The organism is Streptomyces sp. MBT53 (genome assembly GCF_016654115.1).
In the GTDB taxonomy this organism is placed as follows: domain Bacteria; phylum Actinomycetota; class Actinomycetes; order Streptomycetales; family Streptomycetaceae; genus Streptomyces.
Window position 1 is genome coordinate 1 of sequence record NZ_JAEQAZ010000021.1, and the last position, 56,401, is coordinate 56,401.

The 56,401-nt window shown below is 70.5% G+C and carries 50 protein-coding genes and 1 pseudogene (1 of these 51 cut by a window edge); 15 read left to right on the forward strand and 36 right to left on the reverse strand.

Translation table 11 applies throughout. The features are described from left to right. Positions 1 to 68 precede the first annotated feature (68 nt). The 14 genes from cysC to JHN45_RS10695 all read right to left on the reverse strand — a co-directional run bounded on the left by cysC (position 69) and on the right by JHN45_RS10695 (position 16,480). Complete coding sequence (gene cysC / locus JHN45_RS10635; RefSeq protein WP_043685608.1) at positions 69 to 605, reverse strand: adenylyl-sulfate kinase; 537 nt, start codon at positions 603 to 605, stop codon at positions 69 to 71. Positions 606 to 628: 23 nt separating this feature from the next. Continuing rightward, positions 629 to 1,339 (reverse strand): phosphoadenylyl-sulfate reductase, encoded by a 711-nt coding sequence (locus tag JHN45_RS10640; RefSeq protein ID WP_201048815.1) that lies wholly within the window; start codon positions 1,337 to 1,339, stop codon positions 629 to 631. Further along, positions 1,336 to 1,515, reverse strand: coding sequence for a hypothetical protein (locus tag JHN45_RS10645; RefSeq protein ID WP_200680024.1), 180 nt, complete (start codon positions 1,513 to 1,515; stop codon positions 1,336 to 1,338). The genes JHN45_RS10640 and JHN45_RS10645 overlap by 4 nt, the downstream gene beginning before the upstream one ends. Further along, positions 1,512 to 3,209 carry a nitrite/sulfite reductase gene (locus JHN45_RS10650; protein WP_200711891.1) on the reverse strand — a complete coding sequence of 566 codons (1,698 nt, stop codon included), beginning with the start codon at positions 3,207 to 3,209 and terminating at the stop codon, positions 1,512 to 1,514. Before JHN45_RS10650 ends, JHN45_RS10645 begins: the two co-directional genes overlap by 4 nt. A 126-nt stretch (positions 3,210 to 3,335) precedes the next feature. After that, the gene (locus JHN45_RS54665) at positions 3,336 to 3,419 is read right to left on the reverse strand and encodes a putative leader peptide (protein WP_309500612.1); all 84 of its coding nucleotides are present in this window, start codon (positions 3,417 to 3,419) and stop codon (positions 3,336 to 3,338) included. 127 nt (positions 3,420 to 3,546) lie between these two features. After that, a complete protein-coding gene (locus tag JHN45_RS10655; RefSeq protein WP_200711892.1) occupies positions 3,547 to 4,119 on the reverse strand; it encodes a GNAT family N-acetyltransferase in 573 nt (190 codons plus the stop codon). 45 nt (positions 4,120 to 4,164) lie between these two features. Then, positions 4,165 to 5,424: a hypothetical protein gene (locus tag JHN45_RS10660; RefSeq protein WP_200711893.1), complete on the reverse strand. Its 1,260-nt coding sequence runs from the start codon at positions 5,422 to 5,424 to the stop codon at positions 4,165 to 4,167. A 169-nt stretch (positions 5,425 to 5,593) separates the two neighbouring features. Further along, positions 5,594 to 6,883, reverse strand: a complete 1,290-nt coding sequence (locus JHN45_RS10665) for a GAF domain-containing protein (RefSeq protein WP_201048816.1) — start codon at positions 6,881 to 6,883, stop codon at positions 5,594 to 5,596. A gap of 206 nt (positions 6,884 to 7,089) precedes the next feature. Then, positions 7,090 to 8,724 carry an acyl-CoA dehydrogenase family protein gene (locus JHN45_RS10670; RefSeq protein WP_201048817.1) on the reverse strand — a complete coding sequence of 545 codons (1,635 nt, stop codon included), beginning with the start codon at positions 8,722 to 8,724 and terminating at the stop codon, positions 7,090 to 7,092. Positions 8,725 to 8,793: 69 nt separating this feature from the next. Further along, complete coding sequence (sbnA, locus tag JHN45_RS10675) at positions 8,794 to 9,780, reverse strand: 2,3-diaminopropionate biosynthesis protein SbnA (protein WP_200711896.1); 987 nt, start codon at positions 9,778 to 9,780, stop codon at positions 8,794 to 8,796. Positions 9,781 to 9,814: 34 nt separating this feature from the next. Beyond that, the gene (gene sbnB, locus JHN45_RS10680; protein ID WP_201048818.1) at positions 9,815 to 10,846 is read right to left on the reverse strand and encodes a 2,3-diaminopropionate biosynthesis protein SbnB; all 1,032 of its coding nucleotides are present in this window, start codon (positions 10,844 to 10,846) and stop codon (positions 9,815 to 9,817) included. After that, positions 10,843 to 11,847, reverse strand: coding sequence for a TauD/TfdA family dioxygenase (locus JHN45_RS10685; RefSeq protein ID WP_200711898.1), 1,005 nt, complete (start codon positions 11,845 to 11,847; stop codon positions 10,843 to 10,845). Before JHN45_RS10685 ends, sbnB begins: the two co-directional genes overlap by 4 nt. Positions 11,848 to 11,902: 55 nt before the next feature. Beyond that, positions 11,903 to 13,987, reverse strand: a complete 2,085-nt coding sequence (locus tag JHN45_RS10690) for an amino acid adenylation domain-containing protein (protein ID WP_201048819.1) — start codon at positions 13,985 to 13,987, stop codon at positions 11,903 to 11,905. Positions 13,988 to 14,029: 42 nt separating this feature from the next. Continuing rightward, positions 14,030 to 16,480 carry a Pls/PosA family non-ribosomal peptide synthetase gene (locus JHN45_RS10695; RefSeq protein ID WP_201048820.1) on the reverse strand — a complete coding sequence of 817 codons (2,451 nt, stop codon included), beginning with the start codon at positions 16,478 to 16,480 and terminating at the stop codon, positions 14,030 to 14,032. A 463-nt stretch (positions 16,481 to 16,943) separates the two neighbouring features. Between JHN45_RS10695 and JHN45_RS10700 the strand changes: the two genes are divergently transcribed. After that, complete coding sequence (locus JHN45_RS10700; protein ID WP_200711901.1) at positions 16,944 to 18,122, forward strand: YihY/virulence factor BrkB family protein; 1,179 nt, start codon at positions 16,944 to 16,946, stop codon at positions 18,120 to 18,122. Positions 18,123 to 18,150: 28 nt separating this feature from the next. Here the strand turns inward: JHN45_RS10700 and JHN45_RS10705 are convergent. Next, positions 18,151 to 19,019, reverse strand: a pseudogene (locus JHN45_RS10705) (NmrA family transcriptional regulator). Positions 19,020 to 19,100: 81 nt separating this feature from the next. Between JHN45_RS10705 and JHN45_RS10710 the strand changes: the two are divergent. Together JHN45_RS10710 and JHN45_RS10715 are read left to right on the forward strand one after the other, a co-directional pair. Continuing rightward, on the forward strand, positions 19,101 to 20,036 hold the full coding sequence (locus tag JHN45_RS10710) for an AraC family transcriptional regulator (RefSeq protein WP_201048821.1): 936 nt from the start codon (positions 19,101 to 19,103) through the stop codon (positions 20,034 to 20,036). Between the two features lie 10 nt (positions 20,037 to 20,046). Continuing rightward, a complete protein-coding gene (locus JHN45_RS10715; protein WP_201048822.1) occupies positions 20,047 to 20,745 on the forward strand; it encodes a helix-turn-helix domain-containing protein in 699 nt (232 codons plus the stop codon). Here JHN45_RS10715 and JHN45_RS10720 read toward each other — a convergent pair. From JHN45_RS10720 to JHN45_RS10730, 3 genes are read right to left on the reverse strand one after another with little or no spacing between them, the layout of a single operon-like run. Continuing rightward, entirely contained in the window at positions 20,742 to 21,143 is a 402-nt protein-coding gene (locus tag JHN45_RS10720; RefSeq protein WP_200713626.1) for a VOC family protein, read from the reverse strand. The two genes, JHN45_RS10715 and JHN45_RS10720, sit on opposite strands and share 4 nt — an antisense overlap. Then, complete coding sequence (locus JHN45_RS10725) at positions 21,140 to 21,637, reverse strand: hypothetical protein (protein ID WP_201048823.1); 498 nt, start codon at positions 21,635 to 21,637, stop codon at positions 21,140 to 21,142. Before JHN45_RS10725 ends, JHN45_RS10720 begins: the two co-directional genes overlap by 4 nt. Next, positions 21,634 to 22,266, reverse strand: coding sequence for a VOC family protein (locus JHN45_RS10730; protein ID WP_200713624.1), 633 nt, complete (start codon positions 22,264 to 22,266; stop codon positions 21,634 to 21,636). The genes JHN45_RS10725 and JHN45_RS10730 overlap by 4 nt, the downstream gene beginning before the upstream one ends. A gap of 38 nt (positions 22,267 to 22,304) precedes the next feature. Between JHN45_RS10730 and JHN45_RS10735 the strand changes: the two genes are divergently transcribed. Then, positions 22,305 to 22,913 (forward strand): hypothetical protein, encoded by a 609-nt coding sequence (locus JHN45_RS10735; RefSeq protein WP_201048824.1) that lies wholly within the window; start codon positions 22,305 to 22,307, stop codon positions 22,911 to 22,913. A 28-nt stretch (positions 22,914 to 22,941) separates the two neighbouring features. After that, complete coding sequence (locus tag JHN45_RS10740) at positions 22,942 to 23,598, forward strand: ThuA domain-containing protein (protein WP_201048825.1); 657 nt, start codon at positions 22,942 to 22,944, stop codon at positions 23,596 to 23,598. 34 nt (positions 23,599 to 23,632) lie between these two features. Here JHN45_RS10740 and JHN45_RS10745 read toward each other — a convergent pair whose 3' ends face one another. From JHN45_RS10745 to JHN45_RS10780, 8 genes are all read right to left on the reverse strand, one after another. Continuing rightward, positions 23,633 to 24,076 carry a hypothetical protein gene (locus JHN45_RS10745; protein WP_201048826.1) on the reverse strand — a complete coding sequence of 148 codons (444 nt, stop codon included), beginning with the start codon at positions 24,074 to 24,076 and terminating at the stop codon, positions 23,633 to 23,635. Positions 24,077 to 24,087: 11 nt separating this feature from the next. Then, the gene (locus JHN45_RS10750; RefSeq protein WP_200713620.1) at positions 24,088 to 25,134 is read right to left on the reverse strand and encodes a LacI family DNA-binding transcriptional regulator; all 1,047 of its coding nucleotides are present in this window, start codon (positions 25,132 to 25,134) and stop codon (positions 24,088 to 24,090) included. A gap of 178 nt (positions 25,135 to 25,312) precedes the next feature. Continuing rightward, entirely contained in the window at positions 25,313 to 26,914 is a 1,602-nt protein-coding gene (locus JHN45_RS10755; RefSeq protein ID WP_201048827.1) for a family 43 glycosylhydrolase, read from the reverse strand. Next, positions 26,911 to 27,816, reverse strand: a complete 906-nt coding sequence (locus JHN45_RS10760) for a carbohydrate ABC transporter permease (protein WP_200713618.1) — start codon at positions 27,814 to 27,816, stop codon at positions 26,911 to 26,913. The genes JHN45_RS10755 and JHN45_RS10760 overlap by 4 nt, the downstream gene beginning before the upstream one ends. Next, positions 27,813 to 28,700, reverse strand: coding sequence for a carbohydrate ABC transporter permease (locus JHN45_RS10765; RefSeq protein WP_200713617.1), 888 nt, complete (start codon positions 28,698 to 28,700; stop codon positions 27,813 to 27,815). Before JHN45_RS10765 ends, JHN45_RS10760 begins: the two co-directional genes overlap by 4 nt. A gap of 10 nt (positions 28,701 to 28,710) precedes the next feature. Beyond that, positions 28,711 to 30,042, reverse strand: a complete 1,332-nt coding sequence (locus tag JHN45_RS10770; RefSeq protein WP_201048828.1) for an ABC transporter substrate-binding protein — start codon at positions 30,040 to 30,042, stop codon at positions 28,711 to 28,713. A gap of 201 nt (positions 30,043 to 30,243) precedes the next feature. After that, on the reverse strand, positions 30,244 to 31,335 hold the full coding sequence (locus JHN45_RS10775; RefSeq protein WP_201048829.1) for a LacI family DNA-binding transcriptional regulator: 1,092 nt from the start codon (positions 31,333 to 31,335) through the stop codon (positions 30,244 to 30,246). 120 nt (positions 31,336 to 31,455) lie between these two features. Further along, entirely contained in the window at positions 31,456 to 32,469 is a 1,014-nt protein-coding gene (locus tag JHN45_RS10780; RefSeq protein ID WP_201048830.1) for a hydroxyacid dehydrogenase, read from the reverse strand. A 208-nt stretch (positions 32,470 to 32,677) separates the two neighbouring features. On the opposite strand from JHN45_RS10780, the gene JHN45_RS10785 reads away from it, so the two are divergent. Together JHN45_RS10785 and JHN45_RS10790 are read left to right on the forward strand one after the other, a co-directional pair. Then, the gene (locus JHN45_RS10785; protein WP_201048831.1) at positions 32,678 to 34,276 is read left to right on the forward strand and encodes a carboxylesterase/lipase family protein; all 1,599 of its coding nucleotides are present in this window, start codon (positions 32,678 to 32,680) and stop codon (positions 34,274 to 34,276) included. A gap of 179 nt (positions 34,277 to 34,455) precedes the next feature. After that, positions 34,456 to 35,505 (forward strand): LacI family DNA-binding transcriptional regulator, encoded by a 1,050-nt coding sequence (locus JHN45_RS10790; protein WP_201048832.1) that lies wholly within the window; start codon positions 34,456 to 34,458, stop codon positions 35,503 to 35,505. On the opposite strand, the gene mmuM is transcribed toward JHN45_RS10790, so the two are convergent. Both mmuM and JHN45_RS10800 read right to left on the reverse strand, forming a co-directional pair. Next, a complete protein-coding gene (mmuM, locus tag JHN45_RS10795; protein ID WP_201048833.1) occupies positions 35,492 to 36,418 on the reverse strand; it encodes a homocysteine S-methyltransferase in 927 nt (308 codons plus the stop codon). The genes JHN45_RS10790 and mmuM overlap by 14 nt on opposite strands. Positions 36,419 to 36,461: 43 nt before the next feature. Next, positions 36,462 to 38,573 (reverse strand): autotransporter, encoded by a 2,112-nt coding sequence (locus JHN45_RS10800; RefSeq protein ID WP_201048834.1) that lies wholly within the window; start codon positions 38,571 to 38,573, stop codon positions 36,462 to 36,464. A gap of 197 nt (positions 38,574 to 38,770) precedes the next feature. Between JHN45_RS10800 and JHN45_RS10805 the strand changes: the two genes are divergently transcribed. Continuing rightward, complete coding sequence (locus tag JHN45_RS10805; protein ID WP_201048835.1) at positions 38,771 to 39,841, forward strand: family 43 glycosylhydrolase; 1,071 nt, start codon at positions 38,771 to 38,773, stop codon at positions 39,839 to 39,841. Position 39,842: 1 nt separating this feature from the next. Beyond that, entirely contained in the window at positions 39,843 to 41,255 is a 1,413-nt protein-coding gene (locus JHN45_RS10810; RefSeq protein ID WP_200713608.1) for an RICIN domain-containing protein, read from the forward strand. 8 nt (positions 41,256 to 41,263) lie between these two features. Here JHN45_RS10810 and JHN45_RS10815 read toward each other — a convergent pair whose 3' ends face one another. Together JHN45_RS10815 and JHN45_RS10820 are read right to left on the reverse strand one after the other, a co-directional pair. Continuing rightward, positions 41,264 to 42,337, reverse strand: coding sequence for a pectinesterase family protein (locus JHN45_RS10815; RefSeq protein ID WP_236583548.1), 1,074 nt, complete (start codon positions 42,335 to 42,337; stop codon positions 41,264 to 41,266). Between the two features lie 39 nt (positions 42,338 to 42,376). Continuing rightward, positions 42,377 to 44,056, reverse strand: a complete 1,680-nt coding sequence (locus JHN45_RS10820; protein WP_201048836.1) for a rhamnogalacturonan lyase B N-terminal domain-containing protein — start codon at positions 44,054 to 44,056, stop codon at positions 42,377 to 42,379. A 187-nt stretch (positions 44,057 to 44,243) separates the two neighbouring features. Here JHN45_RS10820 and JHN45_RS10825 point away from each other — a divergent pair, with 187 nt between their 5' ends. Both JHN45_RS10825 and JHN45_RS10830 read left to right on the forward strand, forming a co-directional pair. Continuing rightward, positions 44,244 to 45,287, forward strand: coding sequence for a rhamnogalacturonan acetylesterase (locus JHN45_RS10825; protein ID WP_201048837.1), 1,044 nt, complete (start codon positions 44,244 to 44,246; stop codon positions 45,285 to 45,287). 87 nt (positions 45,288 to 45,374) lie between these two features. Beyond that, positions 45,375 to 47,084, forward strand: coding sequence for a DUF2264 domain-containing protein (locus JHN45_RS10830; RefSeq protein ID WP_201048838.1), 1,710 nt, complete (start codon positions 45,375 to 45,377; stop codon positions 47,082 to 47,084). On the opposite strand, the gene JHN45_RS10835 is transcribed toward JHN45_RS10830, so the two are convergent. Further along, positions 47,029 to 48,603, reverse strand: a complete 1,575-nt coding sequence (locus tag JHN45_RS10835; RefSeq protein WP_201048839.1) for a hypothetical protein — start codon at positions 48,601 to 48,603, stop codon at positions 47,029 to 47,031. The two genes, JHN45_RS10830 and JHN45_RS10835, sit on opposite strands and share 56 nt — an antisense overlap. Positions 48,604 to 48,773: 170 nt before the next feature. On the opposite strand from JHN45_RS10835, the gene JHN45_RS10840 reads away from it, so the two are divergent. Then, positions 48,774 to 49,196, forward strand: a complete 423-nt coding sequence (locus tag JHN45_RS10840; protein WP_200714391.1) for an NUDIX hydrolase — start codon at positions 48,774 to 48,776, stop codon at positions 49,194 to 49,196. On the opposite strand, the gene JHN45_RS10845 is transcribed toward JHN45_RS10840, so the two are convergent. From JHN45_RS10845 to JHN45_RS10855, 3 genes are all read right to left on the reverse strand, one after another. Next, positions 49,183 to 49,908 (reverse strand): hypothetical protein, encoded by a 726-nt coding sequence (locus JHN45_RS10845; RefSeq protein WP_201048840.1) that lies wholly within the window; start codon positions 49,906 to 49,908, stop codon positions 49,183 to 49,185. The two genes, JHN45_RS10840 and JHN45_RS10845, sit on opposite strands and share 14 nt — an antisense overlap. A 22-nt stretch (positions 49,909 to 49,930) precedes the next feature. Then, positions 49,931 to 51,262, reverse strand: a complete 1,332-nt coding sequence (locus JHN45_RS10850; RefSeq protein WP_307783070.1) for a hypothetical protein — start codon at positions 51,260 to 51,262, stop codon at positions 49,931 to 49,933. A gap of 218 nt (positions 51,263 to 51,480) precedes the next feature. Next, positions 51,481 to 52,062: a TetR-like C-terminal domain-containing protein gene (locus JHN45_RS10855; protein WP_201048841.1), complete on the reverse strand. Its 582-nt coding sequence runs from the start codon at positions 52,060 to 52,062 to the stop codon at positions 51,481 to 51,483. 125 nt (positions 52,063 to 52,187) lie between these two features. Between JHN45_RS10855 and JHN45_RS10860 the strand changes: the two genes are divergently transcribed. From JHN45_RS10860 to JHN45_RS10870, 3 genes are all read left to right on the forward strand, one after another. Then, entirely contained in the window at positions 52,188 to 53,468 is a 1,281-nt protein-coding gene (locus tag JHN45_RS10860; protein WP_201048842.1) for a YhgE/Pip domain-containing protein, read from the forward strand. Between the two features lie 80 nt (positions 53,469 to 53,548). Next, positions 53,549 to 54,166: a helix-turn-helix transcriptional regulator gene (locus JHN45_RS10865; protein ID WP_201048843.1), complete on the forward strand. Its 618-nt coding sequence runs from the start codon at positions 53,549 to 53,551 to the stop codon at positions 54,164 to 54,166. Continuing rightward, positions 54,163 to 55,437: an MFS transporter gene (locus JHN45_RS10870; RefSeq protein WP_201048844.1), complete on the forward strand. Its 1,275-nt coding sequence runs from the start codon at positions 54,163 to 54,165 to the stop codon at positions 55,435 to 55,437. The genes JHN45_RS10865 and JHN45_RS10870 overlap by 4 nt, the downstream gene beginning before the upstream one ends. Positions 55,438 to 55,505: 68 nt before the next feature. Here JHN45_RS10870 and JHN45_RS10875 read toward each other — a convergent pair whose 3' ends face one another. Both JHN45_RS10875 and JHN45_RS10880 read right to left on the reverse strand, forming a co-directional pair. After that, a complete protein-coding gene (locus JHN45_RS10875) occupies positions 55,506 to 56,000 on the reverse strand; it encodes a PASTA domain-containing protein (RefSeq protein ID WP_201048845.1) in 495 nt (164 codons plus the stop codon). After that, positions 55,997 to 56,401, reverse strand: partial view of a SigE family RNA polymerase sigma factor gene (locus tag JHN45_RS10880; RefSeq protein WP_200714378.1) — the 3' portion only. It continues 165 nt past the right edge of the window; only the last 405 of its 570 coding nucleotides appear in the window; its start codon lies off the right edge, out of view; it ends in the stop codon at positions 55,997 to 55,999. Before JHN45_RS10880 ends, JHN45_RS10875 begins: the two co-directional genes overlap by 4 nt.

Consider the following 56,401-nt stretch of genomic DNA (forward strand, 5'->3'; position numbering starts at 1 on the left):
CAGAGCGTCCAGATGCGAGAGGGCGTACGGCGTGTCCGTACCGTCCTCGGCCTTGGCGACGGTCGCCGTCATGCCAGTCCCCTCTCGGTGAGCAGCGCGTGGAGTGCCGCTGCCGACTCCTGCACGGTCTGGTGCTGCGACTCGATCCGCAGGTCCGGCGACTCGGGCTCCTCGTACGGGTCGTCGACCCCGGTGAGCCCGGTCAGTTCACCGGCGGCCTGCTTGGCGTAGAGACCCTTCACATCGCGTACGGAGCACACGTCGACCGGGGTCGCCACATGCACCTCGATATAGGCGGCGCCGCTCTCCTGGTGCCGCTTGCGGACGGCCTCGCGGCTGTCGGTGTACGGCGCGATGACCGGGACGAGCGCCTTGACGCCGTTGCGGGCGAGCAGTTCGGCGAGGAAGCCGATGCGCTGCACGTTGGTGTGCCGGTCCTCGCGGCTGAAACCGAGGCCCGCCGAGATGAACTCGCGGATCTCGTCGCCGTCGAGCACCTCGACGAGGTGGCCCTCCTCGCGCAGCCGGCCCGCCAGCTCGTACGCGATGGTGGTCTTGCCGGCACTCGGCAGACCCGTGAGCCAGACGGTGGCTCCGGTCGTCACGTGCAACTCCTTCTCGGTGATGGTCATTCGTGCAGCCCGCACTCGGTCTTGCCGCGCCCCGCCCAGCGGCCGGCGCGCGCGTCCTCGCCCTCGAGGACCCGGCGGGTGCAGGGCGCGCAGCCGACGGACGCGTAGCCGTCCATCAGCAACGGGTTGGTGAGGACGCCGTGTTCGGCCACATAGGCGTCCACGTCGTCCTGGGTCCAGCGGGCGATGGGCGAGATCTTGACCTTCTGGCGCTTCTCGTCCCAGCCGACGACCGGGGTGTTGGCCCGGGTCGGGGACTCGTCGCGGCGCAGTCCGGTCGCCCAGGCCGCGTACTTGGTGAGGCCCTGCTCAAGGGGCTGCACCTTGCGCAGCTTGCAGCACAAGTCGGGGTCGCGGTCGTGCAGTTGAGGGCCGTACTCGGCGTCCTGCTCGGCGACCGACTGGCGCGGGGTGAGGGTGATGACGTTGACGTCCATCACGGCCTCGACCGCGTCGCGGGTGCCGATGGTCTCGGGGAAGTGGTAGCCGGTGTCGAGGAACACCACGTCGACGCCGGACATCGCGCGGGAGGCGAGGTGGGCGACCACCGCGTCCTCCATCGAGGAGGTCACACAGAACTGCTTGCCGAAGGTCTTGACCGCCCACTGGAGGATCTCAAGGGCGGAGGCGTCCTCAAGATCCTTCCCCGCCTGCTCGGCGAGGGCTTTCAAGTCGTCGGTGGGGCGCGCTTTCTGAGTCGTCGTCATATCTGTTCTCCCCCTGCGTCGGTCTGCTGGAGACCCCGGGCGAGGAGCCCGAGGAACTTCAGCTGAAAGGCCCGATTGCATGCCGCGCATTCCCATGCGCCATGGCCCTGCTCGTTGGGACGCAGGTCCTCGTCACCGCAGTAGGGGCAGTAGAAGGGGGCGGCGCGCTCGCTCACGACAGTGACTCCTCGCTGGCGCGCGTCGCCCAGGCGGCGAAGCGCTCGCCGTCCTCGCGCTCCTGCTGGAACCGGGTGAGCACCCGCTCGACGTAGTCCGGGAGTTCCTCCGAAGTGACCTTCAGGCCACGGACCTTGCGGCCGAAACCGGCCTCCAGACCGAGGGCGCCGCCGAGGTGCACCTGGAAGCCCTCGACCTGCTCGCCCTTGTCGTCCAGGACCAACTGGCCCTTGAGACCGATGTCCGCGACCTGGATACGGGCGCAGGCGTTCGGGCAGCCGTTGATGTTGATGGTGATCGGCTCGTCGAACTCCGGGATGCGGCGCTCCAGTTCGTCGATGAGCGTGATGCCGCGCTGCTTGGTCTCGACGATCGCGAGCTTGCAGTACTCGATGCCGGTGCAGGCCATGGTGCCGCGCCGGAAGGGCGAGGGCTTCGCGGTGAGACCGAGGGCTTCGAGGCCCTCCACCAGCGAGTCGATCCGGTCCTCCGCCACATCGAGCACGATCATCTTCTGCTCGACCGTGGTGCGCAGCCGGCCCGAGCCGTGCGCCGTGGCCAGCTCGGCGATCTTCGTGAGCGTGGTGCCGTCGACGCGGCCGACACGCGGCGCGAAACCGACGTAGAAGAGGCCGTCCTGCTGGCGGTGGACGCCGACGTGGTCGCGCCAGCGCTGGACGGGCTGCGCGGGGGCGGGGCCGTCGACGAGCTTGCGCTTGAGGTACTCGTCCTCCAGGACCTGGCGGAACTTCTCCTGGCCCCAGTCGGCGACGAGGAACTTCAGGCGGGCCCTCGTGCGCAGGCGCCGGTAGCCGTAGTCACGGAAGATGCCGATCACGCCGGCCCAGACGTCCGGGACCTCGTCCAGCGGGACCCAGGCGCCGAGCCGGACGCCGATCTTCGGGTTGGTGGACAGGCCGCCGCCGACCCACAGGTCGAAACCGGGGCCGTGCTCGGGGTGGTTGACGCCGACAAACGCGATGTCGTTGATCTCGTGCGCGACGTCGAGGAGCGGGGAGCCGGAGATCGCCGTCTTGAACTTGCGCGGCAAGTTGGAGAATTCCTTGGTGCCGATGTACAGGCGATGGATCTCGTCGATGGCCGGGCTGCCGTCGATGATCTCGTCCTCGGCGATACCGGCGACCGGGGAGCCGAGGATGGTGCGGGGCGTGTCGCCGCAGGCCTCGGTGGTGGAGAGACCGACCGCTTCCAGGCGGTTCCAGATCTCGGGCACGTCCTCGATGCGGATCCAGTGGTACTGCACGTTCTGCCGGTCGGTGAGGTCGGCCGTGCCGCGCGCGAACTCCTGCGAGATCTCGCCGATCACCCGCAGCTGGTCCGTGGTCAGCCGGCCGCCGTCGATGCGGACGCGCAGCATGAAGTACTTGTCGTCCAGCTCCTCCGGCTCCAGGATCGCGGTCTTGCCGCCGTCGATCCCGGGCTTGCGCTGGGTGTACAGCCCCCACCAGCGCATACGGCCGCGCAGGTCGTTGGGGTCGATGGAGTCGAAGCCGCGCTTGGAGTAGATCGTCTCAATGCGTGTCCGCACATTGAGACCGTCGTCGTCCTTCTTGAACTGCTCGTTGCCGTTGAGCGGAGTGAAGTGTCCGGCGGCCCACTGACCCTCACCGCGGTGACGGCTCACCTTGCGGCGGGGCGCTGCGGATGCAGGGTTCTCGGGAGTGGCGGCCATGGTTCTACGTCCTCCGGGACAGGCGGGTGATCGGCTCTGACCTGCGCGTACGGGCGCATGCGGGCATACGTGCGCGTCTTTGCGCAGGGTGGGGCAGATACGGGAATTCCGGGGGCTGCGGCTCGGCTAGCCCGCCGGACAGATGGCGCTGGACATGCGGCCGAGGTCGACGTGCCGCCGACTCACCAAGGCAATCCCAGTTCCAGACATGACGGAAGCGTGTCACGGCGATCTGGACACAGTCCAGCTTCGTCCGTCATGCGGACACCCTGGTCCCGCTATGTGAGACGAAGGTGTCATCAGTCACATGACGTGCGCGTGGTCTTGTCGGCGCAGGTCAGACCGGGTAGGCCCCTGACCACGGGCCCGGAGTGGGCACCAGCGCCATCTCCTCGACCTGCGTGTCGAAGAGCTTGAAGCCCCGGCGCTGGTAGTTGTCCATCGCGTGCACCCCGTCCAGGCTGCAGGTATGCACCCAGACCCGGCTGGTGGGCGTCCGCCCCGGCCAGCGGTCCGCGAGGTCCCAGGCGCGGGCGGTGCCGTAGGAGAGGAGGTGGCCGCCGAGGCGTCGGCCGCGGAAGGCGGGGATCAGTCCGAAGTAGGCGATCTCGACGACGCCGTCGTCCTGCGCGGCCAGTTCTATGTACCCGGCGGGCGTACCCCGGTCGTACACGACCCAGGTCTCCGTGCCCGGCCGGTCCAGGTGCTCCTGCCACTGCGCGAACGTCCAGCCGAGCCGGTCGATCCAGAGGATGTCCCCGCCCACGGACGCGTACAGAAAGCGGCTGAACTCGGGGGAGGGCACCTCGGCGCGGACGATCCGCACGTCTCCGTCCGGCGTGATCGCCGGGAGGAGGTCGCGCGGGTCGGTCTGCTCCAGGGACCAGGTGGTCACGGGGGTGTTCGTCATGCCCGTCAGGGAATCATCCGGCCGGGGGATCTGTCGATCAGCGGATCAATCGAGGGCGCGGTCGATCGAGGTCAGCGGCAGCGCGAACAGCATCCGGCCGGAGACCGACCAGACCTCGCCCGTTTCCTGCCAGTAGGAGAGGGAGTCGGTCCCCGGGCTCCAGCACTGGTGTGTCTCGTCGGCCCCGCACTCGGTGTCCCGCGCGTCCTTCGCGTCCTGCCGCCACAGCGAGCCGTGCCCGCTCTGCTCCCGGGCCGCGCCGCTCAGATACCAGGAGGACCCGTACGCGAGCACGCCCCCGACGCCGGGGACCTTCGTCGCGTACGCCTCCTCGGGCACCGCGTGCCTCGCCGAGTCGGTGGCGAGCAGCCCCGGCCGCGCCGGATCCCGGCTGAACGGATAGCGCCACAGCTGCTTCCCGCCGCTGGCGACGAGACTGTCCGGCACCGTGCTGCGGTCCAGCGAGAGACCGACGGGTCCGGTGGCGGAGCTGTCGCCGGTCAGCCGGTACGACCCGACGGCGGGCAGCACATACCGGTACCCGGCGGCCGACCAGCCCTCGCGCACCCGGCCGACCGCGGAGGCCGTCACCGTGGCGCGCTGGATGCGGTTCATGTCGTACACGTACAGGGCGTCGCGGGTCCCGCTGCTGGTGGTGACCAGCAGCTTGTCCTCGTACCAGACCATCCCGGAGACCTTGGAGACGAGCCCGCGGTAGTCGCGCCCGCCGTCGGTCGGTACGGCGAGGAGGGCCCAGGTGTAGGTGAGCCGGCCGGGGTCGTCGGCGTTCACGAAGGCGACCTTGGCCAGGCCGCCGCTGTTCGCGCTCCAGCCGGAGAGGATCACCCGGTTCGAGCCCCACCAGCCGTCCTCGTCGGCGTCGCCCGAGGTCGTCACCGAGCGCGGGGTCCACGCGGGGTCGGCCGCGTCGCCGCTGTCCCAGCAGTACGCGCGGGTGGCCGCCGGTTCGACGGGCAGCGCGGCCTTCTCGTCCGCCGTGCAGTCGGCGGCGTCGCGGAGTGTGTGGTCGGCGCTCTTCAGTACGGTGTCGACGCCCACCGGACGCCCCATCGCGGAGGCCAGCCGGTCCAGCGACCGCTGTGGCTCAAGTGTCTCCCGCAGCTCCAACTTCCCCAGTGCGGAAGCCGAGGTGAGCGGCTTCAGCGCCCCGGGATCGGAACTCACCGTCGCCTGCGAGGCACTGATCATCGTCGCGGCGGCGGTCAGGCCGAGTGCGGCCCCGGCCAGCGCCGCACGCAGCGCCCTGCCCCGCTTGCGCCGGCGATGTCGCCCACGTGCACCCATAAGTGTCCTCCCGGAGCGAGCCAACTGCGCCTGGTGATCCGTGCGTTGACCAGGGAGCAGGTGGGGTGGCCCGTAGAGGGATGCTACGGCAGTCGGAGCCGCCCCATGGGCAAGACCCTGCAATTATGCGGAAGATGCCGCCCGACGTGTCTTTTGCGCCACCTGTCCACTACGGCGTCGGGACCGGCCTCCGCCCCTTGGTGACCGCCGGTGCCGTCGAGTACGGCAGCAACTCCCGCGGGTCGTCCGGCAGCAGCACCTCGACCTCCGCGTCCTCGCAGAAGCGGTACGGCCGGTGCTCGAGGAACGCCCCGAGATAGCGCCGTACCCGGGACATCTCGGCGCGCACGGTCACCGTGCGGCCCGGGTCGCCGAACATGTCCTCGGCCAGGCCCGCCGCACTGCGGCCGGTGCGGTGCAGGGCCAGGAGATAGAGCAACTCGGCGTGCCGGGGGCTGAGTTCATGAGTCCAGGAGCCTGCGCAGCCGGACACCGTCACCGACCAGCGGCGCGGCAGCGCGAGATCGAGGACGATCCGGGAGGCCGCGCGCGGCCCGGGTTCGTCGGCGGCCCGGACCAACCAGCCCCCGGCCAGCGGCTCCAGCGAGCACAGCCCGAGCGAGGGCAGCCAACGTCGGCCCGCCGAGGGCGACTTGGGCAACGCGATCCGCTTCACATACGGCATTCCGGTGACCGCGGCGGTCCAGCCGTCCCGGTCCACCACCAGGGCCTGGCCGCCGAGCCGGGGCAGGATCGGCGCGGCCACCGCGCGCAGCCGCTCCAGCGAGGTCATGTGCAGTTCGCGCAGCCGGGCCTCGGCGAGTTTCGCCACCGAGTCGACCCAGGCGAGGGTGGCCGGATGCATGGTCTCCAGCGGACCGCTGACGTCGACGACCCCGATCAGCCGGCCGTCCCTGGGGTCGGTGATCGGGGCGCCCGCGCAGGTGAACGCGGCCAGCGCGCGCGAGAGATGCTCGGCGGCGAAGACCTGCACGGGCCGCCGGACGACCGCCGGGGTGCCCACGCCGTTCGGGCCGATGACGTCCTCGCGCCAGTCGGTGCCGACCTCGATGCCGACCTCGTCGGCCTTGCGCAGCACGGCCGCGCTGCCCTCGCGCCACAGCGCCCGGCCGTCGTCGTCCGCGATCACCACGATGTGGTGGGCGGCGTCCGCGACCGACACCAGGCCCTCCCGCAGTACCGGCAGGACGTGCCGCAACGGGCTTGTGCCGCGCCGCCGTTCGACCTCCTCGCGGGAGAGCAGTCCGGTGCGCAGATCGTGGTCGGGGTGGGTCCCGCCGCGTAACGCGCGCTCCCAGGACTCCTCGATCACCGGGCGTGGAGGGGTGCGGGCACGCTGCCCGGAGAGCGTGGTGTGCCGGGCGTCGCCGAGCATCCGTGCCGTCCGGGCCGCGTCGACGGTGGCGTGCTGCGTCGGGGCGGCCGGCGGATTCACCATGGGTCCTTCTCTCCGGTCCCGTATCGACTGTTGTTCTCATAGTGCCGCCCCGCGGTGACGGAGGGAGACACTCCGAACACAGTGGCCACCAAGTTGCAACCCTCTGCAACCCTGGTGAACGGCCGTACGGTGTCTGAAACTTGTCCCACGCTGCGAGGGTGGTGCCGTGTCGGCGCAGCACCACCCTCGCGTTGCGCGGCTGCGGCTCAGGCCGTCGGCCGGGCGCGTTCCACGATCGACGCCAGGTCCAGGCTCGGCGGCAGGGTGCCGAAGCTGGCACCCCAGTCGCCGCCCAGCCGGGACGCGCAGAACGCGTCGGCGACCTCCGGCGGCGCGTGCCGTACGAGCAGTGCCCCCTGGAGTACGAGGGCGATCCGCTCGACCAGGCGCCGGGCGCGGCCCTCGATGCCGTCCAGGTCGGCGAGTTCGACGAGCAGGTTCTTCATGGCGCCGTCCAGCCGGTGATCGGCGCCGCGCACCCGGCCGACCTCGACCAGGAAGGCGTTCAGTGCCTGCGGCTCGCGCTGCAACGCCCGTAGTACGTCCAGGGCCTGGATGTTCCCGGCGCCCTCCCAGACCGAGTTGAGCGGTGACTCCCGTACCAGGCGCGGCAGTCCGGACTCCTCCACGTAGCCGTTGCCGCCCAGGCACTCGGCCGCCTCGACCGCGACCGTCGAACAGCGCTTGGTCACCCAGTACTTGGCGGCCGGCACCGCCAACCGCAGGAACGCCAGCTCCTGTTCACCGCCGTCGTCGTAGGCGGCGGCGAGTCGGAGTCCGAGCGTGGTCGCCGCCTCCGACTCCAGGGCGAGATCCGCCAGCACATTGCGCATCAGCGGCTTGTCGAGGAGCCTGCCGCCGAACGCCTCGCGGTGACTGGTGTGGTGGACGGCCTGGGCGACGGCCTGCCGCATCAGACCGGCCGAGCCGAGCACACAGTCGAGGCGGGTCGCCGCGACCATCCCGATGATGGTCCGCACCCCGTCCCCCTCGTCCCCGACCCGGCGCGCCCAGGTCCCGTCGAACTCGACCTCGGCGGAGGCGTTCGACCGGTTTCCCAGCTTGTCCTTGAGACGCTGGAGCAGGAACACGTTGCGGGTGCCGTCCGCCAGCACGCGCGGCACGAGGAAGCAGGTGAGCCCGCCGGGCGCCTGCGCCAGCACCAGGAAACCGTCGGACATCGGCGCCGAACAGAACCACTTGTGGCCGGTCAGCTCGTACGTCCCGTCCTCCGCGAGCGGTCGCGCCGTCGTCGTGTTGGCGCGGACGTCGCTGCCGCCCTGCTTCTCCGTCATGCCCATCCCGAAGACCGCCCCGGCCTTGAGATGGGCGGGCCGCAGCTCACGGTCGTAGACCATGGACGTCAGCCGGGGCTCCCACTCGGCGGCGAGCGCGGGGTCGGTACGCAGGGCGGGCACCGCCGCGTGGGTCATCGACAGCGGGCAGCCGTTGCCGGCCTCGACCTGGGTCCAGACCAGGAATCCGGCGGCCCGCCGCACATGTCCGGCCGGGCGGTGCCAGGCATTGGTCAGTCCCGCGGCCACGCCCTTGCCGAGCAGCCGGTGCCAGGCCGGATGGAACTCGACCTCGTCGATCCGGTTGCCGAAACGGTCGTGGGTGCGCAGGCCCGGGGGGTTGTCGTTGGCCTGCGCACCCCACTCCTGCACCTGGGCCGAGCCGGCGGCGCGGCCCAGGGCGGAGAGGTCGTCCCGCACCTCGGTGAGCAGTTCGGGCGGAGTGTGCCGCTCGACCGCCGAGGTCAGGACGCGGTCGGCGGTGAAGACGTCGTACCCGACCAGTGGGGGCGGCTGGTTCGTCACGGTGTGGGTGGTGCGTGCCATGGCTGGAACCTACCCGTGCGGACGGCGGTGGTCCGGATCTCCGCGGTGAAACGGCCACCGCCGCCGCCGTCAGGCCGACTGGGACATGGCCGCCAGTATCTCGGTGCCGGCCGCCTCCTCCTCCAGCCAGCCCGTGCGGTACACGGTGTCCAGATAGCGTTCGCCCAGGTCAGGGGCGATCGCCACGGCGGTCGGGCCGTGCCGTCGGTCCGGCCAGCCGTTCCGGGCGAGCCACTGCCCGGCCCCGCTGACGACCGTGCCGGTGGACCCGCCGAACAGGAAGCCCCGCGCGGCCAGTCGGCGGCAGGTCTGCACGGTGTCCGTCTCCTCGACATGGATCACGTCGTCGATGTACGACTCGTCGAGGAAGGGCGAGCCCACGCTGGTGCCGAGCCCCGGGATCATCCGGGGTCCCGCCTCCCCGCCGAAGGTGACCGAGCCGACCGCGTCCACGGCGACGATCCGCACCCGGCGCCGCCACTGCCAGAACCAGCGCGCGCAGCCCATCAGGGTCCCGGTGGTGCCGGCCCCCACGAACAACACGTCCAGCTGCGGGAACCGGCGGGCGATGGCGGGTGCCGTGGTGCGGTAGTGCGCCCGCCAATTCCCTTGGTTGGTGTACTGGTTGAGCCACACGTACCGCTCGTCCGAGGCGCACAGCGCGCGTACGTACGCGATCCGGGCGCCCAGGAAACCGCCGTGCCCGTCCGGCTGGTCGATGATGTGGACCCGGCTGCCCAGCGTCTCCATCAGCTGCACCGTGGGCAGGTTGCACCGTCTGTCGGTCACACAGAGGAACCCGTAGCCGCGGCTCGCCGCGATCACGCTCAGGGCCACCCCCAGGTTCCCGGACGACGACTCGACCAGCACCGAGCCGGGCCGCAGGACGCCGTCCCGCTCGGCGGCGTCCACCATCTCGGTGGCGGCCTTCAGTTTGATCGAGCCGGCGAAGTTGAACCCCTCACATTTCAGATAGAGCGGCAGGCCCAGCGAGGCCCGCAGGTCGACGTAGAGCTCGTCCTCGTTGAACTCCGCGGGATCGGAGATCACAGCCATGTATTTCCCCCCTAGTGGTGCGCCACGATCGCCGTCAGCCGTACCGGCGCAGCTCGTGGAAGAACCCGTCGACGACGCGCAGTTCGCCCCGCCGAGCCACTTCGTCATGGACGAACCTGCCGACCGCGAGGTCCAGCACCCCCAGGCCGAAGGGCGAGAACACCACCGTGCGGTCCGCCGGTACGCTCACCCGCCCGGTCAGCACGTCGTCCAGCGTGCCGTCGATGAACTCCCGCCCGCCGGTGGCCTGTTCGGCCAGATGCGGTGAGGTGTCGGCCTTCAGGCAGTGCTCGACGTCGTCCACGAAGTTCGCGGACGCGAGCAGGATCGCCGGGTCGAGATCCCGCAACGACACGTGCAGGACCAGCGGATGGTGGTCGAACCAGGCCGGGTCGTGGATGTGCGGCGAACCGGCGATCGTCGCGAAGACCAGCAGGTCGCTGGAGCGGATAAGCCCTTCGGCCTTGTCGTGCACGGTGATCCGGCCCTGCGCGCCCGACCGTTCCAGATATCCCCGGAACCCCTCCGCGCTGTCCGCGGACAGGTCGTACACGCCCGTCTCCTCGAACTCCCAGCCGGTGGCCCGGAGATGGGTGTGGATATAGCGGGCGATGAGGCCGGTCCCGACGAACCCGACCCGCAGCGGACGCGTCCGCCCCTGGCTGAGCTTCTCGGCCGCGAGCGCCGCCGAACTCGCCGTACGCGTCGCGCTGATCACCGAACTCTCCAGGCAGGCGTACGGATAGCCGGTGTCGGGGTCGTTCAGGATCAGCACCGCCGATGCCCTGGGCAGCCCCGAGCCGGTGTTCCCCGGGAAGCTGGAGATCCACTTCAGGCCGTCCACCCGCAGCGGCCCGCCCAGCGACGCGGGCAGCGCGATGATCCGGGACGAGGGGCGGTCGGGGAAGCGCAGGAAGTACGACGGCGGGTTCACGGAGTCGCCCGCGCCGTGCAGCCGGTAGGTGGCCTCGACGAGTTCGCCGATCTCCGACTCCCGCCCGGCGAGGGCCTGTTGGACCTGTTCGCCGCTGACGACCGCGAACGTGGGAATGTCGAGTTCGCTCATGCCGCCCTCACCCCTCCTGTCGGCGCGCAGTCCGTGAGCCGTACCGGGTCGCCGAGTCCGGCGAGCACCTCGCGCGGGCCCTCGAAGGGGTCCCGGCCGTGCGCGGTACGGATGTTGTCCACCAGCAGCAGATCGCCGGAGCGCCACGGCGTGCGCCGGACGTGGGCGTCGTAGGCCCCGTTGATGGCCGACACGATGTCCGCGTCGACCGGATCGCCGTTCCCGAAGCGGGTGTTGAAGGGCAGCGCGTCGGCGCCGTAGACGTCGATCAGGTAGTCGCGGACCTCGGGCTCCATCGTCCACTCGTTCAGGAACGCGATCTGGTTGAACCAGCAGCGGCGGCCGGTGACCGGGTGGCGGAGCACGGCGGCGCGGTGCTGGCGGGTGTGCAGCGAACCGTCGGACTGCCAGGCGAAGTCGATGCCCTGGGCCCGGCAGTAGCGCTCCACGACGCCCCGGTCCTCGGTGCCGAAGGCCTCGGCGACCGATGCCCCGATCTCCTCGTGGTAGCTCCGGGTCAGCAGCCAGCCCTCCCGCTCGAAGCGGTCCACCAGTGCGGTGGGCAGCGAGGTCAGGACGGCCTCGGCGTCGGCGACCGGGGTCGCGCCGCCCTCGGTCGGCGCGTCGAGGCAGGCGAAGAGCAGCAGTCCGGGGAAGTCCAGCGCGTAGCTCGACTCGTGGTGCAGGCACATGGGCTGGTCGGTCGGCCACTTGGTGGCGGAGTACACGCCCTCCGCGTAGGTGCGGCGGGGCGCGAACGGCTCCCGGTCGGGCATCAGGGAGTCGGTGAGCCGCCGGAAGACGGTCTCGGTCCCGGCCGGGTCGGTGAGGCCGAGGCCGCGGACCAGGACGCAGCCGTGCTCGGCGACGACGGCCCGCAGCGCCGTACGGTGCCGGTCGGCCCAGCCGACCGGGTCCGCGCCGGCGTCGGCGTGCAGCAGCGGCGGACCGTCCGGGCTCTGGGTGACGGCGTGGAGAAGGGTCGCGGATGAGAGCGACATCTCGGTGTTCCTTTCGGTGGTGCTGTCGATCGTTCGGCCGGGGGTGCGGCGGGTCTCAGGAGGAGACCGGCCGTTCCAGCAGTCCGGCCAGGTCCGCGAGGACCGGGTGTCGGGTGACGTCCTTGAGGCTGATCGCCCGGTCGAGGGCGACCGCGAGCTTCACCGCGGCCAGCGAGGTGCCGCCGCGGTCGAAGAAGTGGTCCTGGCGGCCGATCCGGTCGGCCGGGATGCCCAGCACCACCGCCCAGGCGTCGGCCAGCCGGCGCTCGGCCGGTGTGCCGGGCCCCTCGCCGACGGCGTCCAGGTCACCGGCGAGCGCGGTGAGCGTGCGGCGGTCGGTCTTGCCGTTGGCGGTCAGCGGCAGCGACGCCCGCCAGTGCACGACTGACGGCACCATGTACGCGGGCAGCGACTCGGCGAGCCGGGCCCGCACGGCGTCGGCCTCGACGGGCCGGTCACCCGTGCAGAACGCCACCAGCTGCGTCCCGCGTACGACGACCACCGCGCCGTCCCTGACCCCGTCCACCCGCAGCAGCGCGTTCTCGATCTCGCCGATCTCGATGCGGAAGCCGCGGATCTTCACCTGGCTGTCCCGGCGCCCCAGGAACTCCAGCTTGCCGTCGGGCCGCCAGCGCCCGTGGTCGCCGCTGCGGTACAGCCGCGCACCGGGCCGGTACGGGTCCTCGGTGAAGGCCGCCGCCGTCCGCTCGGGATCGTTGACGTACCCCCGGCCCACGCACACACCGGAGAACACGATCTCGCCGGGCGCCCCCAGCGGCACCGGCACCAGATCCTCGTCGACGACGTACACCCGCACATTGCCCACCGGCCGGCCGAGCGGCACCCGGGGTCCGTCCGGCGCCCGGTCCATCACCTCGTGGTTGGTGTCGTCCGAAGTCTCCGTCAGGCCATAGGCGTTGACGAGCCGCACCCCGGGCCGCGCCGCGAACCAGCGCTCCACGAGTTCCTTCTTCACGGCCTCCCCGGTGACCGACACACAGCGCAGGTCCGGGAGTTGACGCGGCTGCCGCTCCAACTCGGCCAGTACGGCCTCCAGATACGACGGCACGACCTGGAGCACGTTGACCCGCCCCGCCTCGACCGTGTCGACGAACCGCGGCACGTCCAGGATCACGTCCTGCTCCACCAGCAGCGTCCGTCCGCCCACGAGCGGCGCGCAGACCAACTGCCACAGCGAGATGTCGAAGCACTGGGGAGCGGTCTGCGCGACCACCTGCCCGGCCCCGATCCCCAGGTCGTCGAGCTTGGCGAAGACATGGTTGAGGAATCCCGCGTGCTCGCACATCGCGCCCTTGGGCTCACCGGTGGAGCCCGACGTGAAGTAGATGTAGGCGAGTTGACCGGGCGAGACCTCGATCCCGGGGTTCCCGTCCGGATGCCCCTCGGCGTAGGCCTCGTCGACGTGGAGGGCCCGGCCCGGCGCGTCCAGCGAACCGTCACTGCCGTGCTCGGTCAGCACCAGCTCGCACCCGGCGCGCTCCAGCACCCGCGCCACACGGTCGGCCGGGAAGTGCGGCTCGACGGGCAGATAGACCCCGCCCGCCTTGAACACGGCCAGCACGGCGGCCATCCAGTCGAGGTTGCGCTCCAGCACCACGGCGACGACACCCTCGCGGGTCAGGCCGCGGGTCAGCAGTGCCCGACTCAGCTGATTGGCCCGGGAGTTGAGCTCCCGGTAGGTCCAGCTCCGGTCGCCCTGCACGGCGGCGACCGCGTCCGGGCACACCTCCACCATGTCCTCGAACAGCTCGTGCACCCGCCGGTCCGGCAGTTCCCGCCGGGGGCCCGCCAACTCCTCCAGCTGGAAACGGACTTCGGCCTCGGACAGCAGGCTCGTCCGCTTCGGATCGGCGAGGACGGTGACGTGGTAGCCCGCGATGCGGGCGGCGGCCCCGGCGTCCAGGACGTCGGTGCGGTACCGCAGCCGCAGCGTGCGGCCCGTGACACTCACCTGCAGCGCCGGGTCCTCCTCGACACTCTCCCCCGAGAGCGCGGTGAGCACGGTCGCATGGGCGGCCTTCAAAGCCGCGGGCTCGATCAACAGCCCTTCGGGCAGGGACACTTCGTACTCCGCCACACCGGGCACCGGAGCGAGCGTCCACCGCGGAATGATCTCCATCTTTCTCTTCCCCCCTGTTTCCTTCCCCCTGCGGCCAGGCCGTCAGGGAGTCATGTGCACGACGGCGCCGCGCTGGGCCACCGCCGGATTTCCGCCCCACCGCGACAGCGCGGGCATCTCCTCGCCCTTCATCAGGAACGAGTCGGCGGCGAGTACGGCCCCGTCGCCCATCGACACCCCGTAGTGCACGAGCGCACCCACCCCGAGGGTGCAGCCGTCGCCGATGGTGATGAGTTCGGACTTGAACGTGCCGTCCTCCTGCGAGTGCGACTGCACCTTGGTGTGCGCCGACAGCGTGCAGTCGTCGCCGATCGCGGTGAGCGTGCGCTCGGTGATGTAGGCGCCGTCGTCGAAGACCCGCCGGCCCATGCGCACGCCCAGCAGCCGCCAGATCAGGTTCTTGAACGGTGTCCCGTTGAACACCTGGATGTAGTGGTCCGGCACCTTCCACAACCGCTCGTGCCACCAGAAGTACGGGTCGTAGATCGAGCACAACTTGGCTTCCAGCGGCCGGAATCCGCCGACCAGGCGCTCCACCAGCACGTAGTACCCGGCGGTGAAACCGAGCCCGAGCATCAGGGACGCGCCGATCAGCAGCCCCCCGCCGATGCCCTCGCCCCCGTACAGGTCGACGGCGGCGAAGCCGATGACGGTGAGCACGAACCAGTGCAGCCAGCGCACGAACAGATACAGGCCCATCGAGCGCAGGTTGGCGCGGTTCTTCAGGGTCAGCCGGCGCTTCAGCTCGTCGCCCTCGCGCAGATGGTCGAAGCGGCTGTCCCGCTCCACCGAGCGCGGGATCTCGAAGCACGGCGAGCCCAACAGGCCGACGCCCTCCCGGACTTCGCCGTCGAGCGGCACCATCACCTTCGTGGCGAGCAGGCAGTTGTCGCCGGTGCGGCCCCCGGAGGGGTAGGCGATGTTGTTGCCCAGGAAGTTGCGCGGCCCGATCGAGGCCTGGGTCAGCCGGAACGACGTACTGGAGAAGTCCGCGTTGACGATCGACAGACCGTCCGCGACCATCGTGCCGCTTCCCACACGGGCCAGATACGGCGTTTCGTGCTGCACCTCCGTACCGAAGTTGGAGCCGGTCTGCTCCACCTCGCCGAGGTCGTAGCCGATGGCCTTCAGGTAGCCGACGATGTACGAGCTGTCGCCGCACAGCCACTTGAAGAACTTCAGGTTGGTCAGGCGGGCCACCGCGCGCTGCACCGAGTAGTGGAAGCCGTACAGCGGATACACCCGGTCCGGGCGCAGCAGCGGACGGAGCAGCCTCGGCAGCAGGGACACGGAGACGAAGCCGAGCACCACGAAGGCGACGAACGCCACGAGCGACAGACCCAGTGCCTCGCCGTAGAAACGGGCCGAGTTGAGGTCCTTCTTGTTCGGGTCGAGCAGGTGGTCGAGGGCCGGCACGACCGTCAGCACCATGTAGGTGCCGCCGAGCGCGAGCGGGACGTAGACCACCAGCATCTGCAGCAGCGCGGCCAGGCCGTAGCCGAAACGGCGTGCCGTGGAGCAGTCCGCCGCCGGGACGCGGACGTAGTCGACGTCCGTGGCGACGGCCGGCGAGCCGTGCACACGTCCGCCCGCCGGGACCCGCGCGTCGTCGTACAGGGCGGAGGAGTGGCCGAGTTGGGATCCGTCGCCCATGACCGTGCCGATGTCGAGGACCGTCTTCTCGCCGACGTACACGCCGCTGCCGAGCGTGACCCGGCCGGTGCGGATACGGCCGGCGTGCGCCTGGTAGCAGAGGAAGAAGGAGTCCTTGCGAATGACCGTTCCGTCTCCGACGGTGAGCAGGTCGGTGCAGACCGGGACGGAGTGGGACAGGATCGTGACGCCCCTGCCGATCCGGGCGCCGAGGGCGCGCAGGTAGAGGACGTACAGCGGGTTGCCGGCGAACAGGATCATCGGGTTGGCGTGCAGCAGCGCCTTGACCGTCCAGAACCGGACATAGGCGAGGCTCCAGACCGGGAACTCGGTCTCCTTCCAGCGGCCGACGAGCACCCACTTGGCCACCACCGGCACCGTGCACACACCGATGAACACCGCGCCGCCGAATATCGCGGAACGCAGATAAACCTGTGCCACTCCGGAACCGCCGGAAACCCATTCGTAGCCGCGGCCCGTGACAAGTCCGGCGAGTGCGCAGTACGCCGCGAATACGAGGAACTGAAGTAACCCGCACAACAGATAGCGGGCCGTGCTGCCGGGCGGCGGAGGCTCTGCGACGGCCGGCTCGGAAGGCCCGGAGGTGTCGGCGAGCGCCGCCGCGAGACTACGGATCGTCGGATGGCCGTAGACGTCCCGCATCGAGACCGACGGGAGATCGTCGCGTTTCCTGACCCGCGCGCAGAAGTGCGCCATCACCAGCGAGTTGGCGCCCAGGTCGTCGAAGAAGTGACTGTCGAGCGGTATTGCTTCCTTGCGTACGACACCGGCCAGGACCTCTGCGAGAACGGTCTCGGTGCCGGCGCCGGGTTTTCCCACCACGTGGCTCCTTGGTGCTGATCATTGTCTTTGAATTGCCAAAATCGCCAAAGACGAAAACGGCACACGCGAAACGGGTGGGGTGAAAGTGAATTTCTGGGACGTGGTCCCGGTCATGGACCCAATGTGATTCCCCCGAGTCGTGTGCGCTGACGTCGTCCCAACGCGCGCAACGAATGCAGTCCGGATTATTTCTGGACATTCTGGAACGGGTCAAGGCTGTTTTGGGCAATGGCGCTTTTTCGACTTCGCGGGGTACCGGGAAGGTCAATCAGGATTGACGGACGAAGTCCTCACCGGGAAGCTCTCCAAAACAACCATTAAAATCTCGAATGCCAATTCGAATTCCGGACCGAAAAGTTTCGGCCAGCGCGAGCATGACACGGCCGGCCGGCAGGCACCCGGTCCCGGCCGACGCCCCCGGGGGATGAGTGCATCCCGGCGCGGCGGATACCTTTAGGGCGTGCAGTCAGCAAGTGAAACCCCCGAGCGGCCCACCGGCCGGTTCCACCGGGCGCGTGCCCTCTACCGGAACGTCTCCAAGCGCAGGACCGCCTGGCTGCTGGTCAAGGACACCGTCAACTCCTGCATGGAGTACCGCATCCTGGGCCTCGCGGCCGAGGCCGCGTTCTTCACGCTGCTGTCCGTCCCGCCGCTCCTGCTGAGCCTCATCGGCCTGCTCGGCTACGTCGACAGCTGGACCGGCGCGCACAGCATCGCCGGCCTGGAGAACAACATCCTGGAGGCGTCCCGCACCGTCCTGACCGACAAGGGCGTGCACGAGATCGCCCAGCCGATCCTGCACGACGTCATGAAGGGCGGCCGGCCCGACGTCATCTCGATCGGCTTCCTGTTCGCCCTCTGGTCGGGCTCCCGCGCGGTCAACGTCTTCATCGACACCATCACCGTGATGTACGGCCTCGACGGCGTACGCGGCATCGTCAAGACCCGGATCGTGTCCTTCGCGCTGTTCATCGCGGCCCTGCTGATCGGCTCGATCGCGCTGCCCCTGATGGTGGCCGGACCGGACGCCGTGGTGAAGGTCGTGCCCTGGTCGGAGACGGTCGTACAGGTCCTGTACTGGCCCGTCGTCATCGTCCTGTCCGTCGTCTTCCTCACGACGCTGTACCACGTCTCCGTGCCCGTCCGATCCCCGTGGATCGAGGACGTGCCGGGCTCCCTGGTCGCCCTCGCCATGTGGGTCCTCGGCAGCTACCTCCTGCGCATCTACCTCACCGGCACGGTCGAGGGCCCCACCATCTACGGCTCCCTCGCCGCGCCCGTCGCCGTACTGCTGTGGATCGGTGTGTCCGCGTTCGCCGTACTCGTCGGGGCCGCCGTCAACGCGGCCATCGACCGGGTCTGGCCGGCCGCCGCGACGGCCGCCGCCCGCGCCGCCAACGAACGCCGGCACGAGGAGCAGGCCGCCGAGTACGTCGCCCGCATGGCCGCCGCCCGCACCCAGGACGACGACGACCCGGACGACCCCGACGACGGCGACATGCCCTCCGAGTTCCCCGAACGCTGGTCCCGCTTCCTGCCCCCCGAGGACGTCACGTCCAGGCTGCGCACCCACGCGAAGAGCACCCACGTCAAGAGCACCCACAAGAACGGCGGGGACACACCGGGACCGGTGAAGTAACGCTCCGCTACGGCTTCCGGACGCCCACTCACACCTTCCAGACGCCCGCCGCCGAGGCCTCCCGCGCGAACTCGGAGAAGTCGCGCGGCTCACGCCCCAGCACCTCCTGAACCCCGTCCGAGAGATACGAGTTCCGCCCGTCGAGCAGCGACTCGAACAGCTCTACCAGGAACTCGACCTCCCCGTCCGGCACCCCGAACCCGGCCAGATCGTCGCCGTACTGACGGGCCGACACCGCCCGGTACGTCAACGCCCGCCCCGCCGCCGCGGAGATCTCCGCGATCGCCTCCCCGAAGGTCAGCAGCCGCGGCCCGGACACCGTGAGCGCCTGCCCGGCATACCGGTCCCCGGCCGTCACCGCGGCCACCACCACATCCGCGATGTCCCGCACATCGACTGGGGGCACCTCCCATGCCCTTAAGGCTATGGGGGAGGCTCCCGCACCTCACCGGCCGGAAACACCAGCTCCCCGCTCTCCCGCAGCCCCTCCACCAGCGGCCCCTCGCTGAAGTTCTGTGCGAACCACGCCGCCCTTACGACCGTCCAGTCCGCCCCCGACCCGCGCAGCGCCTCCTCGGTCGGCCGCGCCCGCTCCTCGCCCCGCGAGGACAGCAGCACCAGCCGCCGTACGCCCAGCGAGACCGCCTCGTGCGCGAACATCCCCACCGCGCCGGGCGCGTCCGGCGCCCCGACGTCCGAGGGATACACCAGGTACGCGGCGTCGGCGCCCCGCAGCGTGTCCGCCCACGTCGACCGGTCCGCCCAGTCGAAGCCCTGCGCCCGCGAGGCCTCCCGTACGGTCAGCCCCGCCGCCCGCGCGGCCTCCGCCACCCGGCGCCCGGTACGACCCGAAGCGCCCGTCACCACCATCGTCATGTCCCGTGCGTTCTCTGTCATGCCGTCCAGTCAACGCCGGTGCCCGCGCACGGGCCATCGCTGAACGGCTCATTCCCATAAGCGCGCGTCTACGCTGGCCGCATGGACGCCCTGTCAGGCCTTCTTGAGGGTCCACGCGCGCGTGGCGCCTTCATGATCCGCGCCTGCTTCGACCCGCCGTGGGCCCTGCGCATCGAGGACCGCGCCCCGCTGACGGTCATGCTCATGGTCCGCGGCGACGCCTGCATCACCCCTGAGACGGGCGAGCGGATACGCCTCCGGGCCGGCGACCTCGCCATCGCGCGCGGCCCCGACCCGTACACCTGCGGCGACGCCCCGGACACACCCCCGCAGGCGCTGATCCTGCCCGGCGGCGAGTGCAGCTACCCCGACGGCACCTCCCTCAAGGGCTCGATGGACCTCGGCGTCCGCACCTGGGGCGACCGCCTCGACGGCTCCACGGTGATGCTCATCGGCACCTACCTCATGCGCGGCGAGATCAACGGCCGCCTCCTGGACGCCCTGCCACCCCTGCTCGCCCTCCCCTCCGAGGTCTGGGAGTGCCCGCTCACCCCCCTCCTCATGGAGGAGATCGTCCGCGACGAACCCGCCCAGGAAGTCGTCCTGGACCGCCTCCTGGACCTCCTGGTCATCGCCGCGCTGAGGGCCTGGTTCTCCCGCCCCGAGGCGGAGGCACCGGCCTGGTACCGCGCCCAGGCGGACCCGGTGGTCGGCAGGGTCCTGCGTCTCCTCCAGGACGATCCCGCCCACCCCTGGACGGTCGCCTCCCTCGCCGCCAAGGCCGCCGTCTCCCGCGCGGCCCTGGCCCGCCGCTTCACCGATCTGGTCGGCGAGCCCCCGATGTCCTACCTCACCGCCTGGCGCCTCGCCCTCGCCGCCGACCGCCTCCGCGACACGGACGACACGATCGCCGCGATCGCGAGGGACGTGGGCTACGGCAGCGCGTTCGCGCTCTCCAGCGCCTTCAAACGGGTCTACGGCGTCAGCCCGCAGGAGCACCGGACGCGGTCGGCGTAGCCTGGCCGGCATGTACGCGGAGAGGGCATCGCGACTGCCGGGCGCGGTGGTGTGGACCCGCACCATGGAGAACCCCGACTCGACCCCGGTCCACCCCGTCCTGCCCGACGGCTGCATGGACCTCCTCTGGAACGAGGGCCGCCTGCTGGTCGCCGGCCCCGACACCCGCGCGTACGTCCCCGGAACCGAACCCGCCCACTGGGCCGGCCTCCGCTTCGCCCCCGGCACCGCCCCCACCTACCTGGGCGTCCCGGCCCACGAACTCCGCGACCTCCGTGTCGACCTCACCGACCTCTGGCCCGCCGCGACGGTACGGCGTCTGCACGCCCGCCTCGCCACGGCCCCCGACCCGGCGACGGCACTGGAGGAAGCGGCACTGGAACGCGCCGCCCAGGCACCCCCACCCGACCCACTCCTACGACACCTCGTCGCGGCCCTCGACACCGGCCGCCCGGTGGCCGCCACCGCCGACGAACTCGGCCTGGGCGCCCGCCAGTTGCACCGCCGCTCCCTGGCCGCCTTCGGCTACGGCCCCAAGACGCTCGCCCGGGTGCTGCGCCTCCGGCGCGCCCTCGCACTGGCCCGCGCCGGAGTCCCCTTCGCGGAGACGGCGGCCCGGTCCGGCTACGCGGACCAGGCCCATCTCGCCCGGGACGTCAGGGAGTTCGCGGGGATGCCGCTGGGGCAGCTGCTCGGCCGGACCGGCTAGGCAGGGTTCAGCGGCGCGAAGAGATCCACGCCGTTGCCGTCGGGGTCGTGCACGACGGCGTACCGCTGCCCCCAGAACGCGTCCCACGGCTTGAGCTCCCCGTGGTGCCCGGCACCGACCAACTCCTCGTACACCCGGTCGACTTCGGCGGGATCGTCGCAGAGCAGGGCGAGCGCGGCCCGCCCGCTGCCTCCGGTGGGCGGCCGCCAACCCGCGTGGAACGAGCGGACGGTGTCCTCCGTGTCCAGCAACAGCCGCAGCCCGCCGGGGAGTTGAGCCTCGGCATGCGGCTGGTCCTCGGCACCCTCGGGGAAACCGAACCCGAGCCGACGGTAGAAGGCGACAGAGGCGGCCATGTCGGAGACGACCAGGCCGATCGCATCGAATCGTGGAGTCATGGGGCCACGGTAGGCGGGGGCGGTCGGCGGGTCTTGAACGAATCGGACGCGTCCTCGCCCGCTGAAATGATCCCGACGATCCACGAGTCCATGGACGGGCTCTTGCGGTAGAACGTGTTCGGCTGCACCGGATCGCACAACGCGACCAGGACGTCACCCTCCCGCAGCTCCACGGTTCTCCGGAACGAGCTGGTCCTGCTCGCCCTCCAACGCCTCACTGTGAACTGCATGTCGTGAAGACCAGGCGGGACGTCGACGAACTTCGGTGCCGTGGCGAAACGGTCCCGAGAGCAGATCTTCAGGCCGTTCTCGCGGACGGACACGACCCCCGCCCTGTCGGTGAAGCTGCGAACCGGTTCCCTGATCTCGGCGATCAGCAGAACCCCCGTCCTGCCGTTCCTCCGCACTCCGCGCAGGCGCCCCCTGGCCCGCCAGGGCAGGTGCCGCGCCTTGTCGAGAGTGCCTACGGAGAAAGGTGCACCGGAACCCTTCATGAGAACGTCACCGCCCCGCGAGGCGTGTTCACCGTGAAGGAGAGGCCCACCGGGCCCTCGGCCAGCGCCAGTTCCACGCCCACGGCGGACAGCAGCGGGCGGATCTCGTCCGGTGCCGGGGCGGTCGCCGCCAGCTCCAGCAGGGGCGCGACGGGCAGACCCGAGGCGGTCGGATGCGGCGACGCGCTCCAGTCGATCAGGAACGGCACCAGACCGGAGGGGTGTGCCGTGTCCCCGTCCGTGAGCCGCCACTCCAACAGCGTGCCGTCGGGCCGGCGGCGGCTCATCGCCCGCACGGGCCCGGGGTCGTACCCCTGGGCGCGGGCCGCCGCGACCGCCGCGTCCAGATCGGGCGGACTGATCGCCCAGGTCACGGTCCGGGCGCCGGACAGCCCGTCGACACCGAACGGCCGCGGCCCGGACGGCTCGGCCTGCTCCGGGTCGGGACCGAGGATCTCCAGATAGCGCGAACCACCGAGAGACACCAGGTAGTTGCGGGTGCCGAGTCCGACATGGGCGCCGCCGGCCACCGGTGCGATACCCGTGCGCAGGGTGAAGTCGGCGACGGTCGCCGCCAGTTCGGGGGTCGCGAGGACGAGATGGTCCAGGCGTGCGGGAACGGCATTCATCCCCACCCAGGCTACGCCGTGTACGGCAGGATGGCCCCATGATCCGTGCCGTGCGCGCCCTGCCGCTGTTGCTGTTGCTGCCCGCGCTGATGGTCGGCTGCGGTACCGAGAAGTCGGGTGCCGGTGCCGGAACCCCGAAGGCCTCGTCCTCCCCTTCCTCTTCTCCTTCCTCCTCCCCGACCCCGGCGACGTCCGCCGAAATCGCCTCCCGCGCAAAGACGTTGGGCTTCGACCCCGACCTCGTCTACGTCATCGACCCGCCCGGATTCACCCTCGCCCAGCAGTCGGTGGGCGTCTCGGACGTCGGTCTCTCCGTGGCGTACATATCGCCGAAGACCGGTGCCGTGATCAACCTGCGCGTGGAGCCCGGCACGATGACCGACGCGAACTGCACGACGCAGGCGGTGACCACCGAGCACATGACCTGCGTACGCGACGGGAACGCCTGGTACCGCACCGGCGGGGGAGACGCGGAGTACGTGATGGCGGCGAAGGACCACCTCGTGCATGTCGCCGCCGAGCAGGGCAAGGTGAGTCGCGAGATCCTGCGCGAGTCGGCCCGGTCGCTGCGCCGACCGTACAAGAGCGAACTCGCCGTGGTCCTCCCGCCCAGGGAGTTCAACGACGGTGCGGGGACGGGTGGTTGAGCCCACGGAGTGAAATAGGCTGCCCCGTATGGCTGTTGCCGCACCCCGCCTCCTGGTCTGCACCCGCACCACCGCCTACCGCCACGACTCCATCCCGGCCGCGGTGACCGCCCTGCGCACCCTCGGCCCCTTCGAGATCACCGCCACGGAGGACCCCGCCGCCTTCGAACACCCCCTGGACGACTACGCGGCCGTGGTCTTCCTCTCCACCAGCGGCGAGGTGCTCACCCCGGCGGGCCGCGAACACCTCGCGTCCTACGTCGAGTCGGGCGGCGGCTTCGCCGGCGTCCACGCGGCGGCCTGCACCGAGTACGACTGGCCGTACTACGGCGACCTCCTCGGCGCCCGCTTCGACCGGCACCCCGCCCACCAGCCCGGCAAGGCCGTGACCGAGGACCGCACCCACCCGGCCACTCGACACCTGCCCGCCGTATGGCAGTTCACGGACGAGTGGTACGACTTCCGCACCAACCCCCGGAGTTCGACGCACGTCCTCCTCACCGCCGACGAATCCTCCTACGAGGGCGGCGGGATGGGCACCGACCACCCCCTGGCGTGGTGCCACGAGAAGGGCGCGGGCCGGGTCTTCTACACGGCCCTCGGTCACGCCTCGGAGGCGTACGAGGACCCGGACTTCCGGGCACACCTGCTGGGCGGGATCACCTGGGCGGCGCGGCTGAGTTAGGCCCGCGCACCGCTCGCCGGGACGGCGGTCGCTCTCACCCGACCGGGCGCCACCGGAACCAGTGGTCGACCCCGTCGAGCCGGTAGCGGTCGTCGCCGTCGTCGAACCGCACCTCGCCCACGAGCCGTCGGGCACCCTCCGGCGCCTCACGGTGCGGTGCGAGGAGCAGGTCCAGTTCGTCGTAGCGGGCGTCGATCCCTCCGAGGCCGGGATGCTCGTCGCCCCTGGGATCGGAGACCTGGTACCTGACGAAGATCGCCCACTGCTCGCGCTCCCACGCCACCGCCGCCTCGCTCGCGGGCCACACCGCGTACACGTCGGCCTCGTCCCGGCGGTCGTACTCCCGGCCCTCGTAGTAGTGCGGGACGCCGTCGACGAGCGCGACTCCCTTTCGCGGCCCGTCGTACCACTCCAAGTCCACATACGTGGGCTCGAAGCCGTCCGCGATCAACTGCCGCTTCTCCCATGACATGGCCATATCGCGGCAGGCTACCGGCCGCCCGGCGCACCCGTGCTCGCCCGCTCCACCAACCGCGTCGACAACTCCGTCCGCGTGCTCTCCGGCCGGTCGCCGTCCATCATGCGGACCAGGAGGCGGAGCGCCGTGGCCGCCATCTCCGACAGCGGCTGCCGGACCGTGGTCAGCGCCGGAGTCACCCAGCGGGACTCGGGAAGGTCGTCGAAACCGACCACGCTGATGTCGCCCGGGATGCTCAACTCCCGTTCCGCCAGGGCCTCGTAGACACCGAGCGCCATCCGGTCGGAGCAGACGAAGACCGCGGTCGGCGGTGCGGGCAGGTCGAGGAGTTCGCGCATCCGGGTGCGGGCCATGGCCTGGTCGAAGCCGCCGTGGCGGATGTAGTCCGCGCGCACGGGCACCCCGGCGGAGGCGAGCGCGGAGCGGTAACCGGCGACGCGGGCGCTGCTGCACATCTTGTGCCGGTGACCTGCGATCACCGCGATCCGTTCGTGGCCCAGCGACAGCAGATGCTCGGTCGCCGTCACCCCGCCGTGCCAGTTGGCCGCACCGACCGACACCACACCCGGCGGCGGTTCCTGCACCGGGTCGATCATCACGAACGGGATCCGGTGCTGGTCGAGCCACGCGTACTGCGACGGCGTCAACTCGGCCAGATTGAACAGGACTCCGGAGGATCCCCTGCCGACGAGCTTGTCCAGCCAGCCCCGTTCGGGCCGGTCGGCCCGCGTCCGCGTCAGCCCGGCCGAGACCACCACCTCAAGCCCGGCCTCGTACGCCGCCTCCTCCACCCCGTGCAGCACCGCCCCCGACCAGGAACTCTCCAACGAGTGCACGACCAGGTCGACAAGCCCCGGCGCCTTGTTCGCGTCGAAGCGCGGCCTGCGCACGTAACCGAGCCGCTCCAGCGCCTCCGTCACCCGCCGCCGGGTCTCCGGCGCCACGTCCTCCCGGCCGTTGACCACCTTCGAGGCCGTCGGCACGGACACCCCGGCCTCACGGGCCACGACCGCCAGCGTCGGCCCTGCCGTCATGCTCGCGCTCCCCGCACGGACCATCGGGAACCACCTCTCCAGCCCGCCCGAGGGCCATCGAAAGTTTCGACCAGCGCTGTTCCACGGCCCGACCACCAACCGATCAGAAAGCGCTTCCTACGATAGGTGCGCGTCAACACGGCGGGAAGACCAGGGAATTCACGTGATGACGGCGACCCGATCTTTCGAAACCCCGAACAGGTCAGCGGGGCGGGGCGCACTCCAGGCGAAAGCCGCCGAAGTCGGCGGTGAACTCCGCCCCGACGAGATCCACGGCATGGATCCCGGCCATCGCCCCGGTGAAGCGCAGCCGCGAGCCGTGGTCGTCCGAGAGCCGGCTGAAGTCCAACACCGGTCCCACCGGCACGCGTTCGCCGTCACGGACATACCAGAACCGCGCGTCGGCACCGTCGACCGTAGCCCCCAGCGTCACCGGCGCCCCGAACTCGACCTCGACGAGGGCCACTTCACGTGTCACGTCCTCGTCCCGCTCCACCAGCCGCAGCACCGTACGCCCGCCGCCGTTCTGCCACTGCTGCCCGTGTTGCCCCTCGCCCTCGGGCTCCGCCCAGGTCAGGTCCAGACTCAGATACGCCTCGGCGCCGTACCAGAGCACCAGCCCCGCCGCCTGCGTGAACGTCGACGGCCGTGCCTCGACGGTGACTTCGACCTCCGCCCGATGCTCGGTGATCCGCTGGGCGAGCAGACTGTGCGCCCACCGCGACTCCGGCCCGTGCCGCCCGCGCAGCCGGATCCAGCCGGGGCGGGTGGTGACGTCGGCCCAGGACGGGTCGGGGTATCCGCGTGGACCGTTCCAGGGCCACCCCAACGGCCCTTCCGAGTACGCGACTTGGGCGGGAACTGCGGCGGGGCGCGTCGACACGGCGACCTCCTCCGCCGGGTGCCACCCCCCGTCCCGCAGCCTCGGCCAGCCCTCCGCGTCCCAGGTCACCGCCTGGACCGCAGTCTCCCGGCCCAGGGTGCACCGAGGCCCTGCGGGAGTCGCGACAGGCCGAGCCGCCAAGTGGCTCAACACCCAGTCACCACCCGGCAGTTCGACCAGCTCGCCGTGTCCCGCCTTCTGCAAGGGCACCGACGGATCGTCCCGGGACGTCAGCAGGGGACGGTCGTCGACCTCGTACGGACCGGTGACCGTACGGCCGCGCGCCACCAGCACCCCGTGCTGGAACCCGGTGCCGCCCTCCGCGAGCAGCAGGTAGTACCAGTCGCCCCGCCGCACCAACTTCGGTCCCTCGACGAGCCGTTCGTGCTGGAGCAGCAGCTGGGTCGGGCCCGCCGGAGCGAGCGTGGACCGGTCCAACTCGGTCGCGACGATGCCCGCGAAGCGCCGGCCGCCGGGGCGGTGGTCGTTCTGGAGGTTGAGCAGCCACAGCCGGCCCTCGTCGTGGAACAGCGCCGGGTCGAAGCCGTGGCTCACGACCCGTTGTGGAACGGTCCACTTCCCGCCGATGTCCGAGGCCGTGGTGACGTAGGTGTCGGCGTCGAAGTACGGCGTGCCGACCGAGCGGACGATCGAGTACGTCATCCAGAAACGCTCGCCGTCCCAGCTCAGCGAGGGCGCCCAGATGCCGCCCGAGTCGGGGACGCCGGCGAGGGAGTCGCCGGGGGCCGCGCCCCGGACGTGGCCCGCGTACTCCCAGTGCGCGAGATCCCGTGAGCGGTGGATCGGGATCGTCGGGAACCACTCGAAGGAACTGGTCGCCACGTAGTACCAGTCGCCGACCCTCACCATGGAGGGGTCGGGGGCGAAGCCACGGACAACGGGGTTGTGCAGCAAGGTCACTTGAGGGCTCCCAGGGTGACGCCCGTGCGCCAGTACCGCCGCATCGCCACCATCATCACGGCCATCGGCACGATCGACAGCAGCGCGCCGGTCAGGACGAGGCTGGTGAGGTCGACGCCCGACTCCAGGCGTTTGCCGGACCAGTTGTAGAGGCCGATGTTGAGGGTCCAGTTGTTCTCGCCGCGCAGCACGGTGAGGGGGAGGAAGAAGGCGTTCCAGGTGTTCACGAACGCGAGCAGGAAGACCGTGGCGCCGCCCGTCGTCATCATCCGCAGCACGATGCTGAAGAAGATGCGGAGTTCGCCCGCGCCGTCCAGGCGGGCCGCCTCCAGGAGTTCGAAGGGGATCGTGGCCTCGGTGTACACCTTGGCGAGGTAGACGCTGAACGGGTTGATCAGGCAGGGGATCAGCATCGCCCAGGGGGTGTCGACCAGGCCGATCTTCGAGAACATCAGGTACAGCGGCAGCGTGAGCAGCGCGATCGGGATCAGGAACGAACCCACCACGCACGCGAACACCGCGCTGCGGCCCGGGAATTCGAAGCGTGCGAGGCCGTAGCCCGTGGCGAGCGCGATGAGGGTGCCGCCCAGGGAGCCGACGCCCGCGTAGAGGAACGAGTTGGCGGTCCAGCGCAGGAAGATGCCGTTCTCGTAGGTGAAGACCTGGCGCAGGTTCTCCCACAGGTGCATGCCGGAGAACCACAGGCCGTTGCTCTGGTAGAGGCCGGTGCGGTTCTTGGTGGCGGCGACGATCAGCCACCACACCGGGAACAGGCTGTAGGCGCTGGCCAGGACAAGACCGACGAGCAGGAAGCGCTGGCCGCCGCGTGAACGGGCCGCCGGATCGGGCTTGTTGAGACGCCGGACCTGATGGGCGGTGCGGCGGTCCTCGGTGAGGGTCATGCGTCGGCCTCCTTCGCGGTGAGCCGGTAGAAGAGGAAGGAGGCGAGGCCGAGGATGAGGGCGAGGAGGACCGAAAGGGCCGCCGCGTAGTGGTAGTTGCCCGCGTTGAACGCCTGGTTATAGATGATCATGATGGGCGTGAAGTTGTCGTTGACCGTCTGCGGGGTGACGTTCCGGAACAGCGCCGGCTCGTTGAAGATCTGCAGCATCTGGATGATGGAGAGCATCCCGGTCAGCACCAACGCCCCTCGTACGTAAGGGATTTTGATGCTCGTCGCGACCCGGAACTCGGAGGCGCCGTCGAGCCGGGCCGCCTCGAAGAGGTCACGGGGCACGCCCTGGAGCGCCGAGTAGATGATGACCATGTTGTAGCCGATGCCGTGCCAGGTCAGCAGGTTGCCGATGGACGGCCACACCATCGAGGGCGCGAAGAAGTTCCAGGACAGGCCGAACACCTTGCCCAGCGGGGTCAGCGGGCCGACGTCCGGGCTGTACAGGTTGATCCACACGATCGCCGCCACTACTCCCGGGATCATGTACGGCACCAGGAGCAGGATCCGGAAGCGGCCCGCGACCTTCGAGGACAGCGCGTCCAGGAACAGCGCGAGGAGCAGGCTGACGAGCAGCATCACCGGGATCTGCACGCACGCGAAGAGCACCACGCGCAGTACCGAGTTCATGAACGCCGAGTCGGTCAGGCCCTGTTGGTAGTTGTGGAGGCCGGAGAACTTCTCCGTGGAGCCGCCGAGGCCGAGCCCGGACTGGTGCTCCACGAACAGTGACTCGTAGACGGCGTACCCGATCGGTATCAGGTAGAGGAACACGAAACCGAGCTGGAAGGGCACCGTGAACGCGGCACCCTTCCAGCGCTGGGAGCGAATCATCTGTGCTGCCTCAGCCCTTGACGCTGATACCGCGGGACTTCAGGTCCTTGACCGTCCACTCCTGCATGTGGGCCAGCAGATCGGTGACCTTCTCCTCCTTGTTCATCACCTTCGCCCAGCCCGTCTGGAGTTCGGTGAACATGGCGGTCCAGTCCGGGCCGAACACCCAGTCCGAGGTGACCGTGCCCAGGCTGTCGGTGACGACCTTCTTCGCGGGCTCGTAGTTCGTGCCGAGGAGCTTGTCGGAGATGGCCTCGGCGACATACGCGTTGCTGTCCGCGAGGGCCGGCATCACACCGTTGCCGGTGGTCGGGCTCGCCATCGTCTTCACCGCGCCGGTGTCGGTCGACATCCACAACGCGGCCTCGGCGGCCTGCTGTTGGTGCGCGCACTGCTTGGTCACCAGGGTGACGCCACCGCTCTGGTTGGTGCCGGCCGGCGTCTTGGCGGCCTCGCCCGCGAAGGTCGGCCAGGGCGAAAGGGCCCACTTGCCGTCGGACTTGGTGAAGTTCTGCACCATGCCCGCCATCTGCCAGGTGGAGATCTGCCGGGTCGCGGTGCCGCCGTTGTCGTAGTTGCGCTGTACGGCCGCGTAGTCGGCGAACGACAGCTTGGAGGCGAGGTCGTTGTCGACGATGTCCTGGATCACCTTGGCCGCCTTGAGGCTGCCCGCGTCCTGGAAGTCCACCTTCCAGGAGTTGCCGTCGATGGCGTACCAGTGCGCCCCGGCCTGCATGGAGAGCACCTCCAGGGTGCTCGGGTCCTCACCGGCGTAGTTGGTGATCTTGATGCCGTGCTTCTTCAGCACCTTGCCCGCGGCGATGAACTCGTCCCAGGTCGTGGGCGCCTTCAGGCCGTACTTCTGGAAGATGTCCGTGCGGTAGATCGTGAAGGCGGGGGCCGAACTGGTCGGCACGCCATAGGACTTGCCCTGCACCTGCGCACTGGCCCAGGCGCCCGCGTTGAACTTGTCCTTGTCGGCGGAGACGTACTGCGAGATGTCGGCGAGCGCGCCCTGCGAGACCCAGGTGGTCACGTACTCCGCCGTGTTCTGCACCAGGCAGGGCGCGTTGCCGGCCTTGACCGCGTTGGTGAGCTGCTTCTGCATCGTCAACTGGTCGGTGACCTTGGTGTACTTGAGCTTGATGTCCTTGTGGGCGGCGTTGAACGCCTTCACGACGGCGTCCTGTCCGTTGGCCCAGCCCCAGAAGGGGAGGGTGACCGGACCGGAGGACGTCTTGTCTCCCGAGCCGGATCCGCCGCAGGCGGAGAGCAGACCTGTCAGTGCTAGGCCCGCGACGGCTGCCCGAGCGAACCTTCTCCGGGGGCTGGTGAAGTTCATCAGACCGTGTTCCTTCGGAAGAGAAGAGGTAGAAACCGGTTGCTTGGAAGGTAGACATCGGGGGCTGTTCGGAGCAAGAGGTGTGCAGCGACTTGTTTCGACAGCCCAGGACAGACCCCGTCCGGCCTGGGACTTTGAAGAGAAACCGGTTACGTAACGCCCTGGTTCCGTGTGCTCGCCGTGTGCTTTCCGTGGGCTGGACTAGTCCCGTCGAGCGGGCGGCCGCACCGAGTTCCGTACGACGACGTGTGTGCCCAGCACCAGATGGTCGCCGTCGCTTCCCCTGCGCCGGCCCGTGCCGCCGCCCTCGCGCCGGTCCGCCACCGCGCGCAGCGCGACCCGGCCCATCTCCTCGTACGGGACGTGCACGGTGGTCAGCTGCGGGGTGAGCTGGGAGGCCAGCGGGATGTCGTCGTAGCCGACGATCGACACGTCCTCGGGCACGCGCAGGCCCCCCGCGCGCAGCGCCTGCATCGCACCCGCGGCGACCACGTCCGTGCCCGCGAGCACCGCCGTGAAGTCCACCCCTCCCTTCAGGCTCTCCTCGACCGCCTCGAACCCGTGCTCGTAGTCGTACGGACCGTGCCGCACCATCCCCGGGTCGAACGGCACGCCGTACGCCTCGAAGGCGCGTTGCGCCCCCCTCAACCGGCCCTGTGCCGTGGTGAGTTCGGCGTGTCCGGGCAGCAGCAGGACCCGGCGGTGGCCGGCCGAGAGGAGGTGGCTGGCCATGGCGTAGGCGCCGCCCTCGTTGTCGTAGTCGACCGTCGTGGCCGGGACGTCGCCCTCCAGCGGCGGGCGGCCGACGAGCACGAGGTGCGAGCCGGCCGCGTCGAGGGAGCGGGCGAAGCGGGCCATGCGCAGCTGGTACTCGTCGACGTCGTAGGCGCCGCCGAGCAACACCACGGCGGCGACGCCCTGTTGGCGCATGAGGTTGACCAGTGCGAGTTCGCGCTCCGGGTCGTCGCCGGTGGTGCCGACCAGGGAGAGCCAGCCGCGCAGGGTGGCCGCGCCCTCAACTCCCTTGGCCACATGGGCGAATGCCGCGCCCGTGATGTTGTTGATGAGGATCGCCACGGTCGGTGTGCCGCCGCCGGCCAGGGAACGGGCGTGCGCGTTGGTGACGTAGTCGAGGTCGCCGACGACCTTCATCACCCGGCGGCGCAGCTCCTCCGACACCGGGTAGTTGCCGGACAGCACGCGCGAGACGCTCGCCACCGAGACCCCGGCGCGCTCCGCCACGTCCCGGATCGTGGCCCGGCCGACGTCGCCCGACGTCTTGCGCTGACTCACCGTGGCGACTCCTTCGCGGTATCGGCTTCCCCACCGGGCGCGCGAGGCCCTGCTCCCGCGCCGGTCCGGAAACCGTATCCCATCGTTGTTCCAGGCAGGAGGGCCTGTGGACGGCCCGGATCAGGCGACACGGGCCAGGTCCGCGTGCCGTACCTCGTGGGCGGGCGGCAGGCCCGCGGCCAGCCGCTCCAGCTCGTCGACGACGATGGAGCCGAGCCGCGCCAGCTCGTTGCCGAGCGAGCCCGCGATGTGGGGGGTGAGGAAGACGTTCGGCAGCTGGTAGAGCGGGGACGTGGGGGGCAGCGGCTCGGGCTCGGTGACGTCCAGGATCGCGGTGAGCCGGCCGGACAGCAGCTCGTCGGTGAGGGCGTCGTGGTCGATCAGCGCGCCCCGGGAGGTGTTGATCAGCACCCCGCCGTCCCGGATCAGGGCGAGCCGCCCGCGGTCCAGCATGCGCTGTGTCTCGGGGATGTCGGGAGCGTGCAGGCTGACGATGTCGCTGTTGCTCAACAGGTGGTCCAGCGGCAGGAGTTCGGCACCGAGCACGGCCGCCTCGGTGACGCTGACGTAGGGGTCGTGCAGGAGGACCTCGAAGTCGTAGGGCCGCAGCAGTTCGAGCAGGCGGCGGCCCACCCGGGAGGCGCCGATGACGCCGATCCGGCGGCCTAGGTTGCCGATCGCGGCGGTCTCGGCGGGTGTCGGGTACGCGTGCGCGTGCCGGAAGCGCTCCCGCTGCGCGAAGGTGTCCTTCCCGGCGAGCAGGATCATGGCGAGGGTGTACTCGGCGACCGGCAGCGCGTTGCCGGTGACCGCGCTGGAGACGGTCACCCCGCGTTCCCACAGGGCCTCGCCGACCAGCGAGCGGACCGATCCGGCCGCGTGCAGCACGGCGCGCACCCGGGGTGCCGCCGCGAGGGCGTCGGCGTCGAGGTGCGGGCAGCCCCAGCCGGTGATCAGGACCTCGGCCCCGGCCAGGGCCGCGGCGGCCTCGGGGGCGGCGAAGTCCCGTACGACGAGCCCGGGGTCGATCTCGGCGGTCCCCCGGAGCCGTGCCATCAGGGGTGGGGGGAAGAGCAGGGGCAGGTGCACCGGATCCATGGCGAACACGGCCCTCGGCGGCTGGGCGCTGGGCATGACCCTCCAGTACGTGACAGGAAACGTTTTCTGAAAGCGTCTTCTACCGTAGATCTGCCGGGGAGCGGGGGTCAATCGGTGAGAGGGGGTGCAGCGGACGGAATCATGACGTGACCCGGCTGGCGGAGTTCGTCCGCCGGAATAGCCGGGCGCGATGTGATGCTCTGATGAGCGTGGTTCACGAGCGCGGTGAGGAGCTGGTGGGCAGATGACGGCTACGGCAGCAGCGGCGACGGCGGAGCAGACGGGCCCCGTGGTGGGAACCCCCTACGGGGCGGTACGCGGCCGGTACGAGAACGGGATCGCGGTCTTCCGGGGCATCCCCTACGCGGCGCCCCCCTTCGGGTCGCGCAGGTTCCGCCCGCCCGTCCCGCCCGAGCCCTGGACCGGGGTGCGTGACGCGCTCGCCTTCGGGCCGACCCCGCCGAAGCCGCCGTACTCCGACGCCTTCGCCAAACTGCTCTCCGACCCCGTCGTCCCCGGCGACGACTGCCTCAACCTCAACGTATGGACCCCCGAGCCCGGCCCGGGCGCCCGGCTGCCGGTCATGGTCTGGCTGCACGGCGGCGCGCTCACCCGGGGCTCCTCGGCCGTCCCTGTCTACGACGGACATGCCTTCGCCCGCGACGGAGTCGTCCTCGTCTCCGTCAACTACCGCCTGGGCGTGGAGGGTTACGGCCTCTTCCCGGACGCCCCCGCCAACCCCGGCCTGCGCGACCAGCTCGCCGCGCTGCGCTGGGTGCACGAATCGATCGAGGCATTCGGCGGCGACCCCGACAAGATCACCCTCTTCGGCCAGTCCGCCGGCGCGATCAGCATCGGCGCCCTGCTCGCCGCCCCGCAGGCCCAAGGGCTCGTCCGCCGGGCCGTCCTGCAGAGCGGCCCCCCGGAGGCCTTCGACCGCGACAAGGTACGGCGGATGGTGCGCCGGATGGCGACCCGGCTGAAGGTCCCCGCCACCGCCGAGGCCTTCGCCGCCGTCGACCGCGAACTGCTGCTGCGTACCCAGGCCGACGTGGGCAGGCTCAGCAGCCCGGTGCTCGGCGGGCCCACGTTCGGGATCGTCATCGACGGCGAACTGGTGCCCCGCGACCCGCTGGAGGCGCTCATCGACGGTCAAGTCGCCCGGGACGTGGACCTGTTGATGGGCTGGACCCGCGACGAGTACCGGCTGTGGCTGGTGCCCGGCGGCCTGCACGAGCGCGTCGACCGGCTCGGCGCGGTCGCCCTGGCCGGTGCGATGGCCCGCTGCCACTGCGGTGTCGAGGTCCCGCGCGGCTACCGCGCCCTGCACCCCGGAGCAGGCACCGCCGAGACCGTCGGCCAACTCGTCACCGACCACCTGCTCCGCTACCCACTGCACCGCCTCGCCGACGCCCGCCCCGGCAACTCCCACCTCTACGAATTCGCCTGGCCGTCAAACCTCCCCGGCCTCGGCTCCTGCCACGCCCTGGAACTCGGCTTCGTCTTCGACACGGGCGACGTCCCCGAGGCCGCCAAGCTCGCGGGCGAGGGCGCACCCCAGGAACTCGCCGACGCCATGCACGGGGCCTGGATCCGGTTCGCCGTGGACGGCGACCCGGGCTGGCGGGCCTGGGACGACTCGCACCCGGTCCAGATCTTCGGCGAGGGCGCGCCCTATGTCGCGAACGGCCCGCGCGACCCCGAGTTCGCCCTGTGGGCGGCCGACACGGCGACGCGCGAGCCGGCGGTCCCGGTCGTGGGCACGCCCGCACGGGGTGCCGTGGAACTGCGGTCGGTCGTACGGCGGTTGCGGCGGACCGGGGATGTGCCGAAGTCGTCCTGAGCGGGCGGATACGGGTCGGAAACCGGTTGCCCAACGCCAGTTGTCGACGACTGCCGTGCTGACGTAGGCGCATTGGCCGACGCACGCCTCTCCTCCCGGCCGTCGCTCGCTGCTACCCTCCGCGCAGGGAACCGGTTGCCGGACGTGTTCCCGCAGGCAGGGGAGGGGCGGGGCGGCGCATGACGAGAAAGAGCCAGGACGCGAGCGGGAGCACCATCCGGGACGTGGCGGCCCGCGCCGGGGTGTCCGCCTCCACGGTGTCTCGGGTGCTCGGCGGCGAGTACCCGGTGAGCACGGCGACCCGCACCCGCGTGCTGCGGGCCGTCCGCGAACTGGACTATGTCGCCGACGCCCGCGCCAAGGCCGTCGCGGGCGTCGGGACACCGACCCTCGCCTTCGTCCTGGAGGACATCACGGGACCGTCGTTCGCGCTGATGGCACACGGTGTGGAGCGCGAGGCGACCCGGCTCGGGCATCTGTGCCTGGTGTGCAGCACGGAGGGCGACGTCCAGCGTGAACTGGACTTCATCGAGACCATGCGCGCCCAGCGCACCGCCGCCGTGATCCTCGTCGGCGGCACCGCCGACACCCCCGAGTACCGCACCCGCACCCGCCGTATCGCCGACTCCCTCGCGGCGGCCGGCTCGCGGCTCGTGCTGTGCGGACGCCCGCCGCTCGGCCCGGGCGCACCGGTCACGGTCATCGAGTACGACAACGAGGGCGGCGCCTACGCCCTGGTCGCGCACGTCCTGGCCCAGGGCCACCAGCGGGTCCTGTTCCTCGGCGGCAAGCCCGACCACGCGACCGCGCAGGGCCGCGAGCGGGGATACCTCGCCGCCCATCGCGCCCGCGGCCTCGAACCCGACCCGGAGCTTGTGCTCCACGGCGACTTCACCCGCGACTCGGGCCACCGGCTGATGCGCCAGGCGCTGAGCCGGAAACTGGAGTTCACCGCCGTGGTCGCCGCCACCGACATGGTCGCGGCGGGCGCGCTCACCGCGCTGCACGAGGCGGGCCTGAGCGTCCCCGGGGACGTCTCACTGGCCGGCTACGACGACATCCCCTTCGCCCGCGACCTGTACCCCGCCCTGACCACGGTCCACGTCCCTTACGAGGAGCTGGGTCGCCTCGCCGTCCGTACCGCGCTGGGCCGCACACCGGAGTCCCCGGACGAGCACCTGCTGCTGGGCACACATGTGGTCGTACGGAACTCGATCACGACGCTGTGAGCGTCCGCCGGATGTCCGCGATCGCCTCGGGTCCCACCCGGCAGCAGCCGCCGATCAGCCGCGCGCCGGCCGCCCGCCAACCCTCGACCTGCTCGGCGGTGAAGGTGGAACGCCCCGTCCACGCCCGGGCGTTGGCGTCCCACACTTCCCCGCTGTTGGGATAGACGACGACGGGCTTCCCGGTGACACGGGCCGCGATCTCGACCGCGCTGTCGACGTCCTCCGGGGCACTGCAGTTCACCCCGACCGCGATGATCTCGTCCGCGTCGGCGGCCAGGGCGAACGCCTCCTCCAGCGGCTGCCCGGCACGCGTCCGGTCGCCCGCGATCGAGTACGACAGCCAGGCCGGCGTCCGCAGCCCGCGCACCGCCCGCAGCAGCGCCTCGGCCTCGTCCGTGTCCGGAATCGTCTCGAAGGCCAGCACGTCGGGACCGACGAGGTCCAGCACCTCAAGGCGCGGCCGGTGGAAGGCCTCCAGCTCGGCCACGCTCAGCCCGTACCGTCCCCGGTACTCGGAGCCGTCCGCGAGCATCGCGCCGTACGGCCCGACCGAGGCCGCCACGTACAGGGGCCGTTTGCTGCCCCGCCGCCCGGCCTCCACCGCCGCGTCGATGCCCAACTCCACGCTCTCGGCCATGAGTTCGGCCGCCCGGTCGTGCTTGATCCCGCGTTTCGCGAAGCCCTCGAACGTGGCCTGGTAGCTGGCGGTGATCGCCACGTCGGCGCCCGCCTCGAAGTACGCGAGATGCGCCTCGGCGATCGCCTCGGGCCGGTCCGCGAGCAGCCGCGCCGACCACAGCTCGTCGCTCAGATCGTGCCCGGCCGCCCCGAGCTGGTTGGACAGCCCGCCGTCGAGGACGAGCGTTCCGGCGGCGAGGGCGTCGGCGAGGAGGGGAGCGGTGTCGCTGGTCATGTCTCGACGCTAGTCGATACGGCCGCACCAGCGCCTGTCGGCCCTACGCCGCGTGCCTCCCGCCTCCGCCCCCACGCCTGCTCCTGCCCCGGGTGCGCGTGGTCGCCGGGACCAGCAGGGCGCCCAGGAGGCCGAGGCCCAGGGCGTAGGGCCACCAGCCGAAGCCTGCGCCGCGGGCGGTGTTCTCGGTGCGGGCCTCGGTGATCGTCGTCCCGGACGACGACTTGGGGCGGGCGGTGGGGGAGGAGGAGCTGCCGGCGGTGACGGTGGTCAGGACGACGTCGTTGCCGTCGCCGCCCCGGTAGCTGATCCGGTACGTCGTGTCGGCGAGCTCGAGTTTGCTGCCCTCGCGAAGTCCCTTGAAGGCGCCGGTCGTTGGGGCGCTGCCCGTGTGGTCGAGGATCGTCACGGTCCGTGCGGGGTGCGTACCGGCGGCCGAGAGGTCGAGGTCGCCGGCCAGGGCGACCTTGCCCGCCGCCTTCAACGGCTTCGCGCCCAGGACCAGTTCGCCCTTCGCGCTCTGCGTGTAGTTCCCGGTCACGGTGAGCCCGGTCGTCACCACGCCGTCGTTCGTCACCGAACCCTTCACCGTGCCCACACCGGTCAGGTCGGTCGCCACACGCAGGCCGGCCGCCCCCACATCCAGCCGCGCGCCCGCCGAGGTGAGCCGGATCGCCCTGCTGTGGACGAGAGTTGCCCCCGAGCGGAGCGCCAGTGTGCCCTTCGAGACCGTCGTCGTCCCCGTGTACGTGACCGCCGTGCCCGTCAGTGTCGTCGTCGCGGCACCGGACTGGACGAGGGACCCCTTGCCGGAGAGGTACGAGAGTTTCACGGGGAGGGACACGTTCCGCGCGACAAGGGTCCCGTCGTCGACGATCCGCCGCCCCTCCGTGCCGGTCAGCAGCCCGCCGTCGCCGCCCCGCTTCCCGGATCCCAGCCGCAGCACCGCCCCCTTCTCCACGGTCGTCGAGCCGTCGTAGTACTGCGGCGCCGCGAAGGTCACGTCGTTCCCGCGCGTCCCCGCCACGACGATGTCCCCGGCGCCGGGCGCGGCCAGCGTGTCGTGGTACCTGCCGCCGCCGATCGGTGCGCCGAGGGTGACCGGACCGTCGTAGTCGAAGGTCAGTCTGGACCGGACCCCGCTCGCCGCGTGGAGGTTGATGTACACGGTGTCCTTGGTGCCGGGCATGAAGATCTGGTGGGTGGTGCCGTCGCCCCACTGGACGTTCGCGCCCTCGATGTTGGTGCCGCGCTTGTTCAACTGGTGGGCGATAGCCCGCCAGTTGAGGCCGGGGTCGCTGAGCGACGGGTTGGTGTCGCCGCCTTGGTCGCTGTAGCTGTACTGGCCCGTGAGGACGACCTTGCTGCCCGGGCGGGAGTGCACGTTGACGTCGCTGCCGTACTCGCGCTGGTAGAAGTTCTGGCGCAGGGTGATCGTCTGGTACAGCGGGGTGTCGATGATCCAGGAGCCCTGGTTGAGGATCGCACGGGCGTTGGGCAGCGCCACCGGGTACTCGGGGCGGCCGACCGCCATGCCGGTGCCGTTGTCGATGACCCCTGAAAAAGGGTGGGTTCCGGCGAGGTCGAGGGTGCCCCACATGTTGCGGGGCTGGGTGACCAGGCCCGAGCCGCTGATGGTGCCGATGTTGAAGGTGCGGGTCAGGGAGAGACGCAGGGTGCCGTCGACCCGGACGTTCAACTCGTTGAGCTGGTAGCCGGGTGTGCTGTACGGGAAGTGGCCGATCAGTCCGGTGCCACCGCCCGTGCCGTACTGGAGAGTCGTGCCGCGCTCGACCGTGATCGCGGGCGGGTCCGGGTTGCTGACCGTGGTGTACGGATGGTTGCCGCCCTGGGTGGTCACCTTCTGCCGTTGCCGGTCCGCCGGGAGCGTGAAGTCGCTGTCCTTGGTGAGGATCAGCGTCCCGCCGCCGCGCACGGTGAGCGTCCCCTGGCCGCGGAACACCCCGCCGTACGTCGTCGTCCCGGCGGGCACGGTGACCACCGTGTCGCCGGTGAGCGTGACATCGCGGCCCGCGAGCACGTCGGCGGTGGCGTCGCGGGCACCGGCGGCGAAGGCGGGATCCACCGTGACCAGGAGAGCGACGGTCGCGAGGGCGCCTACGGCGGCTGCTGTCTTGTGGGTATGGCTGCGCACGGGAGTGGAGACGGTTCGAGGCGCACCGGGATAACAGAAATTTCGGCGGGAGACGAAAGAGTGGGGGAAAGCGCTCTCTCTTTGTCTCGTCGGACCCGTTGACCTCGTGGTGGCACACCCTTACCTTTTCGGCGTTCGAAGTCGTTCGTAATGACAGATGGTGTTCGCCACCTCGAACGTTTCCGAGAGGCAGTTGTATGAGCCGCAACGACGAACTGCCCCATGCCCCCAGCCGGAGGCTGATGCTGAAGGGAGCCGCTCTGGCCGCGGGCGCCCTGGCCGTCACCCCGGCCCCGGCGACCGCGTCCCCGAAAGCAGCCCCGTTCGTGAACCCGCTCGTCCGCCAGCGCGCCGACCCGTACATCCACCGGCACACCGACGGCCACTACTACTTCACCGCCACCGTCCCCGAGTACGACCGCATCGTCCTGCGCCGCTCCCGCACCCTCAACGGCCTTGCCGCCGCTGCCGAGTCGGTGATCTGGACCAAGCACGCGACCGGCGCGATGGGCGCCCACATCTGGGCGCCGGAGATCCATCGCATCGGCGGCAAGTGGTACGTCTACTTCGCCTCCGCGCCCGCCGAGAGCGTCTGGGACATCCGCATCTGGGTCCTGGAGAACGCCAACCCCGACCCCTTCCAGGGCACTTGGGAGGAGAAGGGTCAGGTCAGGACCGCCTGGGAGACCTTCTCCCTGGACGCCACCACCTTCACCCACCGGGGCACCCGCTATCTCGCCTGGGCCCAGCACGAGCCCGGCATGGACAACAACACCGCCCTGTGGCTGTCGAGGATGGCGAACCCGTGGACCCTGACGGGCCCTCAAATACGCCTGTCCACACCGGAGTACGACTGGGAGACCGTCGGCTACAAGGTCAACGAGGGCCCGGCCGTCATCGCCCGCAACGGCCGCCTCTTCCTCTCCTACTCGGCCAGCGCCACCGACTGGCACTACTGCATGGGCCTGCTGACCGTCGACGCCGACGCCGACCTCATGGACCCGGCGAACTGGTCCAAGTCGCCGACCCCCGTCTTCACCAGCAACGACACCACTGGGCAGTACGGCCCCGGCCACAACTGCTTCACGGTCGCCGAGGACGGCCGCAGCGACGTCCTCGTCTACCACGCGCGCCAGTACAAGGAGATCACCGGCGACCCCCTGAACGACCCCAACCGCCACACCCGGGTCCAGCTCCTCGGCTGGCACCCCGACGGCACCCCCGACTTCGGCGTCCCCGTGGCCGACACCGTGAAGGAGAGTGTGTGAGATGAGACGTGCGTACGCCATCCTGCTCGCCCTGGTCTGCGCCCTCGCCGCCGGTCTGGTGACGGCGGGCCCGGCCCAGGCCGCGGCCCAGACCATCACCAACGGCACCCAGTTCACGGACACTTCGGGCAACGCCCTGCACGCGCACGGCGGCGGAGTGATCAAGGTCGGCAGCTACTACTACTGGTTCGGCGAGGACCGCAACGCCGACAACACCTTCAAGTACGTGGACGCCTACCGCTCCACCGACCTGAAGAACTGGGAGTTCCGCAACCACGTCCTGACCCAGTCCAGCGCCTCCGAGCTCGGCACCGCCTACATCGAGCGGCCGAAGGTCATCTACAACGCGTCCACCGGCCAGTTCGTGATGTGGATGCACAAGGAGAACGGCGTCGACTACAGCGAGGCCAAGGCCGCCGTCGCCGTCTCCTCGACCGTGGACGGCAGTTACACCTACCAGGGCAGCTTCCAGCCGCTCGGCGACAACATGTCCCGGGACATCACGACGTTCGTCGACACCGACGGCACCGCCTACATGGTCTCCGCCGCCAACGAGAACTACGACCTGCACATCTACAAGCTCACCGCCGACTACACCGCCATCGACAGCCTGGTCGCCAACCCCTGGGTGGGCGGACACCGCGAGGCACCGGCCCTGTTCAAGCGCAACGGCGTCTACTTCATGCTGACTTCGGCGGCCACCGGCTGGAGCGCCAACCAGCAGCAGTACGCCACCGCGACCAGCATCACCGGCCCCTGGACGGCCTTCACGAACGTCGGCGACTCGACCGCCTACAACTCGCAGACCGCCTACGTCCTCCCGATCACGGGCACTTCGGGCACCTCCTACCTCTACATGGGCGACCGCTGGGGCAACTCCTTCGGCGGCACCGTCAACGACTCCCGTTACGTCTGGCTGCCGTTGACCTTCCCGACCACCACCTCGATGTCCATGGCGTCCTGGTACCCGGAGGTGTCGATCGACACGGCCGCCGGCACGATCACCGGCACGAGCGCGACGTACAACACGCTCATCGCCCGCAACAGCAGCAAGTGCGCCGACGTACCGAACCAGTCGCTGTGGCAGGGCGTCGCGATCAGCCAGTACACCTGCAACAGTGGCACCAACCAGAAGTGGTGGTTCAAGGATCTCGGCACCGGCTACTACGAACTCATGGGCCGGGGCAGCTCGTTGTGCCTCCAGGAGAACTCGACCAACGTCACCCAGGAGAACTGCACCGGCGCCACCGCCCAGCAGTGGAGCCTGACCACGTCCGGCAGCTACGTCCTCGTCAAGGCCAGGACCAGCGGCGAGTGCCTGGACGTGTCCGGCGCGTCCACCGCCAACTCCGCCGCGATCATCACGTATACGTGCAGCGGGGCGACCAACCAGCAGTGGACGCGCGGTAGTTGACAGCTCTGTTACCGGACCGGATTCCAGCCGTCCGTGCCCGCCAGGTACTTCTGGGCCGTGTAGTTCGCGGCCTGGGAGTCGGTGAGCTGCGGGCGGTTGGAGTTCACCGTGGCGCCCGCGCCGGTGTTCCTGTACTCGAAGAAGCGGGCGTTCTTCCACGAGTAGCCGCTCATGTCCGTCCAGGGCCCGGCGATCTTCACGGCGGCGGGCAACGAGGTCTGCCGGACGACCAGTTGGCCGACCGCGTCCGCCGTCGGGTGCCAAGGGCGGCCCAGGTAGTAGGTGTTGGCCGCCGCCGAGCTGGTCACCGAACTGCCGGTGACGAGGATGCCGTACGTCTTCGCGGAGCTGGTGTTGGGCGCGGAGAGGAAGCCATTCAAACCACCTGCCGCGGCGCCCGAGTTGCGCAGCTGGATGTTGACCCGGTCGTAGACGGCGGTGGCGTTGCCGAAGACGAAGTCGACGTCGCCGGATATGAACGACGAGTAGAAGTACTGCCGGTACTGCCCGGTCGACGAGGGCGACCAGTTGAGGACGGTGTCCTGGCGGCTGATGAACCGGTCGTTGGTGAAGGTCTGCCGGTCGCCCTGCGCGGTGATCGCGACGGCCTGGGTGTCCGTGATGTCGGGGTGGGCCGCCTTGTCGAAGGTGTTCTGGACGGTGATCCCGGTGACGGTGAGGCCGCTCGCCGAGAACGTGGCCACCGAACTCCCCAGCGTGCCGTACTTGTTGCCACTGGCGTCGGTGTAACCGGCGGCCCGGTCATAGGTGATGACGACGTCCTCGGCGTTGCCGGTGGCACCCTGGATGGTCAACCCCGTTTTCCCGGAAGGGACGTTGACGATCTCGGCGTAGGTGCCCTTCGCCACGGAGATCGTGTCGCCGGCGGCCGCCGCGTTCACGGCGGCCTGCACGGTGGTGAAGCGGCCCGAACCGTCCTTGGCGACGGTGATGACGGTGGCGGCCCGCGCCTGGGTCACCAGCGACACCGCGACCAGCCCGAGGGCGGCCGCGGCACCGGTCGCCACGGCGGCGGCTCGACGCCGGGCGGGGGAGCGGCGATGCGTGTTCGGCTCAGTCATGCCTACAAGTCGCCGTCCCCTGCCCGGAGGTTGCCGCCCCTAGGTGAGAAGGTCGATCGCGTCGATGGACGTGCCCGCGCTCAGATAGGCCGTCGACCCCGAACCGCTCGCCACATAGATCTTCAGCGTGTTGTACGCGCTGCTGTCCGTCAGCCAGGCCGACGCCGGAACGCTGTACGTGAACGTGTAGTTGTTGCCCCGGTACGACCCCACGGTCAGCGACCGCGTGCTCGGCTGCGTGGGTGGCGACGGGACGGCCGAGGTCCAGGTGTCGTTGACGACGACCTGCGGCCGGCCGTTCGCGTACGCGGTCGTCACCCCGATGCGCAGGGTGTGCGCGGCGGCGAGTTGGGCGGCCGTCAGCTTGAAGTACACGATCAGGCCGCTGTTGACGTCCTTCCAGAGGTAGCAGGGGAACGCCGAGGTCTCCGTCCCGCTGCCGATGACGACATTGCCGGTCCAGGTCGCGGCCCGTACGTCCGAGGGATGGGCGTACGTCATCAGGTCCGCGTTCTTGAACCCGCCGGGCGTGCCGTCCCAGTTGCCGATCCGCCAGATCGCGCTCGCGTTGGACGGGTCGTTCGAGGACGGGATCGCGATGCTGTTCAGCGTCGTCGTGCCGCCCGCCGTGACCGCCACCGACCCGGTGTAGACGGCGAGTTCACCCTTGAAGACGGTCAGCGTGTACGTCCCCGGCAGGACTCCGGTGATGGAGAAGTAGCCGTCCGAGGCCCGCGCCGAACCCCAGTACTGGGCCGCCGAGTTGGCGAGCCCGACCGTGTACGCGTACGCCGTGTCCCGCCCGGTGATGCCGACGCCCGCCACCCGGCCCCGGCTGCCGGAAGCCACGTACCCGGAGATGCCGAGCGAATCGGCCCACGAGGTGGTGAGGTCGGCGTGGTACAGCGAGGACGCGGGCGCCCCGCCGTCCGTGAACGCGATGACGTACGGCCCCTGGAGACCGAACCGCTGCGCCTCCGTCTGGTTCTCGCCGTAGTACAGGATCTCGTACAACCCGCCGCCGTCCGCGCTCTGGTGGCGCAGCAGGGAGCGGTAGAACGGGCCGCCGGACGCCTTCTCGTGGTTGCTGCGCACGATCCACAGGCCGACGCTGCCGGTGGTCCAGCCGATGTAGTCGTAGTCGATGACGCGGTTCTTCGAGTAGTGCTTGGAGCGGGTCTGGCCGTCGGACTTGGCGAAGACGTCGGCGGACTCGATGGTGGTCGGCGCGTAAGTGTAGGAATCCGGCTGGTCGTTGAGGAACAGGCCGGCCTTGACGCGCACGATGTAGCGGGTCGCGCTGACGGAGTCGTCGGCCTTGTTGGTCCAGAGGTAGACGTTGTTCTCGCCGCTGCGGGCCGCGTAGTAGTGCTTCAGCGTGCCGTACGCGACGGAGATCAGGATCGTCGTACCGGACTGGGCGATCGTCACGGTGGAGGTGCCGAGGCCGGACTCGACGTGCGAGTTCTTGCCGCCGTAGCCCTGGTACTCCGTGCCCTTGTAGACCAGCGAGGTCAGATCGCCGTTCGTCTTGCTGACCTTGAAGACCAGGCTCGCGCCGGTGTCGACGACGTAGTTCGAGCCGTCGTCGGTGTAGCCGAAACTCGCGGCCGAGGCCGTCTCGGCGAGCGGCCCGGCGAGCGCCGCCGTACCGGCCACGGCCGCCGTGCCGAGGACGAAGGTGCGGCGACGGACCGGTCTGTTCACAGAACCGGACATGGGGGTGCCTCCTTCGGGAGGTGGGGGTGCGGGTGCTTTGGAGGGTGACAGTTGAATCGATTTCGCGAAAGGGCTTTCGCAGCCCAGGAGTTGGCGATGATGCGAAAATCGGCACAGGTCTAGAAAGCGCTTGTCCAGAGCGGTACGGTCCACCGCCAGGCCATGTCGTCGGACGGAGGAGCCACGGATGAGACGTTTCAACATCGCGCTGCTGGCCGCGGTGACCCTGAGCACCGCCCTGTCGGCCGCACCCGCACAGGCCCACGACCGCACGCCCCCGCTCGGCATCGCCAACTGCACTGCCACGGCTTGCCACTTCGACGTTCCGCCCGGTACCTACGACGTCACGGTCCGCCTCGGCGGCGAGTCGGCCGCGAGCACGGCGATCACCGGCGAGACCCGGCGCTCCCTGCTCCCCGAGACGGCCACCGAGGCGGGCCGGACGGTCACCCGCAGCTTCACCGTGAACGTCCGCACCCCCGAGGGCGAACCCACCGGCCCCGACGGCACCCCCGGCCTCGACCTCACCCTCGGCGGCACCGCCCCGGCCCTCGCCGACATCAGGGTCACCCCCGCCCGGCGTGCCCACCAGATCATCCTGATCGGCGACTCCACGGTCTGCGACCAACCGGGCGACCCGTATTCCGGCTGGGGCCAACAGCTCCCGCAGTTCCTGCGCAAGGGCGTGTCCGTCGCCAACTACGCGGATTCCGGGGAGAGTACGGTCACCTATCTGGAGAATCCCCTGCTCTGGGGGACGGTCGAGCCGCTGATCCGCCCCGGTGACCTGGTCCTGGTCCAGCTCGCCCACAACGACAAGACGACCGACGAGGCCACGTACAGGGCGAACTTGGAAACCCTTGTAACGGGTATACGGGACATGGGCGGTCGTCCTGTTCTGGTGACACCGATCGTCCGACGCTGGTTCAATGCCGACGGCACACTGAACAACGGCACAGCACTGCTGGTGAACGGACTCGGCGTGGACCTGCCGGGCGTCATCCGCTCGGTCGCCGCCGCCGAGGGGGTAACACTGATCGATCTCACGGCGCAGACCAAGGCGCTGGTGGAATCGCTGGGAGTCGAAGGCTCCAAGGCGATCTATCTCTACAACGAGAAGAAGGACAACACGCACACCTCCGTGCACGGTGCCACGGTGTACGCGGGCCTGGTCCGCGACGCACTCGTCGCCGGGCATCTGCTGCCGGAGGACCGGGTACGGGTGGGTTGAGACCCGAAAGACCCCTGGGGCGTTCCGACCGGAACCGGGGCGCCCCAGGCTTCACCCGCCGCACCCGTCGCCCGTGAGAGTGAGCCGATGCAACTGCCCGCCGACGACCGCGAGTCGAGCCCCCGCACCGGCTACACCCGCGCCCACTGGGAGACGGCCGCCGACGCCCTCCTCGCCGCCGTGGAGCCGTACGCCACCGAGGACCGCGCGCTCTACCACCTCCCCGGCACCCACACCAGCTGGTCCGGCAGGCTCTCCGACGGCCTGGAGGGCTACGCACGCACGCTCCTGCTGGCCGCCTTCCGCCGCGACGAGACGGCGCTGGAACGCTACGCCGACGGACTCGCCGCGGGGGTCGCGGGCGTCTGGCCCCGCATCGAGGACCGCAGCCAGCCCCTGGTCGAGGCGGCCTCGATCGCCCTCGCCCTGCGCCTCACCCGCCCCCTCCTCTGGGACCGCCTCGACGAGCCCGTACGACAGCGCGCGGCGGCCTGGCTCACCGACGCCCTCACCGCCCAACCCTGGCCCTGCAACTGGGAGTTGTTCCCCGTCACGGTCGGCGGCTTCCTCCAGGACATCGGCCACGAGCCCGAGGCCTCCCGCAAGGCCATCGACCGAGGCCTGTCGCGCATCGAGGACTGGTACGTCGGCGACGGCTGGTACACCGACGGCGACGGCCGCAAGTTCGACTACTACAACGGCTGGGCCATGCACCTCTACCCGGTCCTGCACGCCTGGCTCGCCGACGACCCCCGACTCCTCGACCTCTACGGCACCCGCCTGGAACGCCATCTCGCCGACTACGCCCGCCTGTTCGGCGCCGACGGCGCCCCGATGCACCAGGGCCGCTCCCTCACCTACCGCTTCGCGACGACGGCTCCCCTGTGGCTGGGCGCGCTGACGGGCCGTACACCACTGGCACCGGGGGAGACACGACGACTGGCCTCCGGGGCGCTCCGCTATTTCCTCGACCGGGGCGCGGTCGACGACCACGGCCTGCTCACCCTCGGCTGGCACGGCCCCAATGAGGCGGTCCTGCAAGGCTATTCGGGCCCCGCGTCCCCGTACTGGGCCAGCAAGGGATTCCTCGGCCTGCTCCTCCCACCGGACCACGAGGTGTGGACGGCGGTCGAGGAACCGGGCCCGGCGGAACGATCGGACGCGACCACGGCGATCACACCCGCCAACTGGCTTCTCCAGTCGACGAGTTCGGACGGCCTGGTCCGCCTCCACAACCACGGCAGCGAGGACGTCCGCTACGACCCGTACTACACACGCCTCGCCTACTCCACGGCTACGACGCCCTCGTCGTCGTACGACAACAGCGTGTTCGTGGGCGGGGATCCGACCCGGACGGAGATCGTGCCGTTGGGGGTGGGGGAGGGGTGGGTTGCTTCCCGGCACACGGCTGCCTCCGGGGCCCGGGTGACCAGCGTGGTGATGGCCGAGGGCGCGGTGGAGGTGCGGGCGCATCTGGTGGTGGGCGCTGCCCCCGGGACGCCGGTGCGGGTCACGGGCTGGTCGGCGGAGGACGACGGACTGCGCGCCGAACTCGTGTCCCTGCACGGCCTGTCGGACGGAGAGGGTGCCGTCGGCGACGGGCCCACCCTGTTCGTCGCCCTGGTCCGGCTCACCGGCGAGCCGGACCCCCGTCCCCTCGCGGAACTGGTGTCCGTGGAGGTCGACGGGGATCACGGCCTGTCCGTCCACTGGGCCGGCGGCCGGCGGACCGACTACCGCTTCACGGAGTCAGCCGGGCGATCCGGAGGCTCGTGGCGGTCGGTGACGCCCCGTTGAGCGGGCTCGCGTAGGTCGGGGTGACCGGTGCGTATGCCCAGGTCAGCGTGCCGTTCTTCAGGACCGCCAGGTCGCCGGTGATTCGGGTGCTCACCACCTTGTCCGCGCTCTGGAACTTGCCGTTCCAGTCGATGAGCCGCAGGTGCGTGCCCGTGAAGGTGCCGGTGCAGGTGCCGGCCGCGCACTTGGCACCCTTCAGGGACTCCCAGGAGACCAGGAGACGGTCCTTGCCGTAGGGCGCGATGTGCACGTTGACGTTCTCGGTGCCGGCCGCGCTCGTGAGGTAAATCGCCTTGCCGGGGCCGGAGTTGCGGTTCGCCATGAAGGCGACGGCGACCTGGTGGGTGCTCGTCCTCGGGGTGACCGTCCAGCCGCGGCCGCTGGAGTCGGCGGAGTTCTTCTTGGCCGAGGCGGCACCGCGGGAGGCGAAGGCGGTGGCGTACAGGCCGCCCGCCGACTTGACCAGGTCGCCCGTGCGGCCGGGGAAGGTACCACCGCAGTACCCTGCCCAGCACTGCTCGCGCTGCACGACCGGCGCGACGTCCGGGGCGCCGATCCCGGTGGAGACGAACAGGCCCGAGCGCCAGTCGTCGAAGCAGAGCGAGGTGAACGCGCCGGTGGTCTCCGCGTGCAGCGCGATGCCCTCGTTGTGGCTGCAGCCCCAGCTCCAACCACCGCTCAGCTTCGCGCCCTTGGCGCTGATGTACGCCAACTTGTCGCCGAAGTGGCCGTCCGCGAAGCCGCCCGCGCCGTGGACGACGAAGTACGCGCCGTACTTGGTGCCGTTCCAGGTGAGTTGGCCGTCGAGACCCGGAGAGGTGTCGTTGGAGGCGGTGCCGGTGAGCTTGGTGCGGAAGGTCTGCCTGCCGTTCGTGTAGCGGATGATCGCGGCGGCCGTCTCCTTCCACTTGTTGGTGTCGGCCACCCGGGTGAGCAGCGCGAAGCCGTCGTTGTGCGCGACCAGACCGCCGACCTCCTTGGCACCCTTGACGACCGTGTCGGCGCCCGAGCGCACTCCGGCGGCGTTCAGCGGGGTGACATGGACTCCGTCGGCGGCCGGCCAGGCCACGCGCAGGGTGCCGTTCGGGGCCACCGCCGTGCTCGTACGGGTCCATTGGCGGGTGTTGTTGTAACCGGCCGTCAGATAGGGGAACTTGGCGGCGAGCGCCACCGTGGTGCTGGTCGGGGTGAGCGTGCCGGTCACGGTCTTGGCGGCGGTGGCCGGAGTCTTCGCGACCGCCTTCGGGGTGGACTTCGCGGGGGAGGCGGTCGGGGTCGTCGTGGCCGCGGTGGATGCGGAGCCGTCGGCGCCGGCGTCGTCGGACGGGGACGCCGAGGCGGTCGTCGTCCCGGCCGCGGTCGAGGTGCCGCTTCCGCCGCTGCCGCTGTCCGTCGCCGCGGTCGCGTACCACGCGCCGCCCAGCAGGGCCGCGACGGCGAGCGAGCCCGCGAGCGGCTTGCGGGCGATGCGGCGGGAGTCGCGGCGACGGTGCGAAGTGGTGCGTCTTGCGTTGGTCATGCCCCCAAGTCGCCGCCCGCGCGAAGGAGGTTGCCGTGGTGCCTGTCGCAATGTTCTGGAGGTGAGACCGGCTCCACAGACCGGGCGGGCGGATCCTGGTACGTTGGATGCTTTCCTGGGTATCAGACCCTTTGGACTCATCTCCGGCGAGGGACCGAGGAACCATGACCATGGACCCCGGCGAGAAGCGGCTGGCCGCCGCCGTCGTGATGGACGACGACGGGCGCGTGCTTCTGGTGCGCCGCAGCGCGACCGAGCGATTCCTGCCCCGGGTGTGGGGCGTGCCCTGCGGGAAGCTGGAGCCGGACGAGCACCCCGAGGACGGGGCGCTGCGCGAGCTCAAGGAAGAGACCGGGCTGCTCGGCGAGATCGTCCGCAAGATCGGCGAGTCGTCTTTCGTCAGCGAGTATCAGGGCCGCGAGACCAAGAACTGGCAGGACAACTTCCTGGTCAGGCCGCTGTCGTCGCAGATCACCCTCCCCGAGCCCGACCAGACGTACCGGTGGCTCCGGCCGTCCGAGCTGGCCGACTCCGGCCTCGACATCGACGCGTACAACCTGGACGTCGTACAACAGGCCCTCACGAACTTCTGAGCGATTCCGCGAGATCGTTCAACGCGCCGAGATAGTCCTTCACATCGAGCGGCACCTTCGCCACCGCGCCCGGATGCGGGCCCGCGACCGTGAACACATCGGTGTGGCGCCGCCGCTCGGCCCCCGTCTCCAGGAACAGCGTCACGGTCGGTGCGTCCGTGTCGCACCAGGCCCGGTGCAGGACATTCGCCGGCAGGGCGTAGGCGCTGCCCGCCGCGTACTGGCCCACATGCGTCAGCCGCAGTCGCGCCGGTCCCGTGGGCCGCAGCGTCCAGTCGGCACTGCGCCCGGCGAGGGACTCCTCGTACCGGTCCGCCGTGATCCCGCCGTCGCCGCGCGTCTCGTACAGCTCCATCGCGAGCCGCCCCCGGACCACGTAAGAGGCAAGCGGGGAACGGTGGTTGTGGATGTCCTCCGCGCCGATCGCCGCCACGTCGGGATGCCAGAGATGCGCGCGCAGCATGTGGCGGGGGCCGCCGTCGATCAGCAACAGCTTGTCGAAGCCCAGGACATGACGGTACGACAGCCCGGCGCAGTGCTCGGGATCGCCCTCACCGGAGGCGAGTTCGGCCACCAGCTCCAACAGCCGCTCGGGAGAGCCCAGTTCGGCGATGACGGCACGGGCCGCGGTCACCGTCTCGTCGTCGGACAGGTCGCCGTCCAGCGCCTCGGTCAGCAGCCGTCGCGCCGCCAGGATCTGCCGACCACCCATGCACTCACTCCCCAACTCGCCGTCACACCGGCCTGGTTCGAGTATCCGGCGTATCCGGTCTGTACATCCATACGGCATGTGCGCGCAGCGCCGAAAGCCCCTGATAGGTCATCCAGATCGGCTGGCGCAGTTCCTCCGTCGTCGTGAACATCGCCCCGTCCCGGCTCCAGGACCAGATCCCGTCGGTCTGCGCCGCCCACACCGCGCCCGCCGCCCCGTTCAGCCGCTCCTGCCAGGCCTCCTCCAGGCCGTCCTCCCGGGCGATCTCCAGGGCGCCAGGGGTGAGCAGGGCGCGCAGGATCCAACTCGCGGTGAAATGGCGGACGTTCAGCACCTCGTGGTGCGAGGAGTCGTCCGGGTGGCGGCGGCGCACCTCCTCCCGCAGGTTCGCCAGATCGGCGCAGGCGTCGTGCGCCGTCGCGGGGCAGGCCAGCAGCCAGCGCACCCCGTCCTCGCGCACCGCACGCTCCACCGGCCCCTCGCCCAGCACCCGGGCCGCCCGGTCCAGGGCGACCACGGCCTGCGCGGTGTGCACGGCGGAGGGCTGGGCGGGCTGCCGGGCCGGGTGCACGGCCCATGGCAGCACCCCCAGGCGGTGGCTCCAGCAGCGGCGGTGCTGACGCTGCGGGTCGGAGAGCGCGCCGTCGACCAGGGCCTCCCGCAGCACGGGCAGGATCGGCGCGTCCGGTGCCGCGCGCAGCAGCCCCCGCATCACGGTGGTCACGACATGGGTCAACGCCCGCCCCGTACTGTCGAGTTCGGGAGTGAACCCGGCCTCGCAGCGCGCCACCTCGTCCGCCAGCCGCTCCCGCGAGGCGCCCGCGCGGGCCAGCGCGCCCAGCACCATCGCGGTGACCTCCGGGCGGGCGACCGCCCCCTGCGAGCGGGCCGACCAGCCGCCGCCCTGCAGCCGTAGCCGCCACAGCGTGTCGATGAGATCGCCGGTGTGCAGCCGTCCGTCCGGCACGCCCAGGTCCAGCACGATGTGCAGGCCGTACGCCGTGGCCAGCGAGGTCGGCCGGGCCGGGCCGTCCAGCTCCAGGAGGGAGTGCGGCCAGCCGATGAGACGGCCGCGCACCGGGTCGTCGACCTCGGCGACCTGGGCGACGAGGGTGTCGTAGGCCGAACCGAACACCTGTGGCAGCGGGCCGGGGACGGCCGGTGCCGGGGGAGCGGGGGCGGTGAGCGGTGCGGGTCCGGACGTGCGGGCCCGGAGCAGGGCCGCCGCGAGCCAGGTCATGCCGGCCGTGGCGAGGCCGCTCAGCCCGGCGATCAGATACTTGGCGGGCGCTCCGTCGATCGAGTCGGGCAGCACCTCGAACAGGAACTGGAACACCGCGTATCCGGCGGCCACGCATCCGAACCGGCCCAGCCAGCCCACGAACCGGGCCGGCGGACTCCCGCCCTGCGGTACCGGACCGGGTGTTCCCGGCGCTCTCAAGGGACCACGTCCGAGCTGCTGTTGAGACAAGTCGCGCTCCCTCCCCCCAGGGTGGCACGTGGCATTCGCGAAGCTTCCAGTCTAAGTGGTCAGCGGTGCACCTGGGGCGCGGACCGGAACGAGCGTCTCCGTCAGCCGTCCGCGGCTTCCCGGGGCCAGTGCGTCAGGGCCGTGTGCAGCGCGTCGACCACCCGCTCCCACGATCGCCGAACGTCACGCGGCGCGCCGAAGCCGCCGCCGGATTCCAGGGCGCAGTAGCCGTGGAACGTACTGCGCAACAGGCGTACGGCGTCGGTGAGATCGGGCTCCTCCAGGCCGTAGGCGCGCAGCAGGCCGTAGGTGATGTCGGCGGTGCGGCGCAGGGCGGGGGAGGCGGCGACCAGGGACTGGTCGATACGGATCTGGGTGGCCGCGTACCGGCCCGGGTGCGCCAGGGCGTAGGCCCGGTACGCGTCGGCGAACGCGGCCAGCGCGTCCCGGCCGGAGCGGCCCTCGACCGCGACGGCGATCCGGTCGACCAGCTCGCCGCCCGCGAGGAACGCGACCCGGGTGCGCAGATCCTGGAGGTTCCGGACGTGCGAGTACAGGCTCGCGTCCTTCACGCCGAAGCCGCGGGCCAGCGCGGACAGGCTGACGTTCTCGAAGCCGACCTCGTCGGCGAGGTCGGCAGCCGCCGCCACGACCCGGTCGGCGGTGAGTCCCGCACGCGGCACCGTGGACCACCACCTCTCCGTGACCTGCGAAAACCGTGGAGGCCAGAGTAGTCGTAGGCAACAAGTGGGTGTCCGCCGTGTTTCCACACCGCCGCCACCGGATTCCGGCACCAGACTTGACCACCATGGACGACGACTCCGGCACCCCCGCCCCCACCGGCCTCCGCGCCACCGCACTCCTCGGCCGCCCCAAGCTGTGGCTCATCCCCACCGTGCTGACCGGCCTGCTCGCGCTGCTGCTGTCCCTGCTCTACATGGGCGGCATCGTCAACCCCAACCGCGAGCTGAACGACCTGCCCATCGCCCTGGTCAACAGCGACACGGGAAACCCGCTCCCCGGCCAGCGGCAGAACCTGGGCACCCAGATCGCCCACTCCATCGTCACCGACACCAGCAGCCGTGCGGCCGGCTGGCGACAGCTCACCAGAGCCCAGGCCCAGCAGGAACTCGACTCCGGCAAGGTCTACGGCGCTCTTGTCATCCCCGCCGGCTTCACGGACTCCGTCGCCGCGCTGACGACCACGAACGCCACCGCCCGGCCCACGATCACTGTGCTCACCAACCCCGGCAAGGGCAGCCTCGGCTCCTCCCTCGCGAGCAAGATCTCCACGACCGTGGCCCAGAAGGCCTCGCTCACCATCGGCAAGCAGCTCATGGCGGCAGCCGCGAAGGCCGACTCCACGCAGAAGCTGCTGCTCGCCGACCCGGTGCGGATCGCCACCCAGGTCGGCCACCCCATCGGCAGCAACAGCGGCATCGGTCTGACCGCCTTCTACTACACCCTGCTGCTGGTCCTGGCCGGTTTCATGGGCGGCAACGTCATCAGCAACGGCGTCGACACGGCTCTCGGCTACGCCGACAACGAGATCGGCCCCTGGCACACCCGCCGCCCCACGGTCCCGATCAACCGCACCCAGACACTCCTCCTGAAGATGGTCATGACGGCCGGCATCACCCTCCTCAGCGTCTCCCTGATCATGCTCGCCAGCGTCAGCATCCTCGGCATGGACGCCACCCACATCCCGCTGCTGTGGATCTACTCCTACTGCGCGGCCCTCGCCGTAGGCCTGGGTGTCCAGGCGATCAACGCGGCCTTCGGCGGCATCGGCCAGCTGGTCTCCATGTTCGTGTTCATCGTCCTGGGCCTGCCGTCCTCCGGCGCCACCGTCCCCCTCCAGGCCGTCCCCGGCTTCTACCGCTTCCTCTCCCACTTCGAGCCCATGCGCCAACTCAGCGACGGAGTGAGGGCGATCCTCTACTTCGACGCACGCGGCGACGCGGGCCTGACCCGCGCCTGGACCATGATCGGCGTCGGTACGGCCATCGGCCTGCTCTTCGGATTCGCGATGGTCAGGTACTACGACAGGAAGGGCCACAAACGCCTGACCCCGCAGCCGATGGCCTGAGGGACCTGAAGCGACGTCTCAACTGGCCTGCCAGATCTGAGAGTTGACTCTCAGGCTTTCTGAGAGAACACTCTCGGACCATGGATTCCGGCAATCGCTTCGGCGACATGGAGATATCCGACCCGAAGACCATGCGGGCACTGGCCCACCCCGTGCGGCTCGCCATCCTCGAACGCCTTCAGCGCTACGGCCCGGCCACCGCCTCCCGGCTCTCGCCGCACGTGGGTGCCACCCCGTCCGTCACCAGCTGGCATCTGCGCCATCTCGCCGGCTTCGGCCTGGTCCGCGACGCCGAGGGCGGCACGGACCGGCGGGAGCGGCGCTGGGCGGCGGTGGCACGGGGCTTCCGGGTCGCGATGCCGGAGGACACCGACGACACGGAGGGCTGGTCGGCCGCGCGGGTGCTGGCCGGGGAGATGTTCGCGCGCAACGCCGACCTGCCCCTGCGCTGGCTCACCGAGACGGCGCCCGGCCTTGAGCCCGAATGGTCGAGGCTGGCCGCCGCGAACAACACCCGGATCGTGGTGACGGCGGCCGAACTGGCCGCGCTGAAGGACGCGTTGGAGGCGCTGATCGCGCCGTACGTCATCCGCGAACCGGACCGACGACCACCGGACGGCCGGGATGTCCGCCTGCTGATGTACGCGCTGCCGGAAGCGGCGGGGGACGAGAACCATGACGCGGACCCGGCGGAGTGAGCGGCCGTCGGATCACTCGGCCCGCGCCGGACTCGCTGTGGCGGGATCGCCGCTTCGTACGGTTCTGGTGCGGCCAGTCCGTCTCCCAGTTCGGTGACCGCGTCTCCGAACTGGCCCTGCCCTTCATAGCGGTCGGCGCGCTGCGGGCCTCCGCGAACCAGGTCGCCTGGCTGACCGCCCTGGCCTGGATCCCGAACCTGCTCGGCCTGTTCCTCGGCGCCTGGGTCGACCACCGCCCCGGCAAACGCCGACTCATGCTGCTGGCGGACCTGTTCAGGGCCGCCGTACTCCTCACGCTCCCGATCGCCTACGTCCTCGGCACGGTGACGCTGGGTCAGCTGTACACGGTGGCACTGCTGACCGGCACGGCGGCCGTCGTGTTCAACACGGCCTACTCGTCCTTCTTCGCCCACCTCGTACCGCCGGAGTCGTACGTCGAGGCGAACAGCGGGCTCAGCGCGAGCAGATCGGTGTCCTTCATCGCCGGCCCGGCGGTCGGCGGCGGCCTGGTCCAGGCGTTGACGGCACCGGTCGCGGTGCTCGCGGACGCGCTGTCGTTCGTGGCGTCGGCGATTCTGGTCGGCCGCACACGGGTCGACGAGCCGCTGCGTGAAGTCTCGGCGGGCCCTTCGTTGGTACGGCGTGCGAAGGAGGGCCTGGCCTTTGTGCTTCACGAGCCCGTCATGCGCGCGGGCCTCCTGTGCGCCACGACCGTCAACTTCTTCACGTTCCTGTCGGGCACCGGCCTGGTCGTCCTGTTCGCCGACCGGGCTCTCCAACTCTCCCCGGGGGCGATCGGGTTGGCGTTCGGCATCGGCGCCACGGGCGGCCTCCTCGGCGCGGTGGCGTCCCCCGCGATCGCCCGCCGGATCGGCATCGGCCGCAGCATCGTCGTAGGGGCCGTCCTGTTCCCGGCCCCCTTCGCCCTCGTCGCGGCGGCGACCGGACCGACCTGGACCCGCCTCGGCATCCTGGGCGCCGCCGAGTTCCTCTCGGCCTTCGGCGTCATGCTCTTCGACGTCAACCTCAACTCGCTCCAGGCATCGGTCGTCCCGGACAACCTGCGCAGCCGCGTGGCCGGCGCGTACAGCACGGTCAACTACGGGGTACGCCCGCTGGGAGCACTGGTCGGCGGTGAAGTGGCCACGCTGATGGGGTTGAGAGTGACGCTGGTGGTCGCGGCGGTCGGGGGAGCGCTGTCGGCGGTGTGGTTGGTTGCTTCACCGATACCGGGGATACGGGTGCTGAAGCCGGCGTCCGACCGGTCCTGAGCGGCTCGCGCGCGCACGCCCAGGACCGGGTCCTCAACCGGCCGAACCGATCGGACCGGTCGACTCGGTCAGCCCGCGCAGAGCTTCACGTTCACCGTGTCGCCCTTGACCACGATCTTCGGGCTGTGGGGAGTGAGCTCGACGACCGAGGTCGGCTTGCAGCCGGGGCTGACCACCTTGACGATCGTGCCGAGCTTGAGCTGGGCCTTCTCGAACTGGCCCTTCGCCGTGGCCAGATCCTGGCCCGTGAGGTCGACCGCGATGGGCTCCTTGGTGACGCCGCCCAGGAGGAAGGTGGCCTTCGCGTGGTCGACGGCGGTGGCGGCCGGCGTCGTCTGCGAGGTGCTGCCGGAGATGGAGGCCAGCGCCGAGCCGCCGCCGGCCGCGATCAGGACCGCGGAGAAGGCGGCGACGAGGGTGGCCCGCCTGCGGCGGGTGCGGTGGACCATACCGACCGTGTCGAAGGCCGGGGAGTCGGTGGAGCGCGCGAAGTCGTTCATGGCGTTGATGAGTTCCTCTTCGAAAGGTGTGCAGCCGGAGGACCGCGGGTCGTACGAACTCATCGGGTTCCTTCCGTGAGCTGCTGTGGTGAAGGGGCGGAGAGTGTGGGGAACTGGCTTCTCAACTGGCCGATTCCGCGAGCCAGTTGGGAACGCACGGTGCTCTGCGAGATCTTCAGGTCCGCCGCTATCTCGGCGTCGGACAGATCGTGGAAGTACCGCAGCACCACCACCGTCCGCATCCGCATGGGCAGTTGCTGCAGAGCGCGCACCAACTGGTCACGGCTGTCGATCCGTCCGTACTCGTCACCCGGCGCGGCAGGCTCGCCGTCGACCGGGTGCTGAGCCGTACGGCGGAATCTTCGCCAGCGGTCGTTGGCGAGGTTGACCATGATCCGTCGTACGTACGCGTCCGGGGCGTCCTTGGCGCTGATGGTGCGCCACTTGCGGCAGGTCCGTTCCAG

Excerpts from the sequence above, each read along its gene's own strand:
- JHN45_RS10650 (WP_200711891.1), bottom strand. The coding sequence starts at position 3,209 with ATGGCCGCCACTCCCGAGAACCCTGCATCCGCAGCGCCCCGCCGCAAG.
- JHN45_RS10640 (WP_201048815.1), bottom strand. The coding sequence starts at position 1,339 with ATGACGACGACTCAGAAAGCGCGCCCCACCGACGACTTGAAAGCCCTC.
- JHN45_RS10760 (WP_200713618.1), bottom strand. The coding sequence starts at position 27,816 with ATGACCCTCACCGAGGACCGCCGCACCGCCCATCAGGTCCGGCGTCTC.
- JHN45_RS10720 (WP_200713626.1), bottom strand. The coding sequence starts at position 21,143 with ATGACTCCACGATTCGATGCGATCGGCCTGGTCGTCTCCGACATGGCC.
- JHN45_RS10725 (WP_201048823.1), bottom strand. The coding sequence starts at position 21,637 with ATGAAGGGTTCCGGTGCACCTTTCTCCGTAGGCACTCTCGACAAGGCG.
- JHN45_RS10740 (WP_201048825.1), top strand. The coding sequence starts at position 22,942 with ATGGCTGTTGCCGCACCCCGCCTCCTGGTCTGCACCCGCACCACCGCC.
- JHN45_RS10840 (WP_200714391.1), top strand. The coding sequence starts at position 48,774 with ATGGACCCCGGCGAGAAGCGGCTGGCCGCCGCCGTCGTGATGGACGAC.
- JHN45_RS10735 (WP_201048824.1), top strand. The coding sequence starts at position 22,305 with ATGATCCGTGCCGTGCGCGCCCTGCCGCTGTTGCTGTTGCTGCCCGCG.
- mmuM (WP_201048833.1), bottom strand. The coding sequence starts at position 36,418 with ATGACCAGCGACACCGCTCCCCTCCTCGCCGACGCCCTCGCCGCCGGA.
- JHN45_RS10835 (WP_201048839.1), bottom strand. The coding sequence starts at position 48,603 with ATGACCAACGCAAGACGCACCACTTCGCACCGTCGCCGCGACTCCCGC.
- JHN45_RS10825 (WP_201048837.1), top strand. The coding sequence starts at position 44,244 with ATGAGACGTTTCAACATCGCGCTGCTGGCCGCGGTGACCCTGAGCACC.
- JHN45_RS54665 (WP_309500612.1), bottom strand. The coding sequence starts at position 3,419 with ATGTCTGGAACTGGGATTGCCTTGGTGAGTCGGCGGCACGTCGACCTC.
- JHN45_RS10790 (WP_201048832.1), top strand. The coding sequence starts at position 34,456 with ATGACGAGAAAGAGCCAGGACGCGAGCGGGAGCACCATCCGGGACGTG.
- JHN45_RS10670 (WP_201048817.1), bottom strand. The coding sequence starts at position 8,724 with ATGGCACGCACCACCCACACCGTGACGAACCAGCCGCCCCCACTGGTC.
- JHN45_RS10865 (WP_201048843.1), top strand. The coding sequence starts at position 53,549 with ATGGATTCCGGCAATCGCTTCGGCGACATGGAGATATCCGACCCGAAG.
- JHN45_RS10730 (WP_200713624.1), bottom strand. The coding sequence starts at position 22,266 with ATGAATGCCGTTCCCGCACGCCTGGACCATCTCGTCCTCGCGACCCCC.
- JHN45_RS10875 (WP_201048845.1), bottom strand. The coding sequence starts at position 56,000 with ATGAGTTCGTACGACCCGCGGTCCTCCGGCTGCACACCTTTCGAAGAG.
- JHN45_RS10805 (WP_201048835.1), top strand. The coding sequence starts at position 38,771 with ATGAGCCGCAACGACGAACTGCCCCATGCCCCCAGCCGGAGGCTGATG.
- JHN45_RS10785 (WP_201048831.1), top strand. The coding sequence starts at position 32,678 with ATGACGGCTACGGCAGCAGCGGCGACGGCGGAGCAGACGGGCCCCGTG.
- JHN45_RS10765 (WP_200713617.1), bottom strand. The coding sequence starts at position 28,700 with ATGATTCGCTCCCAGCGCTGGAAGGGTGCCGCGTTCACGGTGCCCTTC.
- JHN45_RS10715 (WP_201048822.1), top strand. The coding sequence starts at position 20,047 with ATGTACGCGGAGAGGGCATCGCGACTGCCGGGCGCGGTGGTGTGGACC.
- JHN45_RS10665 (WP_201048816.1), bottom strand. The coding sequence starts at position 6,883 with ATGGTGAATCCGCCGGCCGCCCCGACGCAGCACGCCACCGTCGACGCG.
- JHN45_RS10860 (WP_201048842.1), top strand. The coding sequence starts at position 52,188 with ATGGACGACGACTCCGGCACCCCCGCCCCCACCGGCCTCCGCGCCACC.
- JHN45_RS10750 (WP_200713620.1), bottom strand. The coding sequence starts at position 25,134 with ATGGTCCGTGCGGGGAGCGCGAGCATGACGGCAGGGCCGACGCTGGCG.
- JHN45_RS10660 (WP_200711893.1), bottom strand. The coding sequence starts at position 5,424 with ATGGGTGCACGTGGGCGACATCGCCGGCGCAAGCGGGGCAGGGCGCTG.
- JHN45_RS10820 (WP_201048836.1), bottom strand. The coding sequence starts at position 44,056 with ATGTCCGGTTCTGTGAACAGACCGGTCCGTCGCCGCACCTTCGTCCTC.
- JHN45_RS10830 (WP_201048838.1), top strand. The coding sequence starts at position 45,375 with ATGCAACTGCCCGCCGACGACCGCGAGTCGAGCCCCCGCACCGGCTAC.
- JHN45_RS10655 (WP_200711892.1), bottom strand. The coding sequence starts at position 4,119 with ATGACGAACACCCCCGTGACCACCTGGTCCCTGGAGCAGACCGACCCG.
- JHN45_RS10770 (WP_201048828.1), bottom strand. The coding sequence starts at position 30,042 with ATGAACTTCACCAGCCCCCGGAGAAGGTTCGCTCGGGCAGCCGTCGCG.
- JHN45_RS10810 (WP_200713608.1), top strand. The coding sequence starts at position 39,843 with ATGAGACGTGCGTACGCCATCCTGCTCGCCCTGGTCTGCGCCCTCGCC.
- JHN45_RS10690 (WP_201048819.1), bottom strand. The coding sequence starts at position 13,987 with ATGGAGATCATTCCGCGGTGGACGCTCGCTCCGGTGCCCGGTGTGGCG.
- JHN45_RS10845 (WP_201048840.1), bottom strand. The coding sequence starts at position 49,908 with ATGGGTGGTCGGCAGATCCTGGCGGCGCGACGGCTGCTGACCGAGGCG.
- JHN45_RS10685 (WP_200711898.1), bottom strand. The coding sequence starts at position 11,847 with ATGTCGCTCTCATCCGCGACCCTTCTCCACGCCGTCACCCAGAGCCCG.
- JHN45_RS10815 (WP_236583548.1), bottom strand. The coding sequence starts at position 42,337 with ATGACTGAGCCGAACACGCATCGCCGCTCCCCCGCCCGGCGTCGAGCC.
- JHN45_RS10710 (WP_201048821.1), top strand. The coding sequence starts at position 19,101 with ATGGACGCCCTGTCAGGCCTTCTTGAGGGTCCACGCGCGCGTGGCGCC.
- JHN45_RS10745 (WP_201048826.1), bottom strand. The coding sequence starts at position 24,076 with ATGGCCATGTCATGGGAGAAGCGGCAGTTGATCGCGGACGGCTTCGAG.
- JHN45_RS10780 (WP_201048830.1), bottom strand. The coding sequence starts at position 32,469 with ATGCCCAGCGCCCAGCCGCCGAGGGCCGTGTTCGCCATGGATCCGGTG.
- sbnB (WP_201048818.1), bottom strand. The coding sequence starts at position 10,846 with ATGAGCGAACTCGACATTCCCACGTTCGCGGTCGTCAGCGGCGAACAG.
- sbnA (WP_200711896.1), bottom strand. The coding sequence starts at position 9,780 with ATGGCTGTGATCTCCGATCCCGCGGAGTTCAACGAGGACGAGCTCTAC.